Genomic DNA, 57,671 nt, shown 5'->3' with positions numbered 1-57,671 from the left:
AGCGGCGGGCAGCTGCAGCGAGTCTGCCTGGCCCGGGCGCTGGTTGTGCGTCCCCCCTTACTGATCCTCGATGAGGCCGTTTCGAATCTTGATCTCGTTTTGCAGGCGGAGATCGTTGCGCTGCTGAAGCGTCTGCAGGTACAGTTTTCTACCGCCTGCCTGTTTATCACCCACGATCTGCGGCTGGTCGAGCGCTTTTGTCAGCGGGTGATGGTGATGGAGAGCGGGCAGATTCTGGAAACCACGGCGGTCAACACACCGCTGCGTCTTCAGTCAATGGCGGGCCGGACACTCCAGCGTGCGGTCCTTCCCGCTTTTCCACCTTCCCTTGCCATAGAGAAACGACCATGCAGCGCGTAACCCTGACTCTTGATGACGATCTTCTGGCGACCCTGGACGCGCTGAGCGCCCAGCGCGGGTACCACAACCGTTCGGAGGCGGTGCGCGATATCTTGCGCAATTCGTTGATGCATGAGCATGCGCAACAGCCCGAACAGCGCGGTTACGCGGTGCTTTCCTATGTCTATGAACATGAAAAACGCGAGCTGGCAAGCCGACTGATCGCCACGCAGCATCACCATCACGATCTGTCCGTTGCGACGCTGCACGTGCATATCAGCCATGATGACTGTCTGGAGATTGCCGTCCTTAAAGGTGAAATGGGCGAGGTGCGGCATTTTGCCGATGAGGTGATTGCCCAGCGCGGCGTACGTCACGGGCATCTGCACTGCTTAACCGCGCAAGACGAGGGTCCGCACGACTGACCCGCCGATAATGGCTGCAATGCCATTCGACGTATCGCCCGGAAAACCGACCAATTTTACGTGGTTTATCAACCGTTGATAAACCACGTAAATTATACGCTTTCACAACTTGTCTACCTTCCTATAATGGCCGCTCATTTAACGATCTCGTTATGGCGAGGCTCCTGCACAAATACAAGTTACCGCCCTGCTGGTATCGAGAGAGACCACTCAGGGAAATACAGGCATCCATCGAATCAAGGTGTTGCCAAGGTAACTTCTGACGGCGTTCATGCCGGACAGATACGTTGTGCAGTGCTAAAACCAGGACGTAGGGATCTGCCTGTGCTCATCCTGTCTTGTTCGCCCCTATGAGTGATTTTTTATAGGGAATTACACCATGTCTTCAATGCAACACTGCGCCGCGCACCTGGCCACTTCCGCCTTCGACGGCGATGCGATCGCCCAGTACATGCGTACCGATTTTATCACTCTGCCCGAGCACCTCAGCGTCTATGAAGCGCGGGAGCTCTTTGTCTCGCAACTCACCAGCGATGATATTCCGGGCCAGGTCTTTGTGGTGGCCGGAAAGAAGCTGCGCGGCAGTTTATCCATTAAAAAGCTGCTTCAGGAGAGCGATACGGCGCAATCCATTCGCTATCTGATGGACAGCTGCCTGTTCCGCGTGAAACCCGATGATGAGCGTCAGGAGGTGGTCGCCGAACTGAGCGAACGCGGACTCGACCTGGTGCCGGTGGTTGAAAAAGGTGAGCTGGTTGGCTGCCTGATGGAGAAAGAGATTGCCCATCTGCTGGAAGACGACGTCACCGAAGATGTGCATCGCCAGGGCGCAACGCTCCCGCTGGAGAAGCCCTATCTGGAGATCAGCCCGTGGACGCTGTGGAAGAAACGTTCGGTGTGGTTATTGCTGCTGTTCGTGGCAGAAGCCTACACCAGCAGCGTCATTCAACATTTTGAAGAGGCGCTGGAATCCGCCATTGCGCTGGCCTTCTTTATTCCGTTGCTGATCGGCACCGGCGGTAACAGCGGTACGCAGATCACCTCCACGCTGGTCCGTTCCATGGCGCTCGGGGAAGTACGCCTGCGCGATATGGGCCGGGTGATTCGTAAAGAGATGACGACGTCGCTGCTGATTGCCCTCACTCTCGGTCTGGCGGGCTGCCTGCGCGCCTGGATGATGGGCATCGGCATGGAGATCACTCTGATTGTCAGCCTGACGCTGGTCTGCATTACGCTGTGGAGCGCGGTGGTCTCGTCAGTGATCCCTCTGACGCTTAAACGCGTGGGCATCGACCCGGCGGTCGTTTCCGCGCCGTTTATCGCCACGCTGATTGATGGCACCGGGCTGATTATCTACTTCAAAATCGCCCAGCACTTTCTTGGTCTGAACTGATAAACCGAGGGCAGCTTCCCGTAGCAGAGAAGCTGCCCCTGTCTTACGCTTCTACCAGCGCCTGGGCGCAGGCCCAGGCAGAAGACCATGCCCACTGGAAGTTGTACCCTCCCAGCCAGCCGGTCACATCCATCACTTCACCGATAAAATAGAGCCCCGGCACCTTGCGTGCTTCCATGGTCCGCGACGACAGTTCGTGCGTATCTACGCCGCCGAGGGTCACCTCCGCCGTACGGTAGCCTTCGGTGCCGTTGGGCTGCACGCGCCAGGCGGTCAGCGTCTCCACCAGCATTTCCTGCTCGCGCACGTTGAGCTGTTTTAGCGTGACGTCCGGAATTTGCCCCAGCTGCTGCAGGCACTCCACCAGCCGCTTCGGCAGCTGCATAGCGAGGGTGTTTTTCAGGCTTTGATTCGGATGTTCGCTCCGCTGCTCGTTAAGGAAATCATCAAGATGGCAATCAGGCAGCAGGTTGATGGTGACAAACTCGCCCGGCTGCCAGTAGCTGGAAATCTGCAGTACCGCCGGCCCGGAGAGCCCGCGGTGGGTAAACAGCAGATTCTCGCGGAACACCGTGCCGTCCTGTGCGGTAATGGTTGATGGCACCGAAACGCCCGAGAGCACCTGCAGCTGCTCAAGCAGCGGTTTATGCAGAGTAAAGGGCACCAGCCCCGCACGGGTCGGCAGCACCTTGAGACCAAACTGCTCGGCAAGTTTATAGCCGAACGGCGATGCCCCCAGTCCGGGCATCGACAGGCCGCCGGAGGCGACCACCAGTTTTTTCGCCGCCACCTCGTCGCCATTAAGTTGCAGTCTGTAGCCTTCATCGTCGCGTTCTACGCTGATAATTTCGCTACGCAGGCGAATTTGCACGCCGCCCTTGTCACATTCCGCCAGCAGCAGGTTGACGATTTGCTCTGCGGAATCATCACAAAACAGCTGGCCGAGGGTCTTCTCATGCCAGGCAATACCGTGTTTGCCCACCAGTTCGATAAAATCCCACTGGGTATAACGCGCCAGCGCAGATTTGCAAAAATGCGGGTTCAGGCTGAGATAAGCGGCCGGCTCAATATACATATTGGTAAAGTTGCAGCGACCGCCGCCGGACATCAGGATTTTACGGCCTGGCTTTTTGCCATTATCCAGCAACAGCACGCGCAGCCCCGCCTGGCCCGCCTGCGCTGCACAAAACATTCCCGCCGCTCCGGCGCCAATTACAATGGCATCAAACCTTTCCACACAACTTTCCTCATATCCCGATTGTCGGGAATTGTAAATTTTTCACGCTGGTCGCACCAGCACGAAAATCGATGTATTCATGTACATCATTGAAAGATATAGGATTACTCTCAAGCAGGTAAAATCCAGACAGGAAGAAAATCAAAAAAAGTCTATATTTCACTTTGCCCGCGCCGCTAAAGTCACTGATAATGCGCCGCGTTCATGTCCTCAAAATGGCGTAACGTCCTATGCTACATTTATTTGCCGGTCTGGATTTACATACCGGGCTATTACTATTGCTTGCTTTAGCTTTCGTGCTGTTTTACGAAGCGATTAACGGTTTTCATGATACCGCAAACGCTGTTGCTACTGTGATTTACACACGCGCAATGCGGTCACAACTTGCGGTTGCGATGGCGGCCCTCTTCAACTTCTTCGGCGTTCTGTTGGGTGGTCTCAGCGTCGCTTATGCCATCGTGCATATGCTGCCGACCGACCTGCTGCTTAACATGGGTTCCGCACATGGCCTCGCCATGGTGTTCTCTATGCTGCTGGCAGCGATTATCTGGAACCTCGGTACCTGGTATTTTGGCCTTCCGGCCTCCAGCTCGCACACGCTGATCGGCGCTATCATCGGTATTGGTTTAACCAATGCGCTGATGACCGGCACGTCCGTGGTCGACGCGTTGAATATCCCGAAAGTCATCGGTATTTTTGGCTCACTTATCATCTCACCGATTGTTGGTCTGGTGGTCGCTGGCGGCCTGATTTTCATTTTGCGTCGTTACTGGAGCGGTACCAAAAAACGCGCCCGTATTCACCTGACGCCTGCAGAACGTGAAAAGAAAGACGGTAAGAAAAAGCCGCCGTTCTGGACCCGTATTGCCCTGATTCTGTCCGCCATTGGCGTATCGTTCTCGCACGGTGCTAACGACGGCCAGAAAGGCATTGGTCTGGTCATGCTGGTGCTGATCGGCGTGGCGCCGGCTGGTTTCGTGGTTAACATGAATGCCTCCGGCTATGAAATAACCCGGACCCGCGATGCGGTGAACAACGTGGAAACCTTCTTCGAACAGCGCCCTGAGCTGTTGAAAAAGGCCACCGGCGTTGACCAGCTGATTCCGTCTCCGGAGGCCGGGACGGCCGCCAGCGGCGGTGAGTTCCATTGCCATCCGGCGAATACCATCAACGCGCTGAATCGCGTGAAGACGGCGCTGACCGGTATTGAAAGCTACGACTCGCTCTCCATTGATCAGCGTAGTCAGCTGCGTCGCATCATGCTGTGCATTTCCGACACCACCGATAAAGTCGCGAAGTTACCGGAAGTGAATGCTGACGATCAGCGCCTGCTGAAGAAACTGAAAACCGATATGCTGAGCACCATCGAGTACGCGCCAATCTGGATCATTATGGCCGTGGCGCTGGCGCTGGGTATCGGCACGATGATCGGCTGGCGTCGCGTGGCGACCACTATCGGTGAGAAGATCGGTAAGAAAGGTATGACCTACGCACAAGGTATGTCTGCCCAGATGACCGCGGCGGTTTCGATTGGTCTGGCGAGTTACACCGGTATGCCGGTTTCCACCACCCACGTGCTCTCCTCCTCCGTAGCGGGGACGATGCTCGTCGATGGCGGCGGCCTGCAGAGAAAGACCGTCACCAGTATTCTGATGGCGTGGGTGCTTACTCTCCCGGCGGCGATTCTGCTGTCCGGCGGGCTGTACTGGATAGCGCTGAAAATTATCTAAGAAGCTGAAAGCGACAAAAAAGCGGGTCAGGAAACTGACCCGCTTTTTTTATGTCCGTTGTTTTACTTAATCTTTTTCTGGTATGAGGAAAATCTGAACATTTTTTGTTCAAAAAACATGGAGGAAAAAAATATCATCCCGGCCAGGATAAAATACCTCACAGCGGAGAATGTATGGCTTCTGTCCCCATCCCAGGACCTGGTTCAATCGTTATAGCGGGCAATATGCGTGAAGCACGCCGTCAAGGAGTGTCACGTAATATGGCTACCCCATCAACGTACTACTGGTTTTATCAAAAAGTCAGAAATGGCGGCCCGTGGGATGATAAAAAATTCGCCCCGTATTTCGCCGCGTTCGGTAATTTCAATTTTGGGGCTACCGGCACCGCCGCAGGTATTCCCGCAAACATCCTTCTTATGGGCGCAGGGTCGTGCGGGAACCTCAAAACCTGAATGGGGGAAATGGTATGAAAAACCTCCCTATGGAGATGCCCCTACGGATCAGCGCAATATCAGAGAAGGGATAGATTATGCCATTCAGAACGGCTATTAGATGGCTCCATTGGATTGTTACGCTGGCACTTCTGGCCCTGACCGTCGGATTTGTGTGGCTCAACCACCATCCCGATCCGCGAAAGAGCGATGAGCTCCAGCGTGTTTATAAATTGTCTGACGGCGTTTGGCTCTACATGACCGTTAACAACCGAGGTGGCGCAACGGTGCCTACAATCTATCGTTACTATCTGTCGCATGAGATAGCAGGGGACAATACAGAAATTATCCAGCAGCTTACGCAGAAGAGCCCGGTGATTGAGGGGACAGGGCGTCTTACGAGTGCCGGCATAGATAAAAACGGGGAAGTGAACCTCTCTTACAGCGGGAAGGTTATCTCACTCCAGGACAATATCTCAGACCTCAGATTCTCTGTTAAGCCCTGACCCCGATGCAAAGAAGGCGAGACTAGCCTCGCCTTTCTTATGCTCAGTGCCAAATCATCAATGCGATCAGACTCACCACCACCAGACCACACAGGGCGCTGGTCAGAATAAACTGCCGCCGTACCCGCTCGCAGCGACGAATAAACTCATCATCGTGATGATCGCGATAACGTTGGGCATAAATGTACCAGACCAGGCGCACCTGTTTGCCCGGCTGCCCATGCGAAGTAAAAAAACCTCCGCCATCAACATATTGATAAAGCAAGGGATCGCAACCACGTAGCACAACCAATAATGCACGCAATGATGAGAAGTAGCGTGCCATATTCACCACACAAACGATACACAGGGCCCAAAACAGCGCAATAGTGCTGATCATACGTCCTCCCCGGCGACCCGCCCTCGGAGACATCTCCGGAGCTAGCGCTTCCCAATACCCAACCCAACATACAATATGAGAGTGCGATTCCGATCACGTTTATTTATCCGATCGGCTCATTAAATAGTGTAGGAGATCAGTCAATTTTTTTACCACAAGGTTAATCGTTATCAATACGTAAGATGAATATATTTGTTTAACTTTTGGTGAACCAGGTGCATTGACGGAGCGCGAGGGGCGCTATAAGGTAGAAATATCTTCTACAATTAAGTCCTTAAAGGGCTGAACCCCCGCGGATTAGCACGCAGGACGCGGGCGAAGCGGCAGCACCAGCTGTCTGGTCCAATGGTCATCGACAACTTATGGAAGGAGTAACACTATGGCTTACAAACATATTCTTATTGCAGTAGACCTCTCCCCGGAAAGCAAGGTTCTGGTAGAGAAAGCCGTTTCTATGGCGCGTCCTTATAATGCCAAAGTCTCTCTGATTCACGTGGATGTTAATTACTCTGACCTGTACACCGGTCTGATCGATGTCAACCTGGGCGACATGCAGAAACGGATTTCCGAAGAGACGCACCACGCGCTGAGCGAGCTGTCTACCAATGCGGGCTATCCGATTACCGAAACCCTGAGCGGCAGCGGCGATCTCGGCCAGGTGCTGGTTGATGCAATTAAAAAATACGATATGGACCTGGTGGTCTGCGGTCACCATCAGGATTTCTGGAGCAAGCTGATGTCTTCCGCACGTCAGCTCATCAACACCGTTCACGTCGATATGCTGATTGTGCCGCTGCGCGATGAAGAAGACGAATAACCGTTCGCGCGGTTAACCATCAGAATGCCAGCGCCCGCCTTTGCGGGCGTTGTCGTTTTTTACGAAGGGCCTATTTGCCAGCGCCCATTGCCTGCGTCCATTGGCCGATGCAAATATAACTAACCCGCCTTTACCGCCAGGATATCAAACCGAATATTTATTAACGATTAGTGTGATCAACCAATTATTAGAAAAATAATCTATATAATAATCTACTCCCAAAGCCAATAGCCGCATCATTGCGCTTCATCATACTTTTTCAGCGCGTTCTGGCATACGCGTTCATACTTTTTTGGGATTGCACTACAAGGCGAAGGAATATGAAAACTACTGCACCTACGGGGCTGTTGCAGCAACCTCGTCCGTTCTTCATGATTTTTTTTGTGGAATTATGGGAGCGATTTGGTTATTACGGCGTCCAGGGGATCCTGGCGGTCTTTTTTGTTAAACAACTTGGATTTTCTCAGGAACAAGCGTTTATTACCTTTGGCGCCTTTGCCGCGCTGGTTTATGGGCTGATCTCCATCGGCGGCTATGTTGGCGACCACCTGCTCGGCACCAAACGCACGCTGGTTCTTGGGGCCGTGGTGCTGGCGCTGGGCTACTTCATGACCGGGCTGTCGCTACTTAAACCCGACCTGATTTTTATCGCCCTCGGGACGATTGCCGTCGGTAACGGACTATTTAAAGCCAATCCCGCCAGCCTGCTGTCAAAGTGCTATCCACCCAAAGATGCCCGTCTCGACGGCGCATTCACCCTGTTTTATATGTCGATTAATATCGGCTCGCTGCTGTCGCTCTCTCTGGCGCCGGTGATCGCGGAAAAATTTGGCTATGCCGTAACCTATAACCTGTGCGGCGTAGGGCTGATTATCGCCCTGCTGGTCTATTTCGCCTGCCGTGGAATGGTGAAAGATATCGGTTCAGAGCCGGATCATCGGCCGCTTGTTGTGCGCAACCTGCTGTACGTGCTGGTCGGCACGGTGGCAATGGTGTTCCTTTGCGCCTGGCTGATGCATAACGTCAAAATCGCTAACCTGGTGCTGATTGTCCTCTCTGTCATCGTGATTATTTTCTTCTTCCGCGAAGCCTTCAGACTGGATAAAACCGGGCGCAACAAAATGTTTGTCGCCTTTATCCTGATGCTGGAAGCGGTGCTGTTCTACATTCTGTACGCGCAGATGCCGACATCGCTAAACTTCTTCGCCATCAATAACGTTCACCACGAGATCCTCGGCATGACCATTAACCCGGTCAGCTTCCAGGCCCTGAACCCGTTCTGGGTGGTGGTGGCCAGTCCGGTGCTGGCGGCGATTTATACCCGCCTTGGCAACAAAGGCAAAGACCTCACCATGCCGATGAAATTTACCCTCGGCATGTTTTTATGTTCGCTGGGCTTCCTGACCGCCGCCGCCGCGGGAATCTGGTTTGCCGATGCTCAGGGGCTGACGTCGCCGTGGTTTATCGTGCTGGTTTATCTGTTCCAGAGTCTGGGAGAGCTGCTGATCAGCGCGCTGGGGCTGGCAATGGTCGCCGCGCTGGTGCCGCAGCATCTGATGGGCTTTATTCTGGGCATGTGGTTTCTGACTCAGGCAGCCGCCTTCCTGATGGGGGGATACGTCGCCACCTTCACCGCCGTGCCGGACAATATCACCGACCCGCTGCAAACCCTGCCGGTTTATACCGGCGTGTTTAGCAAGATTGGTCTGGTGACGCTGGGTGTGACCCTGGTGATGGCGATGCTGGTACCGTGGCTCAACCGGATGATTAATACGCCGTCGAGCGACAAATAATAACCTGCTTAACCTCAGCGGCGGGTGTCGCTGAGGTTACCCTTTCCGCGCGGCAATCCAGTCCCGCACTTCTATGACAAACTCGTCCGGCGCTTTGCGATACATCTTACGCGCCAGGTCCAGAATAGTATGTTGCCCTAGCGCCTCTTCCATCCGCTGCTGCGCCATATCCATCACCGATCGCACGCCGCAGATCCCTTCGCAGGCCCATTCCGGCGGCTGTGCGTCAAACACCGCCAGCCGCTGGCGAATTTCACGACATTCAAAGATACGCTTATCACCATCGATGGCGTTGACCACATCCAGGACCGTTATCTGTTCGGCGGGTTTTGCCAGCTGAAACCCGCCGCCCTTACCCTCAATGCTGCGCACCAGACCGGCTTTAGACAGGCGGGTGAAGATTTTGGCCAGATAGTCGTAGGGCACGCTTTGCAGATCGGCAATTTCCCGCACGCTCATCTCGCGGGCATCACCTTTGCTATCCACCATACACATCAGGCTATGGATGCCGTATTCAACTCCGGAACTGTAAAATGCCATGCTCTAATCTCAGCCAAAAAGAATCTGAGTTATTGTAGCTTTTTCGCCCCAACCGTGCCAGAAGGATAAAATAACAAGTTAAGATTAAAAATTTAAACTTGTTTTTTATCAACACGATGAATGCGAATCAAGGGATAAAACCCAGACCGCAGCACAAATCACATTGCAAACCCATACTACGACAAATAAAATCCGAGTAAAGATATCGTCGTTAACAATGAGTGAAACCATCATGCGTAAACAAATTCTGGTTGTCGGTGCCGGCTTTTCGGGAATGTGGGCTGCGCTTAGCGCCGCCCGCCTGGCCGATCAATATCAACATCAGGCCGTGGATATCACCGTCATTGCGCCGCAGCCAGAGCTGCGCGTGCGTCCACGCTTCTATGAGAAAGCGGTACCAACGCTGGTTGCGCCGCTGCAACCTTTGTTTGATGCTACCGGCGTGCACTTCCTGCGCGGCACCGTTTCACAGCTCCTTCCGGCCAGCAAAGCCGTCGTCTGGACGGATACCAACGGTGAAACACAGCAGAAGCGCTACGACCGGTTAATCCTGGCCAGCGGCAGCCATGTGAACCGTTCGTTAGTGGCCGGCGCCGATGCTTATGCCTTCGATCTCGACCAGCTGGAGAGCGCCAGCGTTCTGGAACAGCACCTGCAATCACTGGCTCACGAAGCCGATAGCGAGCCACGCAATACCGTTGTTGTCTGCGGCGGTGGCTTCACCGGCATTGAGATGGCCATGGAGTTACCCGGCAGGCTGCGCGAGATTCTGGGTGAGAATGCTAAGACCAGAGTAGTCGTAGTTGAACGCGGTCCGCTGCCGGGATCGCGTTACAGCGAAGCGCTACGCGACGTTATCGTCCAGGCCTCCGCAGAGCTCGGTGTTGAATGGCGGGTCAATACTGAAGTTGAGCGGATTGATGCCGATGGCGTCATGCTTAAAGACGGGCAGAAGATCGCATCCTGCACCGTTATCTGGACGGTTGGCGTGCAGGCAAACGGCCTGACGGCACAAATTGAAGCGCCTCGCGATCGCCTGGGTCGTCTGCATGTGAACACGGCGCTTCAGGTGGTCGGCTATGACGATATCTATGCCACCGGCGACGTGGCCTACGCGGCGACCGATGACAAGGGAAACCATGCGTTAATGACCTGTCAGCACGCTATTTTGCTGGGTAAATTTGCCGGTAACAACGCAGCGGCAAGTCTGCTGGATGTCGCGCCGTTGCCGTATCGCCAGGAAAACTACGTCACCTGCCTCGATCTCGGCGCCTGGGGTGCAGTCTATACCGAAGGGTGGGATCAGCAGGTGAAGCTGACCCGGGAGGAAGCGAAAAAGCTGAAGGTGTCGATCGTCAGCGAGCTTATCTATCCGCCGAAGGCTGAGAAAGCGGTAGCCTTTGAGATTGCTGACCCGCTGGCGCCGTTTGTCTGAACCCAGGAAACGCCCCGGTTGCGCTGCGCTTACCGGAGCGATGAACGGTCGCCCGGATATAAGGCAGGTATGCCGCCATCCGGGGGAACGATGGTGGCTGAAGCGTTACTCGGGCGTCCCGGCGTAAATATCAAAGCGGTGGCCTTTGGTGACCACCGCGTTCGGCGTGGCGACATCCGCCAGCGGCGGGGCGTAATCCGGACGTTTCACCACCACCCGTTTGGTCGCCAGCTGACGCGCTGGCTCCAGCAGTCCGTCAGCATCCAGATCCGGCCCCACCAGCGACTGAAATACGCGCATCTCTTTCTTCACCAGCGCGCTTTTCTGCTTATGCGGGAACATCGGGTCAAGATAGACCACCTGCGGGCGTGGCGTAATGTCCGTCAGCGCCGTCAGGCTGGAGGCGTGAATCAGCTGTAAACGCTCCCGAAGCCACGGGCCGATTTCCGGGTCAGCGTAGCCACGAGCCAGCCCGTCATCAAGCAGGGCCGCCACTACCGGGTTACGTTCCAGCATGCGCACCCGGCAGCCCACCGAGGCCAGCACGAAGGCATCGCGACCCAGTCCTGCCGTCGCATCCACCACATCCGGCAAATAGTCGCCTTTAACGCCCACCGCTTTCGCTACCGCCTCGCCGCGACCGCCGCCAAATTTACGTCGGTGGGCCATCGCCCCGCCGACGAAATCAACGAAGATCCCGCCGAGCTTTGGCTCATCGCGTTTACGCAGCTCCAGATGTTCGCGGGTCATAACCAGCGCCATCAGGTTGTCATCATCCTGCGTCAGGCCCCAGCGAGCGGCAAGAACAGATAAGGCGCCGTCTCCGGCGCCCGTTTCATCAATTAAGCAGATTTTCACGTCCACTTTACCCTAAAGAATGCGCGTTGCATCAAGACAACAAAAGAACGAATCCCTGGCCACGCACAGAGTATGCGGCCAGGGCGAGTGAGTGCCGTTGCCAAAGAGGCAGCCTGAGGAATGACGGGGAAATTAGCCCTTAATCCCGTAATGCTCCAGCATCGCGTCGAGCTGCGGTTCGCGTCCACGGAAGCGTTTGAACAGCACCATCGGCTCTTCGGAACCGCCGCGGCTCAGGATGTTATCGAGGAACGACTGGCCGGTTTCACGGTTGAAAATCCCCTCTTCTTCAAAGCGCGAGAAAGCATCCGCCGCCAGGACATCGGCCCACAGATAGCTGTAATAGCCTGCCGCATAGCCCCCGGCAAAAATATGGCTGAAGGCATGTGGGAAACGACCCCAGGACGGCCCTGGCACCACGGCGACCTGCTTTTTGATTTCCGTCAGCGTTTCGAGGATTTTCGCCCCTTGCTCCGGCTGGTACTCCGCATGCAGACGGAAGTCGAACAGGCCGAACTCCAGCTGACGCAGAATGAACAGCGCGGCCTGATAGTTTTTCGCCGCCAGCATTTTTTCCAGCAGCGCCTGCGGCAGCGGTTCACCGGTTTCATAGTGGCCGGAGATAAATGCCAGCGCTTCCGGCTCCCAGCACCAGTTTTCCATAAACTGGCTCGGCAGCTCGACCGCATCCCACGGCACCCCGCTGATGCCGGAGACGCCGGCGGTATCGATACGGGTCAGCATATGGTGCAGACCGTGACCAAACTCGTGGAACAGCGTGATCACTTCATCGTGAGTAAACAGCGCCGGTTTGCCGTTCACCGGGCGGTTAAAGTTGCAGGTCAGGTAGGCCACCGGCTTTTGCAACGAGCCGTCGAGTTTGCGCATCTGCCCGACGCAGTCATCCATCCACGCCCCGCCGCGTTTGTGCTCGCGAGCATACAGATCGAGATAGAAGCTGCCGCGCAGTTCGTTGTTCTCATCATACAGCTCGAAGAAACGCACTTCCGGGTGCCAGACATCCACATCGGTACGCTCTTTGGCGCTAATCCCGTAAATGCGGTTCACCACTTCAAACAGGCCGTTAACGGCTTTGTTTTCCGGGAAATAGGGGCGCAGCTGCTCATCGCTGATGCTGTAGAGATGCTGCTTCTGTTTTTCACTGTAGTACGCGATATCCCACGGCTGCAGCTCGTCGACGCCGAACTCCGCTTTTGCGAAGGCGCGCAGCTGAGCCAGCTCTTTCTCGCCCTGCGGACGAGCGCGTTTCGCCAGGTCGGTCAGGAAGTCGAGCACCTGCTGCGGGTTCTCCGCCATTTTGGTCGACAGCGATTTGGAGGCATAGCTGTCAAAGCCCAGCAGCTGGGCCAGCTCGTGGCGCAGCGCGAGAATTTCTGCCATCACCGGGCTGTTGTCCCATTTGCCGGCATTCGGCCCCTGGTCCGACGCGCGGGTGGAGTAGGCGCGATACAGCTCTTCACGCAGCCCCTGATTGTCGCAGTAGGTCATCACCGGCAGATAGCTCGGAATATCCAGCGTCAGCAGATAGCCTTCCTGCTCTTTCGCCTGGGCCTGAGCCTGGGCTGCCGCCAGCGCGCTTTCCGGCATCCCGGACAGCTCAGCGACGTCAGTGACCAGCTTGCTCCAGCCCATGGTGGCGTCGAGCACGTTGTTGCTGTACTGGTTGCCGAGCTCAGACAGGCGTGCGGCAATCTCGCCGTAACGTTTCTGCTGCTCTTTCGCCAGGCCAATCCCCGACAGTTCAAAATCGCGCAGCGCGTTATCCACCGCTTTTTTCTGCGCGGTGTTCAGCGTGGCGTAATGGTCACCGTCGCGCAGATCGCGATAGGCTTGATACAACCCTTCATGTTGACCGACCCAGGTGCTGTATTCCGACAACAGCGGCAGCGTTTGTTCATAGGCTTCGCGCAGCTCGGGGCTGTTCTTGACCGAGTTCAGATGACTGACCGGCGAGAAGATGCGTCCCAGCACATCATCCACTTCAGCCAGCGGCTGGCAGAGCGTTTCCCAGCTGTACGGCGCGCCTTGCGCGACCACGCTTTCTACCGCGGCCCGACAGTCGTCCAGCGCTTTGGTAACCGCAGGGACGACGTGTTCCGGCTTGATCGCAGAAAAAGGCGGCAATGAAAAAGGCGTCAATAATGGATTGGTCATATGCGCAGTCCTGTTGAAAAGGGTGAATGAAGCGCGCGTTCCGGCGCTTTAGCATGAGATCTAGAATGGGGGATCGTGACGGGAATTTCAATGTCACACCGTGCCAGACGCCGGGTATTGCTGCAATAAGTGGGCGTTATTGGCGCAGGCAGTTTGAATCCGCACAGCACGGAGAAACCGGAGCTTACGCCTGGTACATGAGGATTTGATTCGCTTCGCTCACCCTTCGGGTCACCCTGAAGGGCGTTCAAAGATATATCGTTATGAGCACCGCCCGGCTTCAAACTGACAAGCACAAGAGTGCTGATAAGACAGTTCCTCAGTGGTTGCCTGACTGGCGCCGGTTTTCCCCGGTTATGTGGGCCGGGGACATGGTCATCCGACAAACCGGACGGGGTGGATTAATGTGCTTTCAGCGCCATCTGATATGCCGCCGGCAGATTCACCCGCTGCCAGAACTGCTGGTCGGCGGTCTCGCCCGACAGCGGATAGCCCGCCGGAAGCGCGGTTTTCACCATCAGCGCCCGGCGCTGGGCGGCGGACAGATGAGGTAGCGCGGTCTCCAGCAGAACCTCTGCCCCTTCCGGCACCGTCAGCGCTGACTTTTCCCCCTTCTGCTGCGGCAGGTTGTAGGTCATGGTGAACGCGTAAAATGCGTTCATCGCCGGGTCGCGGTACGGGTCGTCTTTTCCGGCCGGCTTCGCGCACTCGGCCAGTGAAGTCGCGCACTCTTTTTCCAGCGCCGTTCGCAGCTGATCGCGCGCTTCATTGAACAGCGCACGATACTTCGCGTCGTTGAGGTAATGCGCGACGTTACGCTGCGCCACCATCCGCGACCCCATCACATCCAGCGGGTAATGGACGCCAAGCACGATGCGGGAATAGCCGTAGCGCGCGCCGCGAGTCACCAGCGCATCAAAGCGCTCCGGGATCATTTCAGCCATCAGCAGCGCATCGGTGTAACCGGTGTTGGTGTGTCCGCTGGGGAAGGAACCTCCGTCAGCGGTGTAAGGCTGGTTGTCCTTTATCACCACATCGTCCGGCACCAGATGAATGGTATTGCCCTGAATCAGGAACGGTCGCGGGTTGTTATAATGCTTTTTCGCCGCCCCCGTACTGACTTCACTGGCCTTAATCAGCGCCGCGGCTTTACCCAGCTCGCCTTTGTCGTAGGCCGTGAGGAAGGCTTTGCCGAGCCGCGGGCCCAGCGCATCGCTGAGGAAATAGAGATAGCTAATCCCTTCCGCATCCGCCAGCGCCTGATGGCGGGTAGCCTGCGTTGCATCGCGGTTGATCGCAGTCACCGTAGCCAGGTTATCCTTCACCACCGAATCCGGGAGCTTGCTGAAGGCGGCCAGCAGCGCGATACCCGCCTGCTGATTCGCTTTCTCCTCAAAATCGTAGCCGCTGGCCTTCAGCCAGGCCTTATCCGCCTGGGTTTTACTCTGTTTTGCGTGCGCGAGCTGGCCGCGGCTGAGCGTGGCGGCATCGCCCTTCAGCGCAGCGCGCAGCTGCGTCAGCGCCTGACCTTCGAGACCGTCAAACGCCTGGCTGGCCGCCGCTGGCGTCACGCTACCGGCGATCGCCGCCGCCTGGTTCAGCGGAACCTCTTTCGCCAGAGCCGGCAGCGCCAGGATTAACGCTGAGGTCAGGAGTGTGATTTGCAATTTCATTATTTTTCCTTTTATTCAAACAATTACCTTGCCTTCACGCGACGCTAGCGCTGATATTTGACGTTTTTATGACGCGGTCATGTTTTGCAACGCTTTTGACCTCATTGAAACAGCGCGGTGCTACAGCGGTAATCTGTAAGGATCTGCGGTAAACTATCGGTCATCTTGTTTAATTCCCGGAATCTCTGCATCCATGCTCAGTTATCGCCACAGCTTTCACGCAGGCAACCACGCCGACGTCCTTAAACACACCGTTCAGAGTTTGATCATTGAATCGCTGAAAGAGAAAGAAAAACCGTTTCTCTATCTGGACACTCACGCCGGCGCGGGCCGCTATCAGCTGAGCGGCGAGCACGCCGAACGTACGGGTGAATACCTGGAAGGCATTTCCCGTATCTGGCAGCAGGACGACCTGCCGGCCGAGATGGAAGCCTACATTTCCGTCATCCAGCATTTCAACCGTAGCGGCCAGCTGCGCTACTACCCGGGTTCTCCGCTGATCGCTCGCCAGCTGCTGCGCGAGCAGGACAGCCTGCACATGACCGAACTGCACCCGAGCGATTTTCCGCTGCTGCGTTCGGAATTTCAAAAAGATGCCCGTGCCCGCGTGGAAAAAGCCGATGGCTACCTGCAGCTGAAAGCGAAGCTGCCGCCGGTATCCCGTCGCGGCCTGATTCTTATCGATCCGCCGTACGAGATTAAAAGCGACTACCAGGCGGTCGTGGCCGGTATCCACGAAGGTTACAAACGCTTTGCCACCGGCACCTATGCGCTGTGGTATCCGGTGGTACTGCGCGCGCAGATTAAGCGCATGATCAGAGATCTGGAAGCGACCGGCATTCGCAAAATCATGCAGATTGAACTTGCCGTGCGTCCGGACAGCGATCAGCGCGGCATGACCGCTTCCGGGATGATCGTCATTAACCCACCGTGGAAGCTGGAACAGCAGATGAACAACGTCCTGCCGTGGCTGCATAAGAAGCTCTCGCCGACCGGCATCGGACATGCCACCGTCGGCTGGATCGTACCGGAGTAATCACAGCCATCGGTGGAACCTTTTACGCCTCGCGCTACAATCGCGGTCATTCAACGATTAAGGGCCTACCAGGATAGGTCTTCTAAGGATACAGGCTATGAGCAAACATTATGATTACATCGCTATCGGCGGCGGCAGCGGCGGCATCGCCTCCATCAACCGTGCGGCAATGTATGGCCAGAAGTGCGCGCTGATTGAAGCTAAAGATCTGGGCGGCACCTGCGTCAACGTCGGCTGCGTACCGAAGAAAATCATGTGGCATGCGGCGCAGATTCGCGAAGCGATTCATCTGTATGGCCCGGACTACGGTTTCGATACCACGATTAATCACTTCGACTGGGACAAACTGGTAGCCAGCCGCAGCGCATATATCGACCGTATCCACACCTCCTATGACAACGTGTTAGGCAAAAATAAGGTGGACGTCATCAAAGGCTTCGCCCGTTTTGTGGATGCCAAAACCGTGGAAGTGAATGGCGAAACGATCACCGCCGATCATATCCTGATCGCCACCGGCGGCCGTCCGAGCCATCCGTCTATTCCGGGCGTTGAGTATGGCATCGACTCTAACGGCTTCTTCGAGCTGCCGGCCCTGCCGAAGCGCGTCGCCGTGGTGGGCGCAGGCTATATTGCCGTTGAGCTGGCTGGCGTCATTAACGGCCTCGGCGCCGAAACGCACCTGTTCGTGCGTAAACATGCGCCGCTGCGCAGCTTCGATCCGCTGATCGTTGATACCCTGGTCGAAGTGATGAACACCGAAGGGCCGCAGCTGCACACTCACGCCATTCCGCAAGCGGTAGTGAAAAACGCGGACGGCAGCCTGACGCTTCAACTGGAAGATGGCCGGAGTCAGACCGTGGATTGCCTGATCTGGGCCATTGGTCGTGAGCCGGAGACCGATAATTTCAACCTCGCAGCCGCTGGCGTAAAAACCAACGACAAAGGCTATATCGTGGTGGATAAATTCCAGAACACCAACGTGCCGGGGATCTATGCCGTGGGTGATAACACCGGGGCGGTGGAGCTGACGCCGGTCGCGGTAGCCGCGGGCCGTCGCCTGTCCGAACGCCTGTTCAACAACAAGCCGGAAGAGCATCTGGATTACAGCAATATCCCAACCGTGGTCTTCAGCCATCCGCCGATCGGCACCGTCGGTTTAACCGAGCCGCAGGCGCGAGAGCAGTATGGCGATGACGCCGTGAAGGTCTATAAATCGTCCTTTACCGCGATGTATACCGCCGTGACTTCGCACCGCCAGCCGTGTCGCATGAAGCTGGTATGCGTCGGCCCGGAAGAGAAGATTGTCGGCATTCACGGTATCGGCTTCGGCATGGATGAAATGCTGCAGGGATTTGCAGTGGCGCTGAAAATGGGCGCAACCAAGAAGGACTTCGACAATACCGTGGCGATTCACCCGACCGCCGCGGAAGAGTTCGTGACCATGCGTTAATCTCTTCAGCCCCGTGTTCTCACGGGGCTTTTTTTATGCGCTCATCGCCTGCCGTATAGGACGATTTTGCGACCTGATTTTGCAAAATCGCCTGCCCGATGTAGTTACTCCAGTTAAAGCTGTTTTGCAGCACCACCACCGCATTCTGATTCGCCTTATCAAAACCGATATAGCTGGAATAGCCGCCGATATAGCCCACCTGATAGGTGATTCTTTGCCCGCCGAGCGTATCGGTCACCCAGGCGATATTGGCCGCCTCTTTTTCCCGTGGATAGTAATCAACGCTGACGTCGGCAAAAGCCTTATCCAGCGCGGCATGATGGGTCGGAGAAAAATGAGCGCGGGCATATTCAATCAGGTCGCGGGCGTTACTGTACAGACTTGCCGCGCCCACCATGTTGTTGCTGAACTGCCAGTCAGGAGTCAGCGCGCCGCGAGGTTTAAACCTGGGCTGATCGCCCGCATGGCCGAGCGCCCGCCGGGAAAAACCGCGCAGCGTTTGCGGCCGATAGCTGGTACTTTGCATCGCTAGCGGCTGAAAAATCTTTCGCCACGCCAGACTTTCTATCGACTCCCCGGTCTGATAGGTGAGGAGGTAACCCAGAATCGCGTAGCCAAGATTGGAGTATTTCGGCTCGCGGGTGAGCGGCGCGTCAAAGGTGCTCAGGTAGCCCAGCACGTTGTCGCTATCGAGCTCGTGATAGAAGTTTTCACCATCGCTCAGATAGACCAGCAAATGTTCAAGCGACAGCAGGTTCATCGGCTGACGCGGCAGACCCGACGTGTGCGTCACCAGTTGCAGCAGCGTGATTTTCTTTGCATCGTCGCTAAGCGGTGTCCCCGGCGGAAGCAGCGTGAGTAGCGTGTCGTCCCAGTGCAGCCGCCCTTCGTTGACCAGTAACGCGATCGCTTCAGCGGTGGTTCCTTTGCTCAGGGAACCCAGCGCAAAGAGCGTATCCGGGGTGATGGGGTAGCGGTTTTTGGCATCGGTCACACCGTAGCAGTGAAACTCCGCCGGGCCATTACGCTGGATGATCGCCACCACCACGCCGCTGACCTGTTTCTGCTGCATATAACGGCCGACAAGGGTATCGATGGGCAACGCACGGCCATTTTGCCCGACCAGCGCGGTTGCCTCAGAGGGGGCGCTCATTTGCGAGAGCGTTCCGGAGCATCCTACAAGCAGCAGTGACGCCAATAGCACAGGGCTCAACTGCCTGTTCAAACCATACCTTCCTGCCGTGCTGAAACCAATGAGGGGAATTAAAGACGCCGGGATCGTAGCGACTGTCAACGATCATTGCAAAGCGAACAGGCTGAAATGATCGGCGCAATGATGCCAGCCTGGCCGTCTTTTCCTGTGTCCTCAGGCGGTACCATTATTGCCATGGCGCATAAACGCCGGTCGCTGATTAAGCGTCATATACCAGCGCTCTACCGCCGGCAGCTCCGGATGGGCAAAAGGCGTCATTTTCCAGCGGTGTACCGACAGACCCAGTACGATGTCCGCCAGCGTAAACTGAGGGCCGGCGATCCATGCGCCGGTGCGCTGCAGCTGTGATTCCACGATCTGCACGCAGCGGGTCCAGGCCGCAATGCTCTCCTTTTATCGCCACCGGATCCTGAAAACGCGGGTCTTTACGCACCAGCCCCATAAAGGCATAGCGCCAGGCATTGTTAAACTCCGTGGCCTGCCAGTCCATCCAGCGCTCGACATCCGCTGCGCCCTGAGGCGTAACCGGTAGCAAATCCTCACGCCCGGTTTTGCGCGTCAAATAGCGACAGATGCTGTTTGACTCCCACAGCACAAAATCATCATCAAGCAGCACCGGCACCAGGCCGTTTGGGTTCATGGCGCGAAATTCGGCGGTATCGACCGGCTGGAAACCGCTGCCGTAATCCTCCTGCTGATAAGTCAGACCGACTTCATCGCAGGTCCATAGCACTTTACGAACGTTAATTGATGAGCGTTTGCCCAGTATTTTTAGCATCGTGACATCCTTAAGCGAAGGAACGTGACTTCCACCCTACTCTATCCGGCGACAAAGAGGCAGCCTGCCGGATAATGTGTATAGTTGATTTCAGCCTTTTTTGCTGACACAGGGAACCCGCCATGCTGACTCCGTTTACTGTTTTCACTCCGGGCAATATTCGTTTTGGCCGAGGTCTTGCCGGGAGCGCTGCCCCCTGGCTGGCCCAGCGTACCGCGAAGGTGCTGCTGGTCCACGGCGCCAGCCCGCAGCGGGCCGGTTTTTTACTCGCCGGGCTGCACGCCCATCATCTTGACGTGACTACGCTATCCGTTGCCCATGAGCCCTGCCTGGAAGATATCGAACAGGGAGTGCATCTGGCGCGGGAACACGGCATCGGGGCGGTGGTCAGCCTCGGCGGCGGCGCGGTTATCGACGCTGGAAAAGCGATTGCCGCGCTGGTGCCGGCCTCGGGTCCGGTGATGGAATATCTGGAAGTCGTGGGCAACGGGCGGCTATTAGAAGGGCCTCCGCTGCCGTTTGTCGCTATCCCGACTACCGCCGGTACCGGCGCTGAGGTCACGAAAAATGCGGTGATTAACGTCACGCAGCAGCAGCGAAAAGTCAGCCTGCGCGACGATCGTATGCTGCCGGACCTGGCCATCGTCGACCCGGCGCTGACCGATAACGCCCCGCGCGCGGTAACGCTCGGCTCCGGCCTTGACGCGATTACCCAGCTCATTGAGCCCTGGCTTTGTACCCGCGCCAATCCTTTTAGCGATGCACTTTGCCTGGCTGCTATTCCGCGCGGAATCAAAGCGCTCCGCACGTTGATGGAAAAAGAGTGCCCGGACAGCCGCGATGAGATGGCCTGGGTTAGCCTGTGCGGCGGACTGGCGCTGGCCAATGCCGGTCTTGGCGTCATTCATGGACTTGCCGGCCCGCTGGGGGGACTGAGCAATGCTTCCCACGGCGCACTCTGCGGCAGCCTGCTGCCTTACGGCCTGGCGCTCAATGAGTCGCAGATCAGCAACAGGGCTATCCGCGGGCGCTTTGACCAGGTCCGCCAGTGGCTGGCCGACGGGCTGGACGTCGAGCCGGAGACCGCCTGGGATAGCCTGCGCGAATGGAGCCGCGGCGCCGGACTGGGGAATCTACGCGAACTGGGCGTACCGCACGAGGCCCTGGAGTCTGCGGCGCTGGCAGCCAGCAGCTCCTCATCAATGAAAGCGAATCCGGTGCAGCTGGATAGCGAGCAGTTGCTGGAGATGCTGGAAGCGGCGTGGGAGTGAGGTCAGGTCTTATCCGGCATAATTAGATTTTGTTGCAAATCGATTGCTCCGAATTTCCGTTTTCAACTCGTGGAAATTTAATTTAAAAAATCAATAAATTAACAACATCCCTGCGTCAGTACATCGCTAAAAATCGTGACCTGACGCACAGTTTTCTTCCGGACACCGAAGCGAATGACTAAGCTTAATAGTCAGGCCGGGAGAGGCCCGGCGCCCTGAACTGACGCGAACCGGAGGTCCGTATCACTATGTCCAGCCAGACACTACGCAACGATAATGGCGATGAACCGAAGATCGGGCGCGATCTGTGCTATGAAGCCGATCCGTATGAGTTAAAACTGGATGAAATGTTCGATGCCGAACCGGAGCCGGAGATCATCGAAGGCCTGCCGGCCTCTGATGCCCTGACGCCCGCCGACCGCTATCTGGAACTCTTTACGCATGTGCAGAAATCACGCATCTTTGCCGACAGCAAAACCTTCCCCGACTGCGCGCCAAAGCAAGACCCGCTGGATATCTTGATCCACTATCGGCGGGTGAAGCACCAGCCTGGATTCGACCTGCGCCAGTTTGTTGAAGAGCACTTCTGGATGCCGGACAACCGCACTGACGACTACGTGTCAGATCCCCGGCGATCGCTGAAAGAGCATATCGATCACCTCTGGCCGGTTCTCACCCGCGAGCCGCAGGATCATATTCCCTGGTCATCGCTGCTGGCGCTGCCGCAGTCGTATATCGTGCCCGGCGGGCGCTTTAGCGAAACCTACTACTGGGACTCCTACTTTACTATGCTGGGGCTGGCGGAAAGTGGCCGCGAAGACCTGCTGAAATGTATGGCGGACAACTTCGCGTGGATGATTGAGACCTACGGCCATATTCCTAACGGTAACCGCACCTACTATCTCAGCCGCTCGCAGCCGCCGGTGTTTGCCCTGATGGTAGAGCTGTTTGAAGAGGATGGCGTGCGCGGTGCGCGGCGCTACCTCGATCATCTGAAGCTGGAGTACCAGTTCTGGATGGACGGCGCGGATTCATTAATTCCCAATCAGGCCTATCGCCACACGGTACGTATGCCGGACGGGTCGTTACTCAATCGCTACTGGGACGACCGCGATACGCCGCGGGATGAATCGTGGCGGGAAGATGTGGAAACGGCAAGACACTCGGGCCGCCCGGCCAACGAAGTCTACCGGGACCTGCGCGCCGGTGCGGCCTCCGGCTGGGACTATTCCAGCCGCTGGCTGCGTGATATCACCCGGCTGGCGAGCATCCGTACCACCCAGTTTATTCCGATCGATTTAAACGCCTTTTTATTCAAACTGGAAAACACCATCGCCAATCTTTCCGGCCTGAAAGGCGACCGGGAAACGGAAGCGGCTTTTCGCCAGAAGGCCAGCGATCGCCGATCAGCGGTAAACCGCTATTTATGGGATGAAGAGGGCGGCTGTTTTCGTGATTACGACTGGCGACGCGAACAGCAGGCGCTCTTCTCCGCCGCCAGCATCGTAGCGCTGTATGTCGGCATGGCCACGCACCAACAGGCAGAACGGCTCGCCGATGCGGTACGCGCTCGTCTGCTGACCCCCGGCGGCATCATGGCCACCGAATATGACAGCGGCGAACAATGGGATAAGCCCAACGGCTGGGCGCCGCTACAGTGGATGGCGATCCAGGGCTTTAAACTGTACGGCCAGGACCCGCTCGGCGACGAAATTGCCCACAGCTGGCTGCAAACGGTGAACCATTTCTACAAGCAGCACCATAAGCTGATTGAGAAGTACCACATCGCCGGCGGTGTTGCCCACGAAGGCGGTGGCGGTGAATACCCGTTACAGGATGGCTTTGGCTGGACCAACGGCGTGGTGCGCCGGCTGATAGGGCTGTACGGCGAACCCTTATAACCAGGTGCTGTTCCGACAATTCATGTCCTGCTATGGTCATAGCATCTCATTCCGCAGGAATTGTTTTCATGACCGAATTGCTTACGCCACGGCTGCACTGTTCACAGCTGAAGCAGGAGGACTGGTCTTTTTTTCTCGCTCTGCAGAGAGATCCGCAGGTGATGCTTTATATAGCCGATTCACGTCCGCTGTCTGAAATACGCGAGGCCTTCGATTCGCGTATCTCACCGTGGTCGCCAGGGGCAAAACAGTGGCTGTGCCTGGTCGTGCGCGACAGGGAAACCCGCATACCGCTGGGTCTGACCGGCTACCTGCACCATGAAGGCGGCTGCGCCGAAGTGGGCTTTTTATTTACCCCGGCCGCGCAGGGGCGCGGCTATGGTTATGAGTCCCTGCGTGCGCTCTGTGATTTTGCCTTCAGCGCCGGAGGCGTACGTCGGCTGACCGCCACGGTCACCGCCGGAAATATAGCCTCGCGAAATCTGCTGCAGAAAACCGGTTTCCTGCAGGAGGGTGAGCTGCGCGAATGCTACTGGCTGAACGGACGCTGGCATAATGACTGGCTGTTTGGCCTGCTGCGTCGCGATTATCACACGCTGAAGATATAAGCTGAACGCGGCGCCTCTCCGCAGACGGAGAGGCGATTACGATTACAGGAACATGCCGCCGGAAACTTCCACGCGCTGCGCGTTCATCCATCTCAGGTCATCGCTCAACAATGCCGCGATCGCATCGCCGATGTCATCTGGCAGCCCTACCCGACCCAGCGCCGTTTGCGCCGCAATATGCTGATTAACCTGAGCATTATCCCGTACCACTCCACCACCAAAATCGGTTTCTATCGCTCCTGGCGCGATAATATTAACGGAAATCCCGCGCCCTCCCAGCTCCTTGGCCTGGTAGCGCGTCAGCACCTCCATCGCCCCTTTCATCGCCGCATAGGCGGCATAGCCCGGCAGCGCGAAGCGGGCCAGCCCGCTCGACACGTTGAGGATACGTCCCTTATCCGCCAGCAGCGGCAGCAGGCGCTGGGTCAGGAAGAACGGTCCTTTAAACTGGATATTCATCAGCTCATCAAATTGTGCTTCGCTGGTCTCTGCAAAGGGGACGTTTAAACCGATGCCGGCATTGTTTAATAAATAATCAAAGGTATCGCGCTGCCAGCGCTGTTGCAGCAGCTGAGCCACATTCTGAGCGAAAGTGTCAAAGCTCGCCGTATCACCGACGTTCAATGCCAATGCCGCGGCTTTCACCCCTTTTTGCTCAATTTCATCCACGACGTCCAGGGCAGCCTGCGGGTTGCTATGCCAGGTGAGAATAATATCGGTTCCCTTCTCTGCCAGCTTCAGCGCTGCATTTTTTCCCAGTCCACGGCTGCCGCCGGTCACTAAAGCGATACGTTGTGTCATCAGAAAACCCCTTCTCAGTTGCGTTTGTCTGGTGAAAGAGCTTATTAGCTGCCAGTGAAACAATAAATGCGCTAAATTACGTTTTACTGTTCCAGTATTAACAACAATAGGGTTTCGGTATGGATAAAATTCACGCAATGCAGCTGTTCATCCGCGTCGCGGAGCTGGAGAGTTTTTCCCGCGCCGCCGAAACCTTAAGCCTGCCTAAAGGGAGCGTCTCGCGCCAGATTCAGGCGCTGGAAAACCATCTGGGGGTGCGCCTGCTGCACCGCACCACGCGCCGGGTTCAGCTCACCCAGGACGGGATGGTCTATTACGAACGCGCCAGAGATCTGCTCAGCAATCTCGATGAGCTGGACGGCATGTTTCAGCACGATCCGGCCACCATCAGCGGCCGCCTGCGGGTGGATATGCCGGTCGGGCTGGCCAGGAAACTGATCATTCCGCGCCTGCCGGCTTTTTTACAGCAGTACCCGGGGATTGAACTGGAGCTGAGCAGTAGCGACCGGCTGGTGGATGTGATTCGCGAGGGATTTGACTGCGTGGTGCGCGTCGGCACGCTGAAAGACTCCGGCCTGATCGCCCGTCCGCTGGGTAAGCTGACGCAAATTAACTGTGCCAGCCCGCAGTATTTATCACGCTTCGGCTACCCGACCACGCTCGACGATCTGGCCGGTCATGCCCTGATCCACTATGCCAGCACCCCCGGCGCCCGGCCGCTGGGGTTTGAGGTGATGAGCGATGGCGTCGTCCAGTGGGTGAAAACCGGCGGCACGCTTACCGTCAACAGTACGGAAACTTATCAGGCCGCCTGCCTGGCCGGACTGGGGATTATCCAGGTTCCACGTACCGGCGTCCGCGAAGCGCTGCGCACCGGCGAGCTGATTGACATCCTGCCGCAGTATCGCGCGGAACCGCTGCCGGTATCGTTAATCTATCCGCACCGACGCAACCTTTCCCGCCGGGTACATCTGTTTATGGAGTGGCTGGGGAGCGTGATGAAAGAGTACGTCGATTAGGCGACGCCGCCCTTTATCCGCCGGGTCCCAGGCTGTCGTGCGGACGCTTCACAGGTCGATGAAGGATTTTACGTATATAATTTTGAAGAATCTCGCTGTAAATAAAGGAAGAAATCACTCATGACATCGGAAAACGACGCGAAACGCCCGACCCAGGATCCGGGCCAGCCGCCGGAAAAAAGTAAAAGCCCGCTAGCCGCCATCAACGACTCTGCCGTGGCGCAGAAGGCGAATCAGGCGTTAAAAACCGTCACCGGAACAGCAGAAAAAGTTCAGAGAAACCCGATTATTGCGCACCTGCTGCGCGCAACCGAACGTTTTAACGACAGAATGGGAAACCAGTTCGGCGCCGCCATCACCTACTTCTCGTTTCTGTCGATGATCCCGATTCTGATGGTCTCCTTCGCCGCCGCCGGTTTTGTGCTGGCCTGGCACCCGACGCTGCTGCAGGATATTTTCGATAAAATCCTGCTGAATGTCAGCGACCCCACGCTGGCCGCCACGCTGAAAAACACCATTAATACCGCCATCCAGCAACGCACCGCCGTTGGCCTGGTCGGTCTGCTGGTCGCGCTCTATTCCGGTATTAACTGGATGGGCAACCTGCGGGAGGCGATTCGCGCCCAGTCGCGCGACGTCTGGGAGCGAGCGCCGCAGGACCAGGAAAAGATCTGGATGAAATACTTCCGCGATTTTATCTCGTTGATCGGCCTGCTGGTGGCGCTGGTGGTGACGTTATCGATAACCTCCGTCGCCGGTTCCGCGCAGCAGATGATCATCTCCGCGCTCTATCTCGATAATATTGAGTGGTTAAAACCGGCCTGGCGGCTGATCGGCCTTGCTATCTCCATCTTCGCCAACTATTTGCTGTTTTTCTGGATCTTCTGGCGTCTGCCGCGCCACCGCCCGCGGCGCAAGGCGCTGATTCGCGGCACCCTGATTGCGGCTATCGGTTTTGAAATCATAAAAATGATCATGACCTGGACGCTGCCCGCGCTGGTGAAATCGCCTTCCGGCGCCGCCTTTGGCTCCGTATTAGGCCTGATGGCCTTCTTCTATTTCTTCGCCCGCCTGACGCTGTTCTGCGCGGCGTGGATCGCCACGGCCGACTACAAGGATGACCGTCGGATGCCGGGCAAAGCCCACGATTGACGCCCTTTCGGGCTGAAGAGAGGTACAAAATTCAGCCCGAATCATCATTTCAGCAGATAAATCCAACGTGTAACTTTTATTTAACTCAAAACTGGTTTTATCTACTATTGTTTTATTTATGTGAAGCATTTCATAGAAGTTATTTTTCCGGCACACAAATTATCCGCTTTTTGGCCATTTTTTCACCGACAGCGCCCTCTGTTACAGATTGAAATGTCCCTTTTGCTGTGGCTATATGACCTTTCGTTCGCTAAAAAATAAGAAAGATCTATGCAAGCCACAGCCACCACACTCGACAAGCCGCAGGAAACCGCTCCGGTTAACTCGCGCAATAAAGTCGTCGTCGCCTCCCTCATCGGCACCGCCATTGAGTTCTTCGACTTTTATATCTATGCCACCGCCGCGGTGATCGTCTTCCCGCATATTTTCTTCCCGCAAGGTGACCCGGCCGCAGCTACGCTACAGTCGCTGGCGACGTTTGCCATTGCCTTTATCGCCCGTCCGATTGGCTCTGCGCTATTTGGCCACTTCGGCGATCGCGTTGGCCGTAAGGTCACGCTGGTCGCTTCGCTGCTGACCATGGGGATCTCCACGGTGGTTATCGGCCTGCTGCCCGGCTACGAGAGCATTGGTATTCTTGCACCGATGCTGCTGGCGCTGGCGCGCTTCGGCCAGGGTCTGGGACTGGGCGGCGAATGGGGCGGTGCGGCGCTGCTGGCGACTGAAAACGCCCCTCCGCGCAAACGCGCGCTGTACGGCTCTTTCCCGCAGCTCGGTGCGCCTATCGGCTTCTTCTTCGCCAACGGCACCTTCCTGCTGCTCTCCTGGCTGCTGACCGACCAGCAGTTTATGGCATGGGGCTGGCGCGTACCGTTTATCTTCTCCGCTGTGCTGGTGATTATCGGGCTGTATGTGCGTGTGTCGCTGCACGAGACGCCGGTGTTCGCCAAAATCGCCGCCGCGAAGAAACAGGTTAAAATTCCGCTGGGAACTCTGCTGACCAGGCATGTGCGCGTCACCGTTCTGGGCACCTTTATCATGCTGGCGACCTATACCCTGTTCTATATCATGACCGTCTACTCCATGACGTTCAGTACCGGCGCCGCGCCGGTGGGTCTCGGCCTGCCGCGGAACGAAGTGCTGTGGATGCTGATGATGGCGGTGATTGGCTTCGGCGTGATGGTGCCGGTGGCGGGCCTGCTGGCCGACGCGTTTGGTCGTCGTAAGAGCATGATCGTGATTACCTCGATGATCATCCTCTTCGCGCTGTTTGCTTTCAAACCACTGCTGGGCTCCGGTCAGCCGGTGCTCGTCTTTGCCTTCCTGCTGTTGGGCCTGAGCCTGATGGGGCTGACCTTCGGCCCGATGGGAGCGCTGCTGCCGGAGCTGTTTCCGACGGAAGTTCGCTACACCGGCGCCTCGTTCTCGTATAACGTTTCGTCGATTCTCGGCGCCTCCGTCGCACCGTATATTGCCGCCTGGCTACAGGGCAACTATGGTCTGATGGCGGTCGGCCTCTACCTCGCGGCCATGGCCGGGCTGACGCTGATTGCGCTGCTGTTGACCCACGAAACGCGCCATCAGTCGCTGTAATCCCTTACTGCCCGGCGCGCCGCGCCGGGCACGCGTCCTCCGTCCGCTTACTTTTTCATCTGCGATAAAATCGCCCGGCACTGATTGGCATCCCCTTCCGCAGGCGATACCAACGCCAGCAGGGCCGCCGCCGGCGTGACTAATGTCGCCAGCGCCGCCGCTACCGCGCCGCGCGCAATCAACGGCCCCGCCTTCACCCCGGCATTCGGCGATTGAAAGGTCCCGCGCACGTACAGCGGAGAACGTAGGGTAATAATACGCAGCCCCTTACTCTCCGGATCAATGGTCAGATCGAGCTGTTCCGAAGCAAAGCTGGCGGTACCGGTCACGTTAATCAGCGCATTTTCGGTATCAAAGGCAAAAATCTGCGGCCGCGCCACGCCGTTAGTTACATTGATGTTTGCCGCCGCGCAGTTCACCCGGACCTCATCATCACCAAAAATCTGCCCGATAACGTAGTTACCCACGTTCAGGCCGAGGATTTCCATCAGGTTGCGGCTAATCAGACCGTCGTTCATCAGCAGCTTGAGATTCCCGTTGCTGTTGCCCAACAGCGCCGCCACCGAATTACCGCTCCCGCGTAGCTGTACGTCGCCATTCATCTCCCCGAGCGTCTTCTGCATCATCTCGACTTTCGGCATCAGGGCCTTCAGCTTCAGACGCCGCGCCTGCAGGTTGGCTTCCCCCTGCAGCGGTTTCTTATTGCCCTGCAGATGGAGGCTGCCGGCAATGGTGCCGTTCGCCAGACCAAAGCGCAGCGGCTGCAGACGCAGGTCACCTCGTTGCAGGATCACATGGGTAGAAAGGTCGCTAATCGGCAAGCTGCCGCCGTGCTCAATCCGCCCGCCTTTAAAGCGCACATCGGCGTCCATCAGCTGCCATTTATCGGTGTCAAAGCGATCGTAGGGCAGCACTTTCCCGGCAGGCTGCGCTGAGGCCGTGCCTTTACGTTGCTCGCCTCCGGCAGCTTTTGTGCTCGCATTCACGCCAATGAGCGGGCCGAGATCCGCCAGCCGTAGCTGTCGTGAAGCAACATCGCCCTCCAGCTTCGGCCGCGGTTTGCCGGTGCTGTAGGTCAAGGAACCGTGGATATCACTCTCGCCAATCCGCCCGTTAAAATCACGATAGGCGAAACGTGCGCCTTGCGGATCCTGAAAAGTGGCCCGCAGATGGCCGTCGGTCGAGAAGGCCGGCGTATCCGGGAGCACGACGCCGGTCAGGTCGTACAGGTCCCGCAGCGACGCCCCGGAGAACTTCAGGCGCAGATCCACGCCCCCGAGATTGAGGGGATCGCTGACCGTGCCGCTAAAGGCGACCCGGGTATTTCCGGAGCGAAAGTCCCCCTGCAGCGGGAACGGCTCCCCCTCGCTGCGCAGCGCCAGCATGCCGCCGATTTTACCGCTGCCCTGCAGCGGCTGCCCGTTATAGGTCCCCTTCGCCTGCAGACCAAAAATATAGTCTCCGGCTTTTTCCGCCCCCTCTTTGCCCTTCTCGCCGCTCACCTCGCTGAAGGGCAGCGGCTTGCCAAGGGGATCGACCAGGATCGTGATATCCGCGCGCGTCACCTTGTCATCAATGGCGATCCGTCCGCGATCGAACAGAATATTATCCAGGCGGAAAGACCAGCCGGAAGAGGCGGAGTGCTCGGTAGACGCGGCGTCGGAGGCCAGCGTAAAGGTCCAGTTATTATTTTTTTCCGACAGCCGAATCAGGCGGGCATCGGGCTGTTCCAGCTTAATCCACGGCAGATAAACGGTTCTGGTAAGCAGCGCCAGCGGCGCCAGGGTGGCTTCAACTCGCGGCAGATGCACCATAGTGACCTGAGGGATCGCCGGCGGGTTGCCGAGAACAATATCTTCGGCATGGACGTGCGGCCAGGGGATCCAGCGCCGCCAGCCGCGCTCGCCAGGCTGGCGCTCCCAGACAACGCCGAGGTCGCCGCGAATCGCAAACGGACGATTCAGCTCGGCTGAGACCTTCTGGTTGATCGTCGGTTTCAGGCGATTCCAGTCAAAGGTCGCCAGCACGATGAAAAACAGAACGATCGCTACGAGTATCGTTCCCGAGATAATGGCAATCGTTTTACGGGTTCTGGTCATCCCCTCTCCGCTCCTTTTGCGTCTCGTCAGTCCTGAATATAGTTGAAAAGCACATCTTTCTCTGACAAATGCGCTTTTCGTCACATTCCACGCGTCAGGTCAAAAAAATAATGGAACATTGTTTTAATATAATTGACCATAAAAACGGCGCGGCGCACACTAGCGCGCATTCGATTCCATCTCAGGTCATGATTATGTCTAAAAAAATTGCCGTCATTGGCGAATGTATGATTGAGCTGTCAGAGAAAAACGCGGCGGTAAACCGCGGATTTGGCGGCGATACCTTAAACACCTCCGTCTATATTGCGCGCCAGACCGATGCCAGCGCACTTGCCGTCCACTACGTTACCGCGCTCGGTACGGATGGATTCAGTCAGCAGATGCTGGATGCCTGGCAGCAGGAGAATGTCCACACCAACCTGATTCAGCGTATGGCCGACCGCTTACCCGGGCTGTACTACATCGAAACCGACGATACCGGCGAGCGCACCTTTTATTACTGGCGTAACGAGGCGGCGGCAAAATTCTGGCTGGAGAGCGAGCAGGCAGCCGCAATTTGCGAAGAGCTGGCCACCTTTGACTATCTCTATCTCAGCGGAATCAGCCTGGCCATCCTCAGCCCGACCAGCCGCGACAAGCTGCTGACGCTGCTGCGCGAATGCCGCGCTAACGGCGGGAAGGTCATTTTTGATAATAACTACCGCCCGCGCCTGTGGGGCAGCCAGGAAGAGACTCGCGAGGTCTATCAACAAATGCTGGCCTGCACCGATATCGCCTTCCTGACGCTGGATGACGAAGATGCGCTGTGGGGTGAAAAGCCGGTCGATGAAGTGATTGCCCGTACTCATGCCGCAGGCGTGCAAGAGGTGGTGGTGAAGCGCGGCGCGGATTCATGCCTGGTGGCGATCGCCGGCCAGCCGCTGCTGGACGTACCGGCCGTGAAACTGGCAAAAGAGTGCGTAGTGGATACCACCGCGGCAGGCGATTCGTTTAGCGCCGGCTATCTGGCGGTGCGTCTGACCGGCGGTGATGCGGAGTCTGCCGCCAGACGCGGCCACCTGACGGCCAGCACGGTCATTCAGTATCGTGGGGCGATTATCCCGCGCGACGCGATGCCGCAGTAATCCCGGAAAGAGCGTTACGCTTCAGCCCGGGAACTCCCGGGCTGTGGCTGCATTACTGCGCTGAGGGGATATCCGAGGCATCGTTATGCACGTCAGCCGCGCCACCGCTGGTTGCCGCAGCCGGGGCTGGCATCATCAGCCTTTCCCATGTCGCCTTCAGATCCTTCATATTGTATTCCGGCTCACCCTGCGGTTGCTGCAGTACCAGCGCCATATCCTGCGACAGCTGCTGGCGCAGATACTGGTTCAGCATATCCACGGTCAGAGAGTCCAGAAACTCCTGACGCAGCTTCTGATACTGCTCCGGCGCGATGTCCACCACTTGGTTTTGCAACGAACGGATACGCTGGCTAATCAGAATATCGGTATCGGTGCGCGCGTAGGTGGCGAACAGCTTTTGCAGCTCCAGATTTTTCTGCGCAATCAGCGCATCAAACTCTTCTTCCGGCAAGCCGTTATCGCGTACCTTCGCCAGTTCGCGGGAGACGGCGGTCAGGTTTGCGTTGAGTTTGTTGCCCGGTGATTCAATATTAATGGCGCACTGAGCACGCTGATACAGCACCCGGCAGTCAAAGCCGAGGTTAACGTCTTTCGCGTTGCTCCTGCTCAGGCTCTGTTGCACATGCCAGAACAGCGCTTCACGCGCCAGATCGTCACGCCAGTAGCGCTGCAGAGCCACCGAGTCGCGAATCGGCTGCCACGGGGAATCCCACATGATCGACAGCTTATCCTGACGCACCGTCCTGGTCATGATGCTCACCGGTGTCGTCGGGAGCGGCGCCAGCGTCGGCACCGCCGCCGGCGTTTCGCGTTTGCCCTTCAGCTCGCCAAAGGTCTTGTTGATCTGCTCCGCCACGCTGCGGCTATCGACGTTCCCCACCACGATCAGCGTCATGGCATCCGGGGTATACCATTTCTGATAGAACGCCTTCAGCTGGGCAATATCGACCGGTTTTTTCAGCGGGGCGCCTGGATCATGTCCCAGCATCGTGGAACCTTTCAGGCGATAGCGCCACCAGCCATCTTTCGTGTCCAGCGGCCAGGTCGCCACCATGTCATCTCCCTGCAGGGCATGATTCACCGACTCTGGCGTCACGACCAGCTTTCCGCTGGCATCCGACAGCCAGCTCAACGCCTCTTTCAGCAGATCGTTGCGGTTATTCGGCAGGCTGAGATTAAACATGGTGTAGTTATACGAGACAAGCGCGGGCGGCATCGGACGATTGGGGTCAATGCTTTGCTGCCATAGCGAACGCGCCTGCATTGTCGGCAGACTGCCGCTCTGCGTCAGCGCCAGACGAGGAATAAAGTGGCTAAAGCCGCTCTGCTGAGTGCTTTCGCTCAGCGAGCCAATATTTACGAACAGACGGACTTCAATACGATCGCTAGGGCGCTGCGGCGTGGCTAAAACCTGCCACTGAAGTCCATTAGCGAGAGTCCCCTGTTGCCAGGCCGGGTCCGGCTGGAGCGCTTCTGCTTGCACATAACCGGCTGCTGCCATCATCAGCAAACCACCCGTTAACAGTCGAATTTTTGTGCCCTGCATGTGAACCCCTGATGAACATTCCTGGTTACAAAAGCAACCCGCGCACGGGCTGCCAAAAAATATGGTGAACGAAGTACGTCGGTTAGACCACGCGGAGATGAAAATGTCGCACGGAGACGTAAAATAATCATTTCGTATCATTCCCCTGCGGCGGGGAATGATACCTAATTATGCGCAGGAGCCCGGAGTCCAGCAAGGACAACGGGCCTAACAGAAGGATTTAAGAGGATAATTCGTGCGATTTGTTGGTCGGCTCGCGATTATTCAGGACATCATCCAGCTGCTTGCTGTCCAGTTCTTTCACCCATTTTGCCACCACGATAGTCGCCACACCGTTGCCCACCAGGTTGGTCAACGCGCGTGCTTCAGACATAAAGCGGTCAATCCCGAGGATTAGCGCCAGACCGGCGACCGGTAAATGCCCGACCGCAGAAATCGTTGCCGCCAGAACGATAAAGCCGCTCCCGGTCACCCCCGCCGCTCCTTTTGAGGAGAGCAACAGCACGACCAGCAGGGTAATCTGGTGGAAAATATCCATATGGCTGTTCGTCGCCTGGGCAATAAACACCGCCGCCATCGTCAGATAGATCGAGGTCCCGTCGAGGTTAAAAGAGTAGCCGGTTGGAATCACCAGCCCCACGACCGATTTACGACAGCCCAGCTTCTCCATCTTGTCCAGCATACGCGGCAGCGCCGATTCGGACGAAGAGGTCCCAAGGACAATCAGCAGCTCTTCACGGATGTAGCGGATGAACTTGAAAATGCTAAACCCGGTCACGCGGGCAATCGAACCCAGTACCACCACCACGAACAGGATACAGGTGATATAGAAACAGACGATCAGCTGGCCCAGTTGCACCAGGGTGCCGACACCGTATTTCCCGATGGTGAAGGCCATGGCACCGAAAGCACCGATTGGCGCAAGGCGCATAATCATATTGATGATGCCGAAGATCACCTGCGAGAAACTTTCGATGACGTTAAAAATGAGCTGGCCTTTGCTCCCGAGACGATGCAGCGCAAAGCCAAACAGCACGGCAAACATCAGTACCTGAAGGATATTGCCGCTGGCAAAGGCGCCGATGACGCTGCCGGGGATAATATCCAGCAGGAAGGCGACAATGCCCTGTTCTTTCGCCTGCTCGGCGTAGACCGCTACCGCATGGGCATCCAGGGTCGCCGGGTCGACGTTCATTCCGGCGCCGGGTTGCACCACGTTAACAATAATCAGGCCGATAATCAGCGCAGCGGTACTGACCACTTCGAAATAGAGTAGCGCCACCGCACCGGTACGGCCGACGGCTTTCATACTTTCCATCCCGGCAATGCCGGTCACAACCGTACAGAAAATAACCGGCGCGATAACCATTTTTATCAGTTTAACGAAGGCATCGCCGAGAGGTTTCATCTGCGCGCCCAGTTCCGGGTAGAAATGGCCCAGCAGAATACCGATCGCAATGGCCGACAAAACCTGCACATAGAGGCTTTTGAAGAGAGAGGTTTTCATAGGGTGTCCTTTGGGTAAAACCACAGACCTTGAAGGGGTATAGGCTGTCTGTGGCTTAAAAGTAACACCAGGGAAACATTTCAGAAATAACTAACCGCAAAAATGCAACGGAATTGTTAAAAACTTTGAGCTGACACGCACAAGTTCACCACCCGCGTTACAAGCTTGCACCCCCTTCATTCTTGCCGCGCAAGAACTGCGTCATAAAGGCCTCCTGCGACAAAGCGCAACCAAACAGGAACCCCTGAACAACATCCACACCGGCCGCCTGCAACCAGTGATACTGCGCTTCTTTTTCCACTCCTTCCGCCACGATGCGCAGATTAAGGCCGCGTGCCAGCTGGATAATCGCCGGAACCATGCTGGTATCCTCGGGCAGCATATCGATAAAGGCTTTATCGATTTTCAGGATATCGACCGGCAGCGATTTCATATGCTGGAGCTGACGCAGCCCGGCGTAGCCCATCCCGAAATCATCCAGCGCAATCCGCACGCCCGCCTCACGCAACGGACGCAGCAGCGACACCACCGTCTGCGGGTCGTCCAGATGACGGCTTTCCGTAATCTCCAGCACCAGCGTCCCAGGCGCGATGCGATAGCGATCCAGTAATGTCAGCATCTCGGTACCGCGATCGTGGTGCAGCAGCTGCAGCAGCGAAACGTTCACCGACAGCGGCAACATGATGCCCAGGCTTTGCCATGCGGCCAGCTGGCGGCAGGCTTCTTCCATCACCCAGTAACCCACCGGCACCATCAGCCCACAGGCTTCAATGCGTTCAATCAGATCCGTAGGGAGCGACCAGCTTCCGTCGGGCTGGCGTTGTCGCAGCAGCACTTCCGCTCCGCAGACCTCACCGCTGGCGGCATCAACCTGTGGCTGGAGCCAGATAGCGAACTGATGATTATCCAGCGCGGTAAGGATGTCGTGTTCTTCCATCAGCCGACGCTGGGCTTTTTCCATCTGGGCCGGATCGAAGAATTCAATCTGGTTTTTACCTTTATGCCGCGCGGCGATGGCGGCAGAAAATGCCCGACGATAGAGCTGTTCCGCGCTCAGTTCGCCGTTAAACATCGCAATACCCACGCTGGCGCAGGGGCGCAGTTGAATACCCTGCAGCGGTAGCCGTTCATTTATGACAGTGAGCACTTGCTTACTTAATGTCACCGCGTGCCACGGCTCGCTCATTCCGTGGGCCAGAATGGCGAAGTCATAGCCGCTAATCTGAGCCAGCACCATCCGCGGCGGGATGATCCCCCGCAGCTTCTCCACCAGCGTCAGCAGCAGGATCTCGCGCTGGGTCTCTTTCAGTACTCCCGCGGTGTCCTGCAATGTTTCGCAGGCGATAACCAGCAAAGCTGAGCTTTGCGGCCGGGCGACGGTCTGCTCCAGCAGGGCCATCAAAAAGGCCTTATTCGGCAGCTCGGATACCGGGAAGCGGGTGGACTGTAAGGTCAGCTCATCGTGCTGACGCAGCAGGGTCTGCTGGTTTCGGTTATAGCTGCGCACCAGCAGGCCGATTTCATCATCATGGTGCAGACGCGGCAGCGTCAGCTGGTGCCCGAGCCGGTCCTGCGGCGCAACATCATTGAGCTCACGAGCCAGCTTACGCAGCGGACGGACGATCAGACGGTTGATACACCATGTGATAGCCACCGTCAGAATAAGCACCAGCAAGAAGTAAGCAGTCACTAACGTAGAAAGTACGCTCATGACGAATTTGTAGGTCTGCCAGGAGTCGGCCTGCAGCACCAGATAGGCTATCGGCTGCGGGTTGGCTGGCCTCTCCAGGGAGTAAATCGGCAGGGAGATCTGTACCGGGAGTTCGAAAACGCGGGTCACCATCACCGGTACCGGACGCTCCGGGATAAACCGCATCCGCAGCGCCTGAAATTGATTGGGCAACACCACATCCGCCCGGCTGACAATACCAGCAGGCTGGATACGCCCCAGAATGGCTTCCGCCTCGGGGATATCCGCTTTCAGGATAGCCGCCGACAGGGGTTCGCGAACGGAACGAGCGATACTTTCTAATTGCGTGGCCGTAATGAAGCGACTCTGTTGCACAAAGTGAAACAGCAAAATAGAACAAAATACCAATACAAACGCCATGGACACGCCCGCGACCATCGCCATCTGTTTAATTGTAAGTGAGCGGCTGACGCGCAACTGGGTTCTCCACTGATACTTAACACCTACCCGGTTTCATTCCATCAAAACCGGTCGTTTTCAGGCTGATTATATACTTAAATCCTTCGCCCACGTCCGCAAGGGGTGACGCGACGTCTGCGGGTTATTTTCCCGGATTGCCGCTGCCCCCTTACCGGAGCCAGGCGACAGCATGGGTCTCTCTCCCCGGTAAGCGTAGCGCCACCGAGGGAAAGACGGCCAGAATGAACAAAGACGGGCGAAGTTTGACGAGTATACGCGAACCGGCGGCTGGAGTGACGCCCGATCGCGTAATTCAGGCTATTCTGCTACCAGTCCGCGTAGGGTACCAGCGGCTGTGGCGGCATATCCATATCACCCTGCCAGCCGGCGGCCGAATAGCGCACGTAGAGCAGCGCATGGCTCGGGGTATAATCCTTCGCCTGTTGAATATCCACCGCCGCCCCCACGAACCAGTTGCCGGTAACTCGTCGCTCAACCAGCGCCCGGGCGGTGTAACCAAAGCCCTGACTGCTGCTGCCTTGTTCCGTCAACTGACTGGCATCGGCCCGATAGTCTGAGGGAATCAAATTCAGCAGCGGGTAGCGCGGCATGGTTTTGGTACGCGAGTGCGACCAGGAGACGGATCCCCCCAGTTCCCATGACCAGTTTTCCGTCCGCTGCCGCCAGGTGACCGGTACCGCGAACGAGATATACTCCTGCGGGCTATAGTAGCCGCCCTGGCCGAGGGTATAGCCGCTCAGATCTTTGTCATAGTGCCAGAGCATATTGTTCAGGCCCACCGTGACGCGGCGGTTATCTTCATTGATGACTTTATAGTAGTAACCGGTCATCCAGCGCACGCGCCAGTTGTCGGCCACGTTTTTTCCCGTGAGTTGATCGACGCCCAACGAAGACCAGACGCCGTTGGCCTCGCCCTTATCGTAGCTCATGCTCACGCCGCCGCCGTCAGCCCGGACGCCGCCCCAGGTTGTCCCGGTATGGCTGCTGCTGTCTTTCTGTCCGCCAAAGGCAAGCAGTGAGCTGGAAATCGGCCGGCGATGCATATTGAGGGTGTAGCCGATCGGCCCGAGATCGTTGCTGTAGCTCAGGCCGCCTACCACATCCACCACGTTAAAGCCCATCGGAGTGGTACCAATATCCGCGCTCCAGGTCTCGTTCTTCCAGCCCACCGCAACGCTGGCGCCACCGTCGGTCTGGTTTTTGCTACCGCTGGTGCAGGCAATTTCACCGCAGGTCCCCCAGTTTGGCGAATAGCTACCGTCGCTGTTCGTTGAGAAGCTGCCGGCATCCATATTGACCAGGTCGGTACGGAAGAACATGCGTCCGTCGGCGAGCGGCGCATCCACATGCAGCATCGTGGTGTGCGCTTTGAGATCGGAATAACCGCCGGTACCGCTGGATCCCCAGAAATCATGTTCCAGGGTGACGTTAAGATCCTGCTGGCGATAGAGATCCGCGGCGTCGCTGCGGATCCCGCGCTTCAGCCAGTCATCGCTGCTGTCATTGCGGGTCAGGCGGGTAAAGGCATCGTTATCCTGCGGGCGGACCGGGGTCACGCCAGAAGCCACCATGGCATCTTTATAACTCTCCAGCGCCATCTGCGGCTGGCCGTTCTGGGTCTGGAACCGGGCCGCATCGCGCAGCACCAGCGCACTTTCCATTGACGGAGGCTGCGCTTTCGCCTGCGGGATAATACGGTTAAAAATCTGCTGCGCCTGGGCTGTATCGCCAAACCCCGCATTCGCCAGGGCCACCCGCCGCTGCATATTGATGGAATCGGTCTCTCCGCCTTTCAGCTGGCTGACCTGCGCGCGCGCGGCATTTTTATCGCCTTCGGCAAGATAGACTTCCGCCAGTCCCAGACGGGCATCACCGTTGTCGGCCTCCTGACTCAGCACCGCGTTGTACTGCGCAATCGCCGTCTGGCTATCGCCGCGCTGCTGCGCCCAGTCCGCAAGCGTAAGCTGGTAGCGAACCAACGGCGGCTGCTGTTGAATGAGGGCGATAGCCTGTGTTTCCCGGCCGCTGTCGCGCAGCTGGTTAGCCTGGCGTATCACCTTATCGCTCTGTAAGCGCGCATCCAGCTCACGAATGTTATCCGTCCACTGGCCGCGCGGCAGAGTAGCGAGCTGCGCCAGCGCCAGATCGTCCTGATTATTGCCGGATAAATAGAGACCCCAGGCATAAACCCGCTCGGCATCCCCCGGCTTACGGCTGACCATATTACGCATCAGCGTATCGGCCTCCGCCTGTTCGCCTGCGCTGACTAAATCACGGGATAAACGATAGGTAATCCACACGCTATCCGGGTCAAGCGCCAGGCGCCGACGCTGGACCTCCGCCGCCTGCGCCCAGTTGCTTTGGCTCTCCAGCGCTTCGGCCTGTTTTTCCAGTCGTTCATTGGTCAGGCTGCGCTCGATATCATCAATGCTGCGCCGCTGGGCAGGCGACAGACTGGCGATATAGGCGCTGGCTTTTTCCGGCGATTGCGCACGATAAAGATTAGCCAACCCGCGAACCGCCAGGTTGTTGCCGCGATCCATCCGCAGGGTACGCTGATAATAGCGCTCCGCTGCCGCATTATCTTTGCGCGCTGCCGCCACATCCCCCAGCCCAAGCACCGCATAGCTATCGCTACTGTCGACCCGCTGAGCCTGCGCATAATAGTTTTGTGCCCGATCCAGCTCGCCGGCCTTCAGCGCATTATCGCCCTGCTTGATCAACAACCAGTAGCGGTTCGTCTGTAGCAGGCTGTCCCATTTATCGCGATTCGGGCTTTTCGGATCCATCGCGATCGCTTTGTTCAGCTGTGCGACGGCACGGGCTCTGTCGCCACGCTGCGAATAGGCCTGGCCCAGCGCGCCCACGGCATCGCTGTCCCTGGCATCGGCCCGCACGGCCTGCTGTAAATTGGCCACGGCCTGGGCGGGGTTGTCATTTTTGACCGCCGCCAGTCCTTCGGAACGCACGCGAAATGCCGGATCCTGAAGCTGCGCCTGCTGCTGAGCCAGCAACACGCGAGCATTCGCTGCCGATTCACCGGTGGTGAACAGGACCAGAAAACGCTGCAGTTGCTGCACGCTGGCCCGGCTGACCGGCATATCTTTGATTTCGCTAAGCCACATATCGGCCGCAGCGCCGCGACCGGCGGCCGAACGCGACATTTGTTCTAAATAGGCAAACCCTTCCGCCGGTTTATCGTCAGCAAACATCTGTTTGGCCAACGCCGCCTGCAGGTCGGCATTACCCGGGGAGCTGGCATCCAGCTTCTTCAGCTGAGCAACGGCTTCTTTATGTCGCGCCGGGAGGCGCGCCACCAGCGCCCAGTATTCAATCGCGAGGGTCTGATCGGGCGGCACGCCGCCGAACAATTTTTCAAAGGCGGCCACCCCCTCTTCTACACGTCCCGACACTCCCAGCAGGCGCGCCTGCTGCAGCTCCTGCCTCCCGTCGCCGGTGTTGAGGTTCATTTCGCTACGGGAGGATTTCAGTTCTGCGGAATCGGGGGCCAGTTTTGCCAGCCTGTCGAGCTGTTTTTTGGCGCCGTCGGTGTCGCCCTGGCGCAGCAGGTAACGCATTCGCGCGGCAATTAATTGCGGATTATTCGGGTCAATCAGCTCCAGGCGATAGAGGGATTGCTTAACCAGATCTTCACGATGGCTCGCTTCGCCCAGCCGGACCTGCTCCAGCAGATGCTCCTGGGCAGGGGTTGTCGCCGCCTGCGCCAGCGGCAGCAGGGCGATCCCGAGAGACAAGGTGATAATACTTAATCTGAACTTACGCATTCCTGGTCCCAGTCAGGTCGTAATTCGCCACCCGCAGTGAAACGAAAACGATGTTGATCCCATCCCTGGCCAAAAAGCGTCAGGACCGCACTATAATAGGCATCGGCGCCCGGATAGTGGTCTGCGACGCGCTGGCGCTGTATCGCCCGGGCGTCGTCATTTTGTAAAAACGGCAGCATCGACGCTGAAAATCCGACCGGGCCGTTGCCGGTCGTTTTCCCGGTTGCGATATTCGCTTTTTCCGGCGGTACGCCCTGGCGAATCGTCTGCGCTTCCATCGGTTTAAAACGCGCCAGCAGTCGCGCTTTCTGTTTATCCCCATCATCCAGCATCCCGACCCACAGATAGACGCGAATCGCGTCGTAGCTGCCGATTATCGGTTTGTCCGCATTCAGCTGCCAGCCTTGTCCTTTTTCGTAACGCACCCAGTCAGGAGAAAAACCTTTGGGCGCCGTCTCCAGCAGAAAACGCAGGTTGCTGTCGCGCAGTTTCGGCCACGGGGCGCCAAACCGGCTGAAGTAGCTGGCAAGCTGTGGCGGAAGGTAGCTGGGGTTAAAGCGCCAGCCTTTATCGTCGACAAAGCCAACTTTACCGGGGAGCACCATCGGTCCGAAACCCGGCACATCCGTCACTTCTTCATCGGCGATACGTGACAAGAGCGCCTTGCCCACCTCGGTGTACTGCGGCATCTGCCACAACCGCCCGGCTTCCAGCAGCGACCAGGCTATCCATAAATCGGAGTCGGACGCGGAGTTGCTGTCCAGCAGCGTCCACTCCTCATCGCTCTTTTTGCCCCACAGCCAGCCCGGCAGGTGCGCACGCAGATCGCCCGCCGCCAGGTTGTTCTGGGTCCACTGGAACAGCTTGCCGAAAGCGTCGCGATCGTTTGCCGCCAGCGCGAAGAACAAGGCGTAGCTTTGCCCTTCGGAGGTGGTGATTTTTCGCGAATCGGCGGGATCAACCACCCGCCCTTCGGTACTCACATACTCTTTTTTAAATTGCTCCCAGGCCGGCCACTGGCAGGCGGCGCTTACCTGTGCCGCCGCCAGCATCAGAACCGACAGGATGACTCCGCGAATCGGGTTCATCATCGCTTACTCATCATCAAGGTGGAGACGACGACGGCTGACAATACGCAGCATGCGCCACAGCACCCAGGCCAGAAGCACAATGCTCACCGCAGCCAGAATGGCCAGCAGCACCGGGTGGCTGGACAGCGCAAACCAGATTCGTTCAAACCACGGCAGGTGTCCGACATAATAGACGTCGCCCACCCGCAGGCTGTTCACTCCGGATTCACGAATCACCGCAGCGGAACCAAACATCGCCGCCCGCTTGCCGCTGTCGTTCAGCGCACCGTTCAACAGCTCGTTACCGCGTGGGCTGTCCGCCAGCAGCGCCACGACGCTGCGTTGATCGTAATACGGCGACTGGAAGCTGATAATGGCCGCCATTGGCCCGGAGGAGGTGATATCCGTGCGCGTATTGGGCGTTCTGGCCTCATCATCCGGATAGATGCTCGGCAGATCGTAATGGCGCATCGGCATCTTCACCCAGCTCTTTGTCGCATCGACCAGCAGGCTAATTTTGGTCTCATCTTTCAGCGTTGGCGGAATCGCGCCAATCAACAGCAGGTCGGCGTCTTTATCCTTAATTTTGCTGCCATCATCGGTGACCTGCACATTGATAGCCGCCAGACCAGTCTGCGCGCCGATACCGCCAACGGATTCCAGCAGCGTCGCCACCTGACCCTCAGTCGGTGCAGATGGCACCACAATCAGCGTGTCAGCAAGATCGGCCATCCGGCTATACGGGAAGCCCGCATTGGCAAACACGCGCAGATCCGGCATGGCAATAAAGTGGTAATACTTCGAGAAGTCGATGGTTGAATCGTCACCAATCACCACGTGGTTCTGTACCGGCTGGAAGGTAATACAGTTATCGATAGAGCCGCCCGGCATCGGGTTCATGTACTGGAAATCAAAACGCAGCTGGTTCATCGCCCCGAGGCGCAGCGCCGGGATACTGACGTTCGTCTTACCATCCAGCAGCCCCTGCAGCACCGGCAGACGCAATATCAATTTATTCACGTCCTGAGAGCTGTTCAGGCTGAAGGATTGCAGGAACTGGTCGTTGAGGCTGATATCCATGCGCGAACTGTCTTTGATCGGCGGCATGGTGTAGCGATAGTTCAGCCTCATGTCGATGCCGTTGGCACGCAGCAAATAGAGATCCGGCGGCAGACTCAGCGCCACGTTAATGGAATCCGGCACCAGACCGCTGGACTGCAGCTGCTGTTCGTAGGTTTTCAATTCGCCGAAGGTGACTTCACGATCGGTACGCACCCAGTTCGGCGCGTCATACGGTTTGCGCGCCTGCAGCTCTTTGACATCGTCGACCACGACGCTGCTGCCGCGGAACAGAATATTGCCCTGCGCAATCCCCCTCGCGGCCAGCAGCAGGTCTTTGTCATCGCGCCCAAAGACCACCAGCAGCTTGACGTAAGGGTTGTCCGGATGGTTAATCATTTCGATGGTCGGCGCCTTCACCGGCGGATGTTCACGCAGGAAGTCCGGGCGCTTATCGTTGGTCGCAAACACGATGGCGTTGCGATCCGGCAGTTTGTTAAACAGTACCGGGAACGCCTGGCCGCGCCAGCCGGCTTTGCTGCCGAACCAGGAGGCCACAATCGCCGCCGCCTGCTGCTGCTGCGCATCCGGTGAGGAGGCGAAAACCATCGGCAGCGTCAGCGAACGGTTGTCCCGGGGATCGTAGAACGGCACCGGGAAATGGGACAGATCGTTACGCACCGCCAGCGCCTGATAGGTCAGGTCCAGGTTACTGTCACGCCCGACGTCCAGCCATAACGTACTGCTGGCCGGGTTCTCACACACATCGCGATAATGGCCGACGAACACCAGACGCACGCGGTTAAAGTCGGTGATATACAGGGGATCGATAGGGATCTGCGCGCTGACTTTTTTACCCAGTTGCTCTTTGGTAACCGGCAGGACGCCCATCAGCTCATCATTGAGGTACACCTTCAGCTGCGACTGCACCGGCAGCAGCGAAGGGGACGGCGTATAGTCGAGATTCAGCAGGGCTTTCGTCACGACCTCATCGCTGCGCATACCAAACTCCACCGAGCCGTCGGGATGCGCCCCGCGCAGTATCATACTGCCCGGAGCCGGGGCGATACTGGCGAAAGAGAGCTTCACGTCGCGGGACGGAACATTCTCCATGACCACCGCAGGCGCCGGCGGCGCGGCAAGGGTTGCCGTCGGCTGGCTGTCGGCAATGACCGGGGCCGGAGCCGTCAGGCCCCCGGCTAGCGGGTCCGTCGCCGCAGGCGCTGGCGCCGCAGCCACGGCTGTCGCCGGCGCCGCAAAAGAGGCGAAGGATGACCAACCAGCCATTCCCACTGCCACTGCACAAATCAAGGAGAGTTTTCTTTTCATCGCATTATCATCATTGTTGAGCCATTTCTGGTTCTGAAGAGAGTATCGCCGCGGCACGTTCAGGCCGACGGGGAACAAACGAGACTATCCAGGCAACCAGCATGGTGAGCGAGCGGAAAATAACCTTCACCGACGGCGGCGAGAACTCCGCCAGGTGACGATATCCACGGAACCCCAGCTTCAGGATATCCAGCAGGCTTTCCATCGGTTTATCTTCCGGGAAGCTATCCTGCCAAAGCGCCCACGTATCAGCACGGGCAAACGTACACTGTACAAAATCAATATGTTGTTGATTGGTCAACGGCATCAGCTGCAAACCGACTTCGCTGCCATTCACGCGCGCAACCCGGACCGGGAAGGCATATTCCTGCTGTCCGCGTTTGAGCAGCAGATTCACCTTTTGCCCTTCCAGCACCTGCGCCTTACCGTGAATTTTGATCCCCAGTCCGCCATCGGAATAGTCATGTACGGTACAGGAGAACAGGTGGCCATCTTCGCGCGCAATTGCCGCCGGCATGCTCATTTCGACGCGATGCGAGCGACGGACCTGTTTACTTTCCACCGACACCGCCACCGCGCCGCCAAGGATAATCAGGTTATAGAACACCCAGACGATGCTGACCCAAACGGTCAGGATCTCATTTTCCGGGCCGTAGAGGTGACGCCAGATCCCCGCCGCCACGCCCACCAGGTTCAGCAGCACCAGATAGATATAGGGACGGGAAATGACCCAGTCGACATATTCGTCTTCCACCAGTCCCCCTTTCGCCGTCACGTTGAACTTCCCTTTATGCGGGTTAATCAGCGCGACAAAGGTCGGTGGCGCGATATACCAGGCCAGCGTCGTTTCGTAGATTTCGCTCCAGAAAGAGTGGCGATATTTGCCCTGAATCTTCGAGTTCGTCAGGCTCGCATGAATCATATGCGGCAAGACGAAGAGCGCGATCATCAGCGCCGGCGCATAGATGATATAGGCGTGCAGCAGTAAAAATGCCAACGGCGCGACGAGGAAAATCAGCCGGGGAATGCCGGATAAAAAGTGCATCATCGCATTGACGTAACAGAGCCGCTGCGCAAACTTAAGCCCTTTACCAAACAAGGGGTTATCGAGGCGGAATATCTGCACCATGCCACGCGCCCAGCGAATACGCTGGCCAATATGCGCCGAAAGGCTTTCGGTCGCCAGGCCCGCGGCCTGCGGAATACGCATATAGGCGGACGTGTAGCCGCGACGGTGCAGACGCAGGGAGGTGTGGGCATCCTCGGTCACCGTTTCCACAGCGATACCGCCAATCTCATCCAGCGGGGCACGACGAATGACCGCGCAGGATCCGCAGAAGAAGGTGGCGTCCCACATATCGTTACCATCCTGCACCAGACCGTAAAACAGGGTCCCCTCGTTCGGCGTTTTCCTGAAACGTCCCAGGTTGCGTTCAAACGGGTCGGGCGAGAAGAAATGGTGCGGCGTCTGCATCATCGCCAGCTCTTTCTCTTTCAGGAACCACCCCATGGTCATCTGCAGGAAGGAGCGTGTCGGCACGTGGTCGCAGTCGAAGATCGACACAAATTCGCCTTTGGCGTACTTCAGCGCGTTGTTGATATTCCCGGCTTTGGCATGCTCGTGGGTGGTGCGGGCGATGTAATGCACGCCGACGTCTTTGGCGAACTGACGAAACTCTTCGCGCCCGCCGTCATCGAGGATCCAGATATTGAGCTTATCTTTCGGCCAGTCGATACCTTGCGAGGCATAAATGGTGTTTTTCACCACGTTAAGATCTTCGTTGTAGGTGGGAACGAAAATATCCACCGTCGGCCATTCGGCCATATCTTTAGGTAACGGAACCGGCTGGCGATTCAATGGCCATATCACCTGGAAATAGCCCAGCACCAGCACCAGCCAGGCATAGGTTTCAGCAAACAGCAGCACAATGCCGCACACCAGGCTGACAGGATCGTCCCAGTTCAGCGTCGAGGTATAGCGCCACCAGATGTAGCGGCAGGAGACGGTCAGCGAGAGGACAATTAGCATCAGGGCCGAAAAACGGCCGGGAATACGGCGTACCAGCAGCGCCACGCCCCACAGCAACATCAGGAAAATAAACTGTGAAAGCGGGTTAAAGGGCTGGGTAATACACAGCAGCGACAGCACCAGCGAGAAAGTGACGACCACGCCAAGAATCGCCTTGCGCAGTTTCGGGCTGACGTGCGCCAGCTCTTTGTGTTTATTCAGATGGGCTGTGCGGCTGTTCGTCCGTTCGGGAAGCGTATCCAGCCACTGGGTATAGCGCCCGTGAACCCCTTTGATGGCGGCAAACGAACGCCAGTTCGCCTTTTTATCCGCCCCGGGTACATGCGTCACCAGCAGCCACAGGGACTGCAGCAGATAGCGCAGCGGATCCAGCAGCCGCGGGCGATGGGGATTAATATGCGGGAAGTAGTCATGATGGTTGTTCAGAATCGCCTGCCAGCGCGGTGTTTCCAGCGGCATCAGCGCCCAGACCAATGACGCCCACAGGCAGCCCAGCGATGCGGACAGCCACGATGCGCCGTGGCGGCGATAATCGCTGTAGCGTTCGCTCAGACGTTCCGCGACCGGCGGCGCCAGTAGCAGGGTACTCAGGCGCATCATTGCGCCCCCTTGCCGGAATAGTGCAGCAAACACCAGTTGGCGAGGGTCAGGATCTCTTCGGCGGCCAGCGAATCAGAACGATATTCCCCGAGCGGCTGCTTCGCCGCCAGACACTCCGCCATCGCCTCATCACGATGGACCGTGACCGGCAAAATACGGCGCTGGCTCTCCAGCCACAGCTGGTATAAATCTTCCTGTAGCTGGCTGCCGACGCGCAGATCGTTAATCAGAATATCGCCTTTTGCCGGCAGCGCCTGTTGATGCAGGCGAATATGGCTGTTGCCGTCCGGATGCACCACCACCAGCGTGCGATCGCAGGCGCTAAGCAGTGAACGCGTCAGCGGGGAATAACCTTCCGGTAAATCCAGCAGCAGCCAGCGATGATCGCCCTGCTGCTCCAGCTTCTCCACCATGCCGACAAAAGATTCCAGCATCGGATAGAGCTTATCAACGTTCTCTCTTTCAGCGGGCGAAAGCAGACCAAAAGGCAAAATATCAATATGCGAGGTATAACGGATGCCGGCGTCGCGCCAGTCGCCTCCGTCAATTAACGAACGTGCCCAACCGTCGCGATGCGTCGCATCAACGTTGAAAAAATAGCGCAGCATATTATCCGGGCTGGCGTCGATCGCCAGAACCGTTTCCCCGAGGAGCTGTAATGCCCAGGCGAGCGCGGCGGTAATCGACGTGGTGCCCACGCCACCGCGGATACCCTGTAATCCAAGAATAGCCATCGACGGCGTCCTTACTTTTTCTCTGCGAGTTCCGCCAATAGTGGCCAGCGTTTCAGCGCCGCGGCTAACTGCTCGCGCCGGGAAATGTCGTGGTAATCAATTTCGGGCAGGGAAAATGCCCGGCTTAACGCCAGGAAATCATTTTGAAAGGTATAACCCAGCGTTGCATCTGAGGGTACTGAAGGCTCTTTTCCCGGCATTTCGCTGTCCATTCAAAAAAACACATAAATAAAACCCGATGTATAATAGGCTCAGTCTTAACTCACCTATATATGCTAAAACTGATACCCTTTAAATTCAATGTTAGGTTTACTCTGACGCTTTCGCTAGTAAACTGATCCAGTATGAATCAGGGCTGACGAGGAACGACGTGAATATCGTTTATACTTTAGGTATTTCATCATTATGGGACGAGGTCTGTCATATGCCCGTCGGGGGCGTGTGGTGGCTTAACGTCGATCGCTATCCTGACGCGGTAAGCCTGCTCAATCAAACCCTGGCGGCCCAGGATAAAGAGTGCAAAGTCGCCGCCATCGTCATGGGTGAGAAACCAAATAAAATCATATCATTAAAAAAAGATTGCGGCCCGGAAAAAGTGGCATTATTCAGCATGCCTGACCTGACGGCAGGGCTGGAAGAAATGCATCGTGATTTACTCTGCTCGGTCGATCCGGCCAATTACTTTTTTATTTTGCTGTGTGCCGAAAATGCATGGAAAAACATAAAAAGTGAGAAAATAAGCGCATGGGTTGAAAAATCTCACCAATGGGCTAAATATCATAAGTGTTCGTTATTAATTCTTAATTCCGATAATGATATAGACAAGCAGCTTTCGCCATTATTACACGAGTACCGCGCCCTTTCCGGGCTGGCGAGCATTCGTTATCAGGGCGATAGTTTTCTGTTTGATATTGCCTGGTGGGGCAGCGAAAAAGGAATGAGCGCACAGCAGCAGCTGACGGTAATCCAGGATGACGACGGCTGGCGACTGGCAGAAGAAGAAGAGGCCACGGTGCAGCCGCGCAGCGATGAGAAGGTTATCCTGAGTAACCTGCGAGTCCTCGAAGGCGCGCCTGCCCTGTCTGAATACTGGACGCTGTTTGATACCAATGACGGCGTGTTTAATGCCGCCCGCACCGCGCAGGCGGCAACGTTGTTATTTTCCGTGACTCAGAACGAACAGATTGAGCAGCTGGGTCGCTATATTCACACCCTGCGCCGGCAACGCGGCAGCGCGTTGAAAATTGTGGTGCGCGAACAGCTCCCCAGCCTGCGTACCACCGATGAGCGACTGCTGCTCAGCAGCGGCGCGAATATGGTGATCCCCTTCAGCGCACCGCTTTCCCGCTGCCTGACGCTAGTGGAAAGCGTGCAAAAACAAAAGTTCACCCGCCATATTCCGGAAGAGTTCGCCACCCTGCTGACCTGGAGTCAGCCGCTCAAACTACGCGGCTACCAAAAGTGGGGGGATTTCTGCGCCGCGGTACATAACATTATGGCCAACACCATGCTGCCTGCGGACAGCAAGGGCGTGATGGTGGCGCTGCGCCCGGCTCCGGGGCTGCGCGTCGAGCAAGCGCTGACCCTGTGCCGGCCGAACCGTATGGGCGATATCATGACGATCGGTAACAACCGATTAGTACTGTTCCTGTCGTTTTGTCGCGTCAATGATCTGGACACCGCGCTAAACCATATTTTCCCGTTGCCCACCGGCGATATTTTTTCCAACCGCATGGTCTGGTTTGAAGATAAACAAATCACGGCGGAAATTGGGCTGATGCGGGGTATTTCGCCGGCGCAGTGGAACACGCCGCTGCCTATTACGATGGAGAAAAACAACCCCATTAACGCGGCCCATGACGGACGCAGCTGGCGACGCATTCCGCAGCCGCATCGTTTGTCTACCGACAGGGAGAAAACGTCATGATGTCCATCAGTGATATTCTTCAGCTGATCGTACTCTGTGCCCTGCTGTTTTTTCCGCTGGGATACCTGACGCGCCATTATCAGCGTCGAATTCGCACCACCTTACGCTTAATGTTCTTTAAACCTCGTTATGTCAAACCGGCTGGCGTATTACGCCGGGAAGCAACAACTCAGCAAGGCAAACTGAATAAATGACGAATCCAAAAACAAATGCGACGCCGCTGCCGCTTTGGCAATACTGGCGTGGCCTGGCCGGTTGGAATTTTTACTTCCTGGTGAAGTTTGCGCTGCTTTGGGCGGGATATCTTAATTTTCATCCCATGCTCAACCTGGTCTTTCTCGCGTTTTTACTGGTCCCGCTGCCGAAATATAAACTGCACCGTCTGCGGCACTGGATTGCTATTCCGATCGGCATCGGATTGTTCTGGCATGATACCTGGCTACCGGGGCCGGAAAGTATTTTCAGCCAGGGTTCGCAGCTTGCTGGCTTCAGCGCCACTTATATCTGGGACCTGGTCACCCGCTTTATTAACTGGAATATGGTCGGCGCCTTCTTCCTGCTGCTGGTTCTGTGGATGTTCATCAGCCAGTGGCTGCGCGTCACGGTAGTGGTCTCCGCCATTATGGTGTGGCTGGCGGTCAGCCCACTGCTTCCGGCCTTTACGTTATGGCCTGCGGGCCAGCCGACGGCAGCGGCGACCACCGTGAAGACCACGACCACGACGGCGGCCCCGGCGGGCACCTCTGCCGCCAGCGGCGATATTCCGGCACAGACCGAACCGCCCACCTCGGCGAATTTGACCAACTGGCTGAACGCGTTTTACGCCGCAGAGCAGAAGCGCAAAACGCCGTTCCCGGATCGGCTTCCGGCCGATGCCCAGCCGTTTGACCTGCTGGTTATCAACATTTGCTCGCTGTCGTGGTCCGATATCGAAGCCGCCGGGCTGATGGATCATCCGCTGTGGAAGCATTTTGATATTGTGTTCAAAAACTTTAACTCGGCGACCTCCTACAGCGGCCCGGCGGCGGTACGGCTGCTGCGCGCAAGCTGCGGCCAGCTGTCGCATTCGAACCTCTATCAACCGTCGGGCAACGACTGTTACCTGTTCGAAAATCTGGCCAAACTCGGCTTTACCCAACAGCTGATGCTCGGCCATAACGGTCAGTTCGGCGACTTCCTGAAAGAGCTGCGTAGCTTAGGCGGGATGCAAAGTCCGCTGATGGATCAAACGGGGCTGCCGGTCAGCCTGCAGGCTTTTGATGGCTCGCCGGTCTATGACGACTTAGCGACCCTCAACCGCTGGCTGGAAACCGAAAATAAACAGGGTAACGCCCGCAACGCCACCTTCTACAACATCCTGCCGCTGCACGACGGCAACCACTTCCCGGGCCAGAGCAAAACGGCGGATTATAAAGTTCGCGCGCAGAAACTCTTCGACGAGCTGGATAACTTCTTTACCGAGCTGGAAAAATCGGGCCGTAAAGTGATGGTCGTGGTCGTACCGGAGCACGGCGGCGCGCTGAAGGGCGACAAAATGCAGGTTTCTGGCCTGCGCGATATCCCGAGCCCGTCCATTACCGACGTGCCGACGGCGGTGAAATTCTTCGGGATGAAGGCACCGCATCAGGGGGCCCCGCTGATTATCGACCAGCCGACCAGTTACCTGGCCGTGTCGGAGCTGGTGGTTCGCGCGCTGGACGGCAAGATGTTTACCGAAGATAACGTGGACTGGCAGCAGTACACCGCCAACCTGCCGCAAAGCGCCGCGGTATCGGAAAACGCCAACGCCATCGTTATGCAGTACCAGGGGAAACCTTACGTTCAGCTGAACGGCGGAAGCTGGGTACCGTACCCGCAGTAATCCCGCCAATGGCCGCAGGGGCGTTCCCTGCGGCCATGATACGCCAGCAGGTCAACTGCCCCTCGCGAATTCCCCGCTGAAAACTCCAATCACCACCCAGGGTCGCTATCTCTGATGGCGCACTCCGGACGACCGCCGCCGGCAAAAACGCCGTGACAGCGTCCGCCCGGGGATATACGATATATATATGAATCATCACGGAACATATATATGGGAATCGTAAAAATCTCCGACCTGCTGCATGACGACATCCGCGACGCCAGCAAGGCCATGTCACGCTCAGTGAATGCTCAGGCGGAATACTGGATTCGGCTGGGGATGATGAGCGAACTCTACCCGGAGCTTAACCACCAGCAAATCAAGATGATGATGCTTAAATCGGGATCCGATCGTTTACTGGAGGTGATCAATGCCATCAATTCCCATTAAAACGGCGGACGAATTAGCCCGACAGCGCCGGGCAGGCGCGCTGCTGGCCTCGGTGTTCGACATGCTGGATAAACATATTCAGCCCGGCATAACCACCATGGAAATCAACAACCTGGCGGAAGATTTTATCGTCAACCAGCTCCATTCCCGACCGGCCAGCAAAGGGCAATATGATTATCCTTTCGTCTTAAATACGTCGGTGAATGAAGTGGTGTGCCACGGCATGCCAAAAGAAACGGAGCATCTGAAGTCAGGCGCGATCGTCAACGTCGACATTACGCTGGAAAAAGATGGCCTGATTGCGGACTCCAGCAAAATGTACTTAATCGGCGACGTTTCGCCGCTGGCCCGTAGACTGGTGAAGAAAACGTACGAAGCGATGTGGAAAGGTATCAAGGTGGTCAGGCCCGGCGCCACGCTGGGTGATATCGGCCATGCGATTCAGAGCTATGTCGAAAGCAACGGCTACAGCGTCGTGCGGGAGTATTGCGGTCACGGTGTCGGGCAGGAGATGCACGAAGAGCCCCAGGTGCTGCACTACGGCAAGCCGGGTGAAGGCGCCGTGCTGCGAGAGGGGATGGTTTTTACCATCGAACCGATGGTCAATCAGGGCGATAGCCGGACAAAAATCAAGAAGGATGGCTGGACCGTAGTGACCCGCGATAAGAAGCTCTCGGCGCAGTGGGAACACACCGTCGCCGTTACCGCCGACGGCGTAGAAGTCCTGACGCTACGCCAGGACGAAATTATCCCGTTCTGAGCCGTTCCGCTGTCGATATCGCCTTCAGCAAGCCATAGCGCCTGGCGAAGGCGCTAAAATTACCGATCGCGCCCTGCCAGCCAGACCAGCAGTTTCAGGCTGGCGGAGTAGTAATCATCCTGGACGGTAATTTGCGGATCCTCCGGCGTCTCGCCCATGGTCAGATCGCGCACCGCCAGCAGGCCGCCGGTCATAAACCACGGCGAGACGTTATTGGTGCTGACGTTAATCCACGCCGGCGTTTGCAGCCGCGGATAGCTCTGGAACCAGTTTTTCCACGGCGTCAGCAGCGGGCTCTGTGGATTGGCCCAGGTGAGATACAGCGGGATACGAATCGCGTCATAGCTCATCCGCGGCGGCCACTCTTTCGCCGGCTCCATCTTACCGTCAGCTTTCAGCGCAACCCAGTCGGTAGGGAGCTGGGTTTTGCCCCATGCCATTTTGCCCAGCAGCGCCTGAGCGTCGCTTTGCAGCTTACGCCAGGCGATCAGATGCGTGCGCGCGGCAAACGCCTGCCATGCCGGGAAGATAAAGTAGGAGGGGTTAAGATTGAGATGGTCGTTGCGGTTGAAGCCTTTGGCGCCAGGCAGCATGACCTGATAGCCGGCAAAGGTCACCACCGTATTTTTCAGCAGCGATGCGGTAATGGCATCAGACGCGTTACCGTAGGATTTGTCCCCCCACTGCTGCTGTGCGCGCAGCAGCGCCCATGCAATCAGGGTATCGCCGTCGGTGGCATCGTTCTTATCGGCAATAGGGTCAGGCGCCACAGGGTTATAGCGCCAGTAAAAGAGCCCGTTGTCTTTATTGCGTAGCGTTTTATCGGTCCATTGCCATAGCTTGTCGAAGGCCGGCCGATCGTTTTTCGCCACCGCCAGCAGCATCGCGAATCCCTGCCCCTCGGTATGCGAAACGTTACCGTTGCCCGTATCCACAATGCGCCCGTCAGCCATCATAAAACGCGATTTATAGCTTTCCCAGGCGGTGTCTGCCCACGCGCGGGGCAGCAGCACCATCGTCACCATGACTGCGATTACAACACGCAAAGACATATGTTCACCCGTTATGGATGGAAGTAGAGGAACTGAACATCAGACACCGAGAACAACCGCTCACGCTGTAACACCACATGTGCACCGCCCCCTTGTCCCTGTAGCCAGCGAGAATAAAGCCCCTCGAGTATGGCACAAAATGCATTGCACCAGCGCACGCGGCGCGCATCGTCACGACTCACCGGCAGCGCGCGATGACGTAAGCGCAGGCCGTCATCGCCCACATCCACGCTGACGACGCCCCACTGAAAGCGGCTGAGCAGCTGGTTGATATTGGCCTCCAGCTGACCGACGGTTTCTGACTCGGGCAGCGGGTAGCGATCGGCCAGGGCTTCACCCATCTGACGTAAAAATGGCTGGCTCTCCAGCTCGCCGGCATTGTTCAGCATCCCGTCAATCATAATGAGCAGCAGATCAAACCATCCCGCGGGGGTTTGCTGCTGTTGAAACCAGGCCATGACTTCCGCGTTGTTTTTGTCCGTCATGATCAGTTATCTCCCAACATATAGCGGATATAGAGACCGGCGGTACTCTCGTTGTAATCACCGAAGGTGTCGTAGCCAATCTGGCCGCCCAGCGTCATCTGTTTGTTCACCTTGTAATCCGCCCCGGCGCGCAGCGTGTAGCCGATGCCGCTCTTCGAGGTCGCTGAATAGTACGCCTCTTTGGCAAAACCGTTGGCTACCGCGGTCTCCAGGGTCTGCTGCCATTCGGAATTGGTCGGGAAGTAGGCGCTCTTATCCTGACTATAGGATTGATACCCCACCGAGCCACCGAGCTTCATGGTCCAGTTGTCATACTTCTCGGTCAGGTTAACCGGCAGCGAAACGCTTACGTAGTTTTGCGGGCTGAAGTAGCCCCCCTGACCATAGGTGAAGTAGCTCAGGTTCTTCGAGTAATCCATGTAGCTCATACTCAAACCGGCCTGCAGCTGGCGATATTCATCATGATAAGGCCGCAGATAGACCCCGGCATTGGCGTTGACACTGGTGTTGCTGGCCACGTCGCTGCCAATGTAGCTGTAGCCCCCGCCGCCGACGTAGAAACCGGCGTCGCCATCATCGTAGCTGAGCTGCAGGGTGCCGCCGTTTTTCGTCACCTGCCCCCAGGTTTTCCCGGAGTAGCTATCTTTCAGCCCCACGTAAGAGAGCAGGCTGTCGGTCAACGAACGGCGCTCACCGGTGAAGATCAATGACAGGTAGTTGGTGAGTTTCGGCGACCATTTCACCCCCCCGACCACGGTGTTGAGATCCTGGCCCAACGGCGTGCTGCCGATATCCACGCGATAATCATCGCCGCTCAGCGCCAGGGCTAATTCGACGCCATTCGCCTTCTGCGAATCCGTCGAACCGCTGGTCTGATCGACATTCGGTTTCAGGCTGGAAGAGGCCAGATAGCTGGCGACCTGTCCGGAGTCATAGGCGCCAAGTTTCGCCAGATTCTCCATCCCGCTGCTGGTCGTGGCGTTAAAGTCTGCCGCATTCAGCGTCCCCAGCGAACTTAAGGCTTCGGCCCCCGGATTGCTGGCAAAGTACGCCGTGCGCTCCGTATCCGTCATCGCCGCAATCGCCGCCTGTTCGCTGGTGGCAGTGGAAATCATGTTGGACACCGCATTGGAGAGCGGATTCGCGCCGTAGCGCCGCCAGGCGTCGCCGCTGGCGGTGCCGGCATTCAGCGAAATCGGCGTCACGGTAAAGTCAAAACGCGAGTCGCCAAACGGCGATGAAGACCAGGTCAGCGGCGTTTTCATCTCGGTCAGCTTACTGGTCCCGGATTCACCGTCGCGCCCACGCACCTCCATTCCCCCCTGGAGCCAGGTGCCGGTTTTCTCCTGCAACGACTCCATCATGGTATCGACCTGACGCAGCATGCGGGTTTGCGCGGTCTCCACCGGAAGATCGGGACGTTGGATGCCGGGCAGCGTGGTTCCGCTGCCAGTTGACACCTGGGCAACCTGCCATGGCATATACTGGCCGTAAGCCGATGCCGTTCGCGTCGTGGACGGCGTGCGGGAGACGCCCACAAAGGGGTTATCCGCCGCCAGCACGCCGCCAACGGTGGGCGTTTGTGCGCTGTTGCTGCTCTGCAGCCCCAGCAGTTTGCCGCGCGCGCTGCGCAGATACGTCATCGCCTGCTGATGGTGTCCCTGCGCTTCCGCGACGCGCGCCAGCAGCAGCAGGCGATCCGGTGTATTGTCCTGACGCAATCCGCCGGCCAGCTGTTCCGCCCGGTCGTTATCGCCGGACGACAGCGCAACATCGATAGCGCCGGATCGCGCCGCCTGATCCGGCGTATCGCGGGTCATCAGGTAGTCATAGACCACCCCGGCTTCTTTGTTCATTTTGCCGCTCTGGTAGAGGCGCGCCATCGCGAACATCAGATCGGTATTTTGCGGATCGCTTTGCATCGCCCCCATCAGCTTGTCATACGCCGCGGCGTAGTTGCCCTGCTCCCGCAGTCGATCGGCTTCGTTGATCACATAGCCGTTGCGGATACTCGCCAGCTGCGTTGGCGTGCTGCCGGCCTGAAGCTGCGGGTTCGACAGCAGCGTCTGCGCTTCATTGGTCAGCCCCGCCTGGTTGAGGACCGCCACCTGATCGGCATAGTCGCCGGCGTTCCCCGTGATTCCGCCGCTGATATTGTTGCGCACCAGCGTTACCGCCGTGGAAACATCGCCGCTCTGCGCCAGCAATCGCGCCAGTTTCCCCACGTCAGCCGGTGATTTTGGCGGCGTGGCCGACATCGCTTTCAGGGTATTGGACGCCGCCACCGTATTGCCCTGGGCGAGATAATCTTGCGCGGTGGTCAGCTGCAGGTTGTAGTTTACCCGCTGACGCAGGTCGCGCATCTGGCTGGTCTGGCTGGCGGCGGGAATCCGCCCCAGCAGCGTCTGCGCCTGCTGCCAGCCGCCGTTCTCACTGGCAAACAGCGCGGCGGCATAGAGGGCGTTACTGCTGGCGCCGGGACGATAGGCGGCGGCCATCGTTGACGCGGCCTCGCTGTCATTGCCGGATTTTTGCAGTAGCCGGGCTAAGTCGAGGCGCATCCAGGCGTCATCCGGATAGCGGGAGACCCCCTGGCGCAATGTCGCGATAGCGCCGCTGACGTTGCCGCTGTTGGCCTGCTCCTGCGCCTGGCGACGAAGCGAATCTCCCGGCATACCGGTCACGATGCGCGGCTGCAGTTTTTGCTGCAAACTCTCCGGCAGCGTGCGTAACATCGCCTGCGCTTCCGCCGTTTTATTTTGCTCGCGCAGGATGTAGTAAAGGTTCTCGCGCGCCGGGCCATTTTGCGGCTGCTCGCTGAGCAGCGAGCGCAGCGTTTGTTCGGCCTGAGGGAGATCTTTGTTATGACGCAATACATCGGCACGGAACAGTTTGGCCGATGTGCCGCGCGTCCCGCTCTGCTGAGCCAGCGGAGCAGAGAGCGCCAGCGCCTGGCTAATATTGCCCTGCTTGTACGCCTGCTGAGCCTGGGCCAGCTGCCCATAGAATAGCGCGTCCGCCGCCTGCTGACGGCGCGCCGCTGAATCATTACCGCCGAGATCCGCCGCCCGGCTTAAATATTGCGATGCGGCCTGGAAGTCACCGTTGCGCTGGGCGATATATCCCATCCCGGCCAGCGCGTCCGCATCCTGCGGGTTGGTTTGCAGCACTTGTTCAAACTGCTGCTTCGCCGCCGCGGTATTGCCGCTATTCAGGTTAACGAACCCCTGACCGCGCGCCTGGCCGCTTATCCGCTGACGATAGTAATTCTGTACTTCGGTATCCTGCGGGTGACGCTGCATCCAGGTATCGTAAAACGCCCGATCGCCCTCCTGCGGCCCCAGCCACAGCAGCGCCTGGCGTAGACCGCTGTCGGCATCTTTACTGCCGCTGGCCATCGATTCCAGGATTGAAATCCCTTCCCGCCGGGTATCTTCCCGCCAGGTCAACGCCTTACCTAAAGCCACGCGCGGGGCGTTTTCCTGCGGATACCGCGCCACGTACTGACGCAGTTCGCTGACCGCCTGGGGATAGAGCGCTTTGTCGCTGGCC

Annotated in this window: 44 protein-coding genes, 1 pseudogene and 1 riboswitch (2 of these 46 running past the window's edge); of the genes and pseudogenes, 23 read left to right on the top strand and 22 right to left on the bottom strand. The window is 57.4% G+C overall.

Features of this window, described 5'->3' with window-relative positions:
- The 3 genes from nikE to ROR01S_RS17015 form a co-directional block, all read left to right on the top strand.
- Nucleotides 1–360: the end of a nickel import ATP-binding protein NikE gene (gene nikE, locus ROR01S_RS17025; RefSeq protein WP_032724994.1), read on the top strand. The gene continues 432 nt to the left of window position 1, outside the view; the window shows 360 of its 792 coding nt (coding positions 433–792); the start codon falls outside the window, past its left edge; its stop codon occupies nt 358–360.
- Nucleotides 348–764: a nickel-responsive transcriptional regulator NikR gene (gene nikR, locus ROR01S_RS17020; protein WP_064359709.1), complete on the top strand. Its 417-nt coding sequence runs from the start codon at nt 348–350 to the stop codon at nt 762–764. The genes nikE and nikR overlap by 13 nt, the downstream gene beginning before the upstream one ends.
- A 139-nt stretch (nt 765–903) precedes the next feature.
- Nucleotides 904–1,087, top strand: a riboswitch (M-box (ykoK) riboswitch).
- Between the two features lie 56 nt (nt 1,088–1,143).
- Nucleotides 1,144–2,157: a magnesium transporter gene (locus tag ROR01S_RS17015; protein WP_004868661.1), complete on the top strand. Its 1,014-nt coding sequence runs from the start codon at nt 1,144–1,146 to the stop codon at nt 2,155–2,157.
- A gap of 43 nt (nt 2,158–2,200) precedes the next feature.
- On the opposite strand, the gene ROR01S_RS17010 is transcribed toward ROR01S_RS17015, so the two are convergent.
- Nucleotides 2,201–3,394, bottom strand: coding sequence for a BaiN/RdsA family NAD(P)/FAD-dependent oxidoreductase (locus ROR01S_RS17010; protein ID WP_015585571.1), 1,194 nt, complete (start codon nt 3,392–3,394; stop codon nt 2,201–2,203).
- A 230-nt stretch (nt 3,395–3,624) separates the two neighbouring features.
- On the opposite strand from ROR01S_RS17010, the gene pitA reads away from it, so the two are divergent.
- The 3 genes from pitA (at nt 3,625) to ROR01S_RS16995 (ending at nt 6,061) form a co-directional block, all read left to right on the top strand.
- The gene (gene pitA / locus ROR01S_RS17005) at nt 3,625–5,124 is read left to right on the top strand and encodes an inorganic phosphate transporter PitA (protein WP_004868665.1); all 1,500 of its coding nucleotides are present in this window, start codon (nt 3,625–3,627) and stop codon (nt 5,122–5,124) included.
- A 260-nt stretch (nt 5,125–5,384) separates the two neighbouring features.
- Nucleotides 5,385–5,576 (top strand): hypothetical protein, encoded by a 192-nt coding sequence (locus ROR01S_RS27590; protein ID WP_227514676.1) that lies wholly within the window; start codon nt 5,385–5,387, stop codon nt 5,574–5,576.
- Nucleotides 5,577–5,653: 77 nt separating this feature from the next.
- Nucleotides 5,654–6,061, top strand: a complete 408-nt coding sequence (locus ROR01S_RS16995; protein WP_064359708.1) for a hypothetical protein — start codon at nt 5,654–5,656, stop codon at nt 6,059–6,061.
- Between the two features lie 43 nt (nt 6,062–6,104).
- On the opposite strand, the gene uspB is transcribed toward ROR01S_RS16995, so the two are convergent.
- The gene (uspB, locus tag ROR01S_RS16990) at nt 6,105–6,440 is read right to left on the bottom strand and encodes a universal stress protein UspB (RefSeq protein WP_004868671.1); all 336 of its coding nucleotides are present in this window, start codon (nt 6,438–6,440) and stop codon (nt 6,105–6,107) included.
- Between the two features lie 379 nt (nt 6,441–6,819).
- Here uspB and uspA point away from each other — a divergent pair, with 379 nt between their 5' ends.
- Nucleotides 6,820–7,257, top strand: coding sequence for a universal stress protein UspA (gene uspA / locus ROR01S_RS16985; protein WP_004126268.1), 438 nt, complete (start codon nt 6,820–6,822; stop codon nt 7,255–7,257).
- Nucleotides 7,258–7,577: 320 nt separating this feature from the next.
- Nucleotides 7,578–9,050 carry a dipeptide/tripeptide permease DtpB gene (gene dtpB, locus ROR01S_RS16980; RefSeq protein ID WP_004868674.1) on the top strand — a complete coding sequence of 491 codons (1,473 nt, stop codon included), beginning with the start codon at nt 7,578–7,580 and terminating at the stop codon, nt 9,048–9,050.
- A 36-nt stretch (nt 9,051–9,086) separates the two neighbouring features.
- On the opposite strand, the gene ROR01S_RS16975 is transcribed toward dtpB, so the two are convergent.
- On the bottom strand, nt 9,087–9,590 hold the full coding sequence (locus ROR01S_RS16975) for an RrF2 family transcriptional regulator (protein ID WP_004868676.1): 504 nt from the start codon (nt 9,588–9,590) through the stop codon (nt 9,087–9,089).
- A 232-nt stretch (nt 9,591–9,822) separates the two neighbouring features.
- Between ROR01S_RS16975 and ROR01S_RS16970 the strand changes: the two genes are divergently transcribed.
- Nucleotides 9,823–11,025: an NAD(P)/FAD-dependent oxidoreductase gene (locus tag ROR01S_RS16970; protein ID WP_064359707.1), complete on the top strand. Its 1,203-nt coding sequence runs from the start codon at nt 9,823–9,825 to the stop codon at nt 11,023–11,025.
- A gap of 105 nt (nt 11,026–11,130) precedes the next feature.
- Here the strand turns inward: ROR01S_RS16970 and rsmJ are convergent, their stop codons facing one another.
- The 3 genes from rsmJ to ROR01S_RS16955 form a co-directional block, all read right to left on the bottom strand.
- Nucleotides 11,131–11,883, bottom strand: coding sequence for a 16S rRNA (guanine(1516)-N(2))-methyltransferase RsmJ (gene rsmJ / locus ROR01S_RS16965; RefSeq protein WP_015585567.1), 753 nt, complete (start codon nt 11,881–11,883; stop codon nt 11,131–11,133).
- A gap of 132 nt (nt 11,884–12,015) precedes the next feature.
- Nucleotides 12,016–14,058, bottom strand: coding sequence for an oligopeptidase A (gene prlC / locus ROR01S_RS16960; protein WP_064359706.1), 2,043 nt, complete (start codon nt 14,056–14,058; stop codon nt 12,016–12,018).
- A gap of 401 nt (nt 14,059–14,459) precedes the next feature.
- Nucleotides 14,460–15,731: an acid phosphatase gene (locus tag ROR01S_RS16955; RefSeq protein WP_032718363.1), complete on the bottom strand. Its 1,272-nt coding sequence runs from the start codon at nt 15,729–15,731 to the stop codon at nt 14,460–14,462.
- Between the two features lie 193 nt (nt 15,732–15,924).
- On the opposite strand from ROR01S_RS16955, the gene ROR01S_RS16950 reads away from it, so the two are divergent.
- Nucleotides 15,925–16,767 carry a 23S rRNA (adenine(2030)-N(6))-methyltransferase RlmJ gene (locus ROR01S_RS16950; protein ID WP_004868687.1) on the top strand — a complete coding sequence of 281 codons (843 nt, stop codon included), beginning with the start codon at nt 15,925–15,927 and terminating at the stop codon, nt 16,765–16,767.
- 97 nt (nt 16,768–16,864) lie between these two features.
- Nucleotides 16,865–18,217 (top strand): glutathione-disulfide reductase, encoded by a 1,353-nt coding sequence (gene gorA / locus ROR01S_RS16945; protein WP_004868688.1) that lies wholly within the window; start codon nt 16,865–16,867, stop codon nt 18,215–18,217.
- A 19-nt stretch (nt 18,218–18,236) separates the two neighbouring features.
- Here the strand turns inward: gorA and ROR01S_RS16940 are convergent, their stop codons facing one another.
- Both ROR01S_RS16940 and ROR01S_RS16935 read right to left on the bottom strand, forming a co-directional pair.
- Nucleotides 18,237–19,370 (bottom strand): serine hydrolase domain-containing protein, encoded by a 1,134-nt coding sequence (locus tag ROR01S_RS16940; protein WP_004868690.1) that lies wholly within the window; start codon nt 19,368–19,370, stop codon nt 18,237–18,239.
- A gap of 213 nt (nt 19,371–19,583) precedes the next feature.
- Nucleotides 19,584–20,208 (bottom strand): annotated as a pseudogene (locus ROR01S_RS16935) (glutathione S-transferase family protein).
- Between the two features lie 122 nt (nt 20,209–20,330).
- Between ROR01S_RS16935 and ROR01S_RS16930 the strand changes: the two are divergent.
- From ROR01S_RS16930 to ROR01S_RS16920, 3 genes are all read left to right on the top strand, one after another.
- Entirely contained in the window at nt 20,331–21,479 is a 1,149-nt protein-coding gene (locus ROR01S_RS16930) for an iron-containing alcohol dehydrogenase (protein WP_004868693.1), read from the top strand.
- Between the two features lie 248 nt (nt 21,480–21,727).
- The gene (locus tag ROR01S_RS16925; RefSeq protein ID WP_004868695.1) at nt 21,728–23,380 is read left to right on the top strand and encodes an alpha,alpha-trehalase; all 1,653 of its coding nucleotides are present in this window, start codon (nt 21,728–21,730) and stop codon (nt 23,378–23,380) included.
- A 68-nt stretch (nt 23,381–23,448) separates the two neighbouring features.
- Nucleotides 23,449–23,988 (top strand): GNAT family N-acetyltransferase, encoded by a 540-nt coding sequence (locus tag ROR01S_RS16920; protein ID WP_004868697.1) that lies wholly within the window; start codon nt 23,449–23,451, stop codon nt 23,986–23,988.
- Between the two features lie 42 nt (nt 23,989–24,030).
- On the opposite strand, the gene ROR01S_RS16915 is transcribed toward ROR01S_RS16920, so the two are convergent.
- Nucleotides 24,031–24,789, bottom strand: coding sequence for an SDR family NAD(P)-dependent oxidoreductase (locus ROR01S_RS16915; RefSeq protein WP_064359705.1), 759 nt, complete (start codon nt 24,787–24,789; stop codon nt 24,031–24,033).
- A gap of 119 nt (nt 24,790–24,908) precedes the next feature.
- Between ROR01S_RS16915 and ROR01S_RS16910 the strand changes: the two genes are divergently transcribed.
- From ROR01S_RS16910 to ROR01S_RS16900, 3 genes are all read left to right on the top strand, one after another.
- Nucleotides 24,909–25,808, top strand: a complete 900-nt coding sequence (locus tag ROR01S_RS16910) for a LysR family transcriptional regulator (protein WP_004868701.1) — start codon at nt 24,909–24,911, stop codon at nt 25,806–25,808.
- Nucleotides 25,809–25,928: 120 nt separating this feature from the next.
- A complete protein-coding gene (yhjD, locus tag ROR01S_RS16905; RefSeq protein WP_004868703.1) occupies nt 25,929–26,960 on the top strand; it encodes an inner membrane protein YhjD in 1,032 nt (343 codons plus the stop codon).
- Nucleotides 26,961–27,230: 270 nt separating this feature from the next.
- Entirely contained in the window at nt 27,231–28,553 is a 1,323-nt protein-coding gene (locus tag ROR01S_RS16900) for an MFS transporter (protein ID WP_004868705.1), read from the top strand.
- Between the two features lie 47 nt (nt 28,554–28,600).
- On the opposite strand, the gene ROR01S_RS16895 is transcribed toward ROR01S_RS16900, so the two are convergent.
- Nucleotides 28,601–30,652 (bottom strand): AsmA family protein, encoded by a 2,052-nt coding sequence (locus ROR01S_RS16895; RefSeq protein ID WP_064359704.1) that lies wholly within the window; start codon nt 30,650–30,652, stop codon nt 28,601–28,603.
- A gap of 194 nt (nt 30,653–30,846) precedes the next feature.
- On the opposite strand from ROR01S_RS16895, the gene kdgK reads away from it, so the two are divergent.
- Nucleotides 30,847–31,776, top strand: a complete 930-nt coding sequence (gene kdgK, locus ROR01S_RS16890) for a 2-dehydro-3-deoxygluconokinase (protein ID WP_032718456.1) — start codon at nt 30,847–30,849, stop codon at nt 31,774–31,776.
- A gap of 52 nt (nt 31,777–31,828) precedes the next feature.
- Here kdgK and ROR01S_RS16885 read toward each other — a convergent pair whose 3' ends face one another.
- The 9 genes from ROR01S_RS16885 to bcsR all read right to left on the bottom strand — a co-directional run bounded on the left by ROR01S_RS16885 (nt 31,829) and on the right by bcsR (nt 47,805).
- The gene (locus ROR01S_RS16885; RefSeq protein ID WP_004868711.1) at nt 31,829–33,322 is read right to left on the bottom strand and encodes a M16 family metallopeptidase; all 1,494 of its coding nucleotides are present in this window, start codon (nt 33,320–33,322) and stop codon (nt 31,829–31,831) included.
- Nucleotides 33,323–33,542: 220 nt separating this feature from the next.
- Nucleotides 33,543–34,829, bottom strand: coding sequence for a dicarboxylate/amino acid:cation symporter (locus tag ROR01S_RS16880; protein ID WP_004868713.1), 1,287 nt, complete (start codon nt 34,827–34,829; stop codon nt 33,543–33,545).
- A 157-nt stretch (nt 34,830–34,986) separates the two neighbouring features.
- Nucleotides 34,987–36,996 (bottom strand): biofilm formation regulator HmsP, encoded by a 2,010-nt coding sequence (hmsP, locus tag ROR01S_RS16875; RefSeq protein WP_004868715.1) that lies wholly within the window; start codon nt 36,994–36,996, stop codon nt 34,987–34,989.
- A 308-nt stretch (nt 36,997–37,304) separates the two neighbouring features.
- Nucleotides 37,305–40,784 carry a cellulose synthase complex outer membrane protein BcsC gene (bcsC, locus tag ROR01S_RS16870; RefSeq protein WP_032718367.1) on the bottom strand — a complete coding sequence of 1,160 codons (3,480 nt, stop codon included), beginning with the start codon at nt 40,782–40,784 and terminating at the stop codon, nt 37,305–37,307.
- Nucleotides 40,766–41,875 (bottom strand): cellulose synthase complex periplasmic endoglucanase BcsZ, encoded by a 1,110-nt coding sequence (bcsZ, locus tag ROR01S_RS16865; protein WP_004868720.1) that lies wholly within the window; start codon nt 41,873–41,875, stop codon nt 40,766–40,768. The genes bcsC and bcsZ overlap by 19 nt, the downstream gene beginning before the upstream one ends.
- A gap of 3 nt (nt 41,876–41,878) precedes the next feature.
- Nucleotides 41,879–44,242 carry a cellulose biosynthesis cyclic di-GMP-binding regulatory protein BcsB gene (gene bcsB / locus ROR01S_RS16860; RefSeq protein WP_064359703.1) on the bottom strand — a complete coding sequence of 788 codons (2,364 nt, stop codon included), beginning with the start codon at nt 44,240–44,242 and terminating at the stop codon, nt 41,879–41,881.
- A gap of 10 nt (nt 44,243–44,252) precedes the next feature.
- Complete coding sequence (gene bcsA, locus ROR01S_RS16855; RefSeq protein WP_004868725.1) at nt 44,253–46,871, bottom strand: UDP-forming cellulose synthase catalytic subunit; 2,619 nt, start codon at nt 46,869–46,871, stop codon at nt 44,253–44,255.
- Nucleotides 46,868–47,605 (bottom strand): cellulose biosynthesis protein BcsQ, encoded by a 738-nt coding sequence (bcsQ, locus tag ROR01S_RS16850; RefSeq protein WP_015585556.1) that lies wholly within the window; start codon nt 47,603–47,605, stop codon nt 46,868–46,870. The genes bcsA and bcsQ overlap by 4 nt, the downstream gene beginning before the upstream one ends.
- A gap of 11 nt (nt 47,606–47,616) precedes the next feature.
- A complete protein-coding gene (bcsR, locus tag ROR01S_RS16845) occupies nt 47,617–47,805 on the bottom strand; it encodes a cellulose biosynthesis protein BcsR (RefSeq protein ID WP_004868728.1) in 189 nt (62 codons plus the stop codon).
- 170 nt (nt 47,806–47,975) lie between these two features.
- Here bcsR and bcsE point away from each other — a divergent pair, with 170 nt between their 5' ends.
- The 5 genes from bcsE to map all read left to right on the top strand — a co-directional run bounded on the left by bcsE (nt 47,976) and on the right by map (nt 52,582).
- Nucleotides 47,976–49,532, top strand: a complete 1,557-nt coding sequence (gene bcsE, locus ROR01S_RS16840) for a cellulose biosynthesis protein BcsE (protein WP_015585555.1) — start codon at nt 47,976–47,978, stop codon at nt 49,530–49,532.
- The gene (bcsF, locus tag ROR01S_RS16835) at nt 49,529–49,726 is read left to right on the top strand and encodes a cellulose biosynthesis protein BcsF (protein WP_004868733.1); all 198 of its coding nucleotides are present in this window, start codon (nt 49,529–49,531) and stop codon (nt 49,724–49,726) included. The genes bcsE and bcsF overlap by 4 nt, the downstream gene beginning before the upstream one ends.
- On the top strand, nt 49,723–51,393 hold the full coding sequence (bcsG, locus tag ROR01S_RS16830) for a cellulose biosynthesis protein BcsG (RefSeq protein WP_015585554.1): 1,671 nt from the start codon (nt 49,723–49,725) through the stop codon (nt 51,391–51,393). The genes bcsF and bcsG overlap by 4 nt, the downstream gene beginning before the upstream one ends.
- A gap of 210 nt (nt 51,394–51,603) precedes the next feature.
- Nucleotides 51,604–51,822 carry a ParD-like family protein gene (locus ROR01S_RS16825; protein ID WP_004868736.1) on the top strand — a complete coding sequence of 73 codons (219 nt, stop codon included), beginning with the start codon at nt 51,604–51,606 and terminating at the stop codon, nt 51,820–51,822.
- Entirely contained in the window at nt 51,803–52,582 is a 780-nt protein-coding gene (gene map / locus ROR01S_RS16820) for a type I methionyl aminopeptidase (protein ID WP_004868737.1), read from the top strand. Before ROR01S_RS16825 ends, map begins: the two co-directional genes overlap by 20 nt.
- A 59-nt stretch (nt 52,583–52,641) precedes the next feature.
- On the opposite strand, the gene ROR01S_RS16815 is transcribed toward map, so the two are convergent.
- The 3 genes in view from ROR01S_RS16815 to ROR01S_RS16805 are tightly spaced (at most 11 nt apart) and all read right to left on the bottom strand, a layout consistent with a single transcriptional unit that may run on beyond the window.
- The gene (locus tag ROR01S_RS16815; protein ID WP_064359702.1) at nt 52,642–53,634 is read right to left on the bottom strand and encodes a family 8 glycosyl hydrolase; all 993 of its coding nucleotides are present in this window, start codon (nt 53,632–53,634) and stop codon (nt 52,642–52,644) included.
- Nucleotides 53,635–53,645: 11 nt separating this feature from the next.
- Nucleotides 53,646–54,122, bottom strand: a complete 477-nt coding sequence (gene bcsD / locus ROR01S_RS16810) for a cellulose biosynthesis protein BcsD (protein ID WP_160873410.1) — start codon at nt 54,120–54,122, stop codon at nt 53,646–53,648.
- Nucleotides 54,122–57,671, bottom strand: the 3' portion of a protein-coding gene (locus tag ROR01S_RS16805) for a cellulose biosynthesis protein BcsC (protein WP_015585552.1). 503 nt of this gene lie beyond the right edge of the window; the window shows 3,550 of its 4,053 coding nt (coding positions 504–4,053); its start codon lies beyond the right edge, outside the window — the gene reads right to left on this strand; it ends in the stop codon at nt 54,122–54,124. Before ROR01S_RS16805 ends, bcsD begins: the two co-directional genes overlap by 1 nt.

It is taken from the genome of Klebsiella ornithinolytica NBRC 105727 = ATCC 31898 (assembly GCF_001598295.1).
Classification (GTDB): Bacteria; Pseudomonadota; Gammaproteobacteria; order Enterobacterales; family Enterobacteriaceae; genus Klebsiella; species Klebsiella ornithinolytica.
The sequence above is the reverse complement of the archived record's forward strand: the minus strand, read 5'-3'. Positions and strand labels throughout refer to the sequence as shown.

Coding starts and splice junctions, on each gene's coding strand:
- nikR (WP_064359709.1), top strand. CDS start 348: ATGCAGCGCGTAACCCTGACTCTTGATGACGATCTTCTGGCGACCCTG.
- ROR01S_RS17015 (WP_004868661.1), top strand. CDS start 1,144: ATGTCTTCAATGCAACACTGCGCCGCGCACCTGGCCACTTCCGCCTTC.
- pitA (WP_004868665.1), top strand. CDS start 3,625: ATGCTACATTTATTTGCCGGTCTGGATTTACATACCGGGCTATTACTA.
- ROR01S_RS27590 (WP_227514676.1), top strand. CDS start 5,385: ATGGCTACCCCATCAACGTACTACTGGTTTTATCAAAAAGTCAGAAAT.
- ROR01S_RS16995 (WP_064359708.1), top strand. CDS start 5,654: ATGCCATTCAGAACGGCTATTAGATGGCTCCATTGGATTGTTACGCTG.
- uspB (WP_004868671.1), bottom strand. CDS start 6,440: ATGATCAGCACTATTGCGCTGTTTTGGGCCCTGTGTATCGTTTGTGTG.
- uspA (WP_004126268.1), top strand. CDS start 6,820: ATGGCTTACAAACATATTCTTATTGCAGTAGACCTCTCCCCGGAAAGC.
- dtpB (WP_004868674.1), top strand. CDS start 7,578: ATGAAAACTACTGCACCTACGGGGCTGTTGCAGCAACCTCGTCCGTTC.
- ROR01S_RS16975 (WP_004868676.1), bottom strand. CDS start 9,590: ATGGCATTTTACAGTTCCGGAGTTGAATACGGCATCCATAGCCTGATG.
- ROR01S_RS16970 (WP_064359707.1), top strand. CDS start 9,823: ATGCGTAAACAAATTCTGGTTGTCGGTGCCGGCTTTTCGGGAATGTGG.
- prlC (WP_064359706.1), bottom strand. CDS start 14,058: ATGACCAATCCATTATTGACGCCTTTTTCATTGCCGCCTTTTTCTGCG.
- ROR01S_RS16955 (WP_032718363.1), bottom strand. CDS start 15,731: ATGAAATTGCAAATCACACTCCTGACCTCAGCGTTAATCCTGGCGCTG.
- ROR01S_RS16950 (WP_004868687.1), top strand. CDS start 15,925: ATGCTCAGTTATCGCCACAGCTTTCACGCAGGCAACCACGCCGACGTC.
- gorA (WP_004868688.1), top strand. CDS start 16,865: ATGAGCAAACATTATGATTACATCGCTATCGGCGGCGGCAGCGGCGGC.
- ROR01S_RS16940 (WP_004868690.1), bottom strand. CDS start 19,370: ATGAGCGCCCCCTCTGAGGCAACCGCGCTGGTCGGGCAAAATGGCCGT.
- ROR01S_RS16930 (WP_004868693.1), top strand. CDS start 20,331: ATGCTGACTCCGTTTACTGTTTTCACTCCGGGCAATATTCGTTTTGGC.
- ROR01S_RS16925 (WP_004868695.1), top strand. CDS start 21,728: ATGTCCAGCCAGACACTACGCAACGATAATGGCGATGAACCGAAGATC.
- ROR01S_RS16920 (WP_004868697.1), top strand. CDS start 23,449: ATGACCGAATTGCTTACGCCACGGCTGCACTGTTCACAGCTGAAGCAG.
- ROR01S_RS16915 (WP_064359705.1), bottom strand. CDS start 24,789: ATGACACAACGTATCGCTTTAGTGACCGGCGGCAGCCGTGGACTGGGA.
- ROR01S_RS16910 (WP_004868701.1), top strand. CDS start 24,909: ATGGATAAAATTCACGCAATGCAGCTGTTCATCCGCGTCGCGGAGCTG.
- yhjD (WP_004868703.1), top strand. CDS start 25,929: ATGACATCGGAAAACGACGCGAAACGCCCGACCCAGGATCCGGGCCAG.
- ROR01S_RS16900 (WP_004868705.1), top strand. CDS start 27,231: ATGCAAGCCACAGCCACCACACTCGACAAGCCGCAGGAAACCGCTCCG.
- ROR01S_RS16895 (WP_064359704.1), bottom strand. CDS start 30,652: ATGACCAGAACCCGTAAAACGATTGCCATTATCTCGGGAACGATACTC.
- kdgK (WP_032718456.1), top strand. CDS start 30,847: ATGTCTAAAAAAATTGCCGTCATTGGCGAATGTATGATTGAGCTGTCA.
- ROR01S_RS16885 (WP_004868711.1), bottom strand. CDS start 33,322: ATGCAGGGCACAAAAATTCGACTGTTAACGGGTGGTTTGCTGATGATG.
- ROR01S_RS16880 (WP_004868713.1), bottom strand. CDS start 34,829: ATGAAAACCTCTCTCTTCAAAAGCCTCTATGTGCAGGTTTTGTCGGCC.
- bcsC (WP_032718367.1), bottom strand. CDS start 40,784: ATGCGTAAGTTCAGATTAAGTATTATCACCTTGTCTCTCGGGATCGCC.
- bcsZ (WP_004868720.1), bottom strand. CDS start 41,875: ATGATGAACCCGATTCGCGGAGTCATCCTGTCGGTTCTGATGCTGGCG.
- bcsB (WP_064359703.1), bottom strand. CDS start 44,242: ATGAAAAGAAAACTCTCCTTGATTTGTGCAGTGGCAGTGGGAATGGCT.
- bcsA (WP_004868725.1), bottom strand. CDS start 46,871: ATGATGCGCCTGAGTACCCTGCTACTGGCGCCGCCGGTCGCGGAACGT.
- bcsQ (WP_015585556.1), bottom strand. CDS start 47,605: ATGGCTATTCTTGGATTACAGGGTATCCGCGGTGGCGTGGGCACCACG.
- bcsR (WP_004868728.1), bottom strand. CDS start 47,805: ATGCCGGGAAAAGAGCCTTCAGTACCCTCAGATGCAACGCTGGGTTAT.
- bcsF (WP_004868733.1), top strand. CDS start 49,529: ATGATGTCCATCAGTGATATTCTTCAGCTGATCGTACTCTGTGCCCTG.
- bcsG (WP_015585554.1), top strand. CDS start 49,723: ATGACGAATCCAAAAACAAATGCGACGCCGCTGCCGCTTTGGCAATAC.
- ROR01S_RS16825 (WP_004868736.1), top strand. CDS start 51,604: ATGGGAATCGTAAAAATCTCCGACCTGCTGCATGACGACATCCGCGAC.
- map (WP_004868737.1), top strand. CDS start 51,803: ATGCCATCAATTCCCATTAAAACGGCGGACGAATTAGCCCGACAGCGC.
- ROR01S_RS16815 (WP_064359702.1), bottom strand. CDS start 53,634: ATGTCTTTGCGTGTTGTAATCGCAGTCATGGTGACGATGGTGCTGCTG.